This window comes from Erythrobacter ramosus (assembly GCF_009828055.1).
In the GTDB taxonomy this organism is placed as follows: domain Bacteria; phylum Pseudomonadota; class Alphaproteobacteria; order Sphingomonadales; family Sphingomonadaceae; genus Erythrobacter; species Erythrobacter ramosus.
The window spans coordinates 115,344-169,742 of the sequence record NZ_WTYB01000004.1 but is presented as its reverse complement, the minus strand read 5'-3'; the positions used below and the strand labels follow the sequence as shown (position 1 = coordinate 169,742).

Annotated in this window: 64 protein-coding genes, 2 tRNA genes and 1 pseudogene (2 of these 67 running past the window's edge); 34 read left to right on the top strand and 33 right to left on the bottom strand. The window is 63.3% G+C overall.

Annotated elements, in window-relative coordinates:
• Nucleotides 1-819, top strand: the 3' portion of a protein-coding gene (locus tag GRI59_RS14840) for an IS110 family RNA-guided transposase (RefSeq protein ID WP_160762015.1). The gene continues 210 nt to the left of window position 1, outside the view; 819 of the gene's 1,029 nt are visible here — the last part of the coding sequence; the start codon falls outside the window, past its left edge; the stop codon is at nt 817-819.
• 690 nt (nt 820-1,509) lie between these two features.
• Here GRI59_RS14840 and GRI59_RS14835 read toward each other — a convergent pair.
• Nucleotides 1,510-2,511: a 5'/3'-nucleotidase SurE gene (locus GRI59_RS14835; RefSeq protein WP_160762014.1), complete on the bottom strand. Its 1,002-nt coding sequence runs from the start codon at nt 2,509-2,511 to the stop codon at nt 1,510-1,512.
• Nucleotides 2,512-2,531: 20 nt separating this feature from the next.
• Entirely contained in the window at nt 2,532-5,132 is a 2,601-nt protein-coding gene (locus GRI59_RS14830) for a TonB-dependent receptor (RefSeq protein WP_183363664.1), read from the bottom strand.
• Between the two features lie 109 nt (nt 5,133-5,241).
• On the opposite strand from GRI59_RS14830, the gene GRI59_RS14825 reads away from it, so the two are divergent.
• Entirely contained in the window at nt 5,242-6,459 is a 1,218-nt protein-coding gene (locus tag GRI59_RS14825) for a TetR family transcriptional regulator (RefSeq protein ID WP_160762013.1), read from the top strand.
• Nucleotides 6,460-6,981: 522 nt separating this feature from the next.
• A complete protein-coding gene (locus GRI59_RS14820) occupies nt 6,982-9,120 on the top strand; it encodes a penicillin acylase family protein (protein WP_419866807.1) in 2,139 nt (712 codons plus the stop codon).
• A 181-nt stretch (nt 9,121-9,301) separates the two neighbouring features.
• Here GRI59_RS14820 and GRI59_RS14815 read toward each other — a convergent pair whose 3' ends face one another.
• On the bottom strand, nt 9,302-10,093 hold the full coding sequence (locus GRI59_RS14815) for a ceramidase domain-containing protein (RefSeq protein ID WP_160762012.1): 792 nt from the start codon (nt 10,091-10,093) through the stop codon (nt 9,302-9,304).
• 132 nt (nt 10,094-10,225) lie between these two features.
• Between GRI59_RS14815 and GRI59_RS14810 the strand changes: the two genes are divergently transcribed.
• Nucleotides 10,226-10,465 (top strand): hypothetical protein, encoded by a 240-nt coding sequence (locus GRI59_RS14810; RefSeq protein WP_160762011.1) that lies wholly within the window; start codon nt 10,226-10,228, stop codon nt 10,463-10,465.
• A 150-nt stretch (nt 10,466-10,615) separates the two neighbouring features.
• On the opposite strand, the gene GRI59_RS14805 is transcribed toward GRI59_RS14810, so the two are convergent.
• Nucleotides 10,616-10,705: transfer RNA gene (locus tag GRI59_RS14805), tRNA-Ser, on the bottom strand.
• Nucleotides 10,706-10,884: 179 nt separating this feature from the next.
• Here GRI59_RS14805 and hspQ point away from each other — a divergent pair.
• Together hspQ and GRI59_RS14795 are read left to right on the top strand one after the other, a co-directional pair.
• Nucleotides 10,885-11,265, top strand: a complete 381-nt coding sequence (gene hspQ, locus GRI59_RS14800) for a heat shock protein HspQ (protein WP_160762010.1) — start codon at nt 10,885-10,887, stop codon at nt 11,263-11,265.
• 65 nt (nt 11,266-11,330) lie between these two features.
• On the top strand, nt 11,331-11,933 hold the full coding sequence (locus GRI59_RS14795) for a hypothetical protein (protein ID WP_160762009.1): 603 nt from the start codon (nt 11,331-11,333) through the stop codon (nt 11,931-11,933).
• On the opposite strand, the gene GRI59_RS14790 is transcribed toward GRI59_RS14795, so the two are convergent.
• Nucleotides 11,923-12,771 (bottom strand): ABC transporter permease, encoded by an 849-nt coding sequence (locus tag GRI59_RS14790; protein WP_160762048.1) that lies wholly within the window; start codon nt 12,769-12,771, stop codon nt 11,923-11,925. The two genes, GRI59_RS14795 and GRI59_RS14790, sit on opposite strands and share 11 nt — an antisense overlap.
• 142 nt (nt 12,772-12,913) lie before the next feature.
• On the opposite strand from GRI59_RS14790, the gene GRI59_RS14785 reads away from it, so the two are divergent.
• Both GRI59_RS14785 and GRI59_RS14780 read left to right on the top strand, forming a co-directional pair.
• Nucleotides 12,914-13,636: a GcrA family cell cycle regulator gene (locus tag GRI59_RS14785; protein ID WP_160762008.1), complete on the top strand. Its 723-nt coding sequence runs from the start codon at nt 12,914-12,916 to the stop codon at nt 13,634-13,636.
• Between the two features lie 311 nt (nt 13,637-13,947).
• A complete protein-coding gene (locus tag GRI59_RS14780) occupies nt 13,948-14,913 on the top strand; it encodes a DUF481 domain-containing protein (RefSeq protein ID WP_237440868.1) in 966 nt (321 codons plus the stop codon).
• A gap of 133 nt (nt 14,914-15,046) precedes the next feature.
• Here GRI59_RS14780 and GRI59_RS14775 read toward each other — a convergent pair whose 3' ends face one another.
• The 5 genes from GRI59_RS14775 to GRI59_RS14755 all read right to left on the bottom strand — a co-directional run bounded on the left by GRI59_RS14775 (nt 15,047) and on the right by GRI59_RS14755 (nt 20,208).
• Nucleotides 15,047-15,727 carry a spermidine synthase gene (locus tag GRI59_RS14775; protein WP_160762007.1) on the bottom strand — a complete coding sequence of 227 codons (681 nt, stop codon included), beginning with the start codon at nt 15,725-15,727 and terminating at the stop codon, nt 15,047-15,049.
• Nucleotides 15,728-15,880: 153 nt separating this feature from the next.
• Complete coding sequence (pnp, locus tag GRI59_RS14770) at nt 15,881-18,181, bottom strand: polyribonucleotide nucleotidyltransferase (RefSeq protein ID WP_160762006.1); 2,301 nt, start codon at nt 18,179-18,181, stop codon at nt 15,881-15,883.
• A gap of 175 nt (nt 18,182-18,356) precedes the next feature.
• Nucleotides 18,357-18,626, bottom strand: a complete 270-nt coding sequence (rpsO, locus tag GRI59_RS14765; RefSeq protein ID WP_086608857.1) for a 30S ribosomal protein S15 — start codon at nt 18,624-18,626, stop codon at nt 18,357-18,359.
• A gap of 14 nt (nt 18,627-18,640) precedes the next feature.
• Nucleotides 18,641-19,636, bottom strand: a complete 996-nt coding sequence (gene truB / locus GRI59_RS14760) for a tRNA pseudouridine(55) synthase TruB (protein WP_160762005.1) — start codon at nt 19,634-19,636, stop codon at nt 18,641-18,643.
• A complete protein-coding gene (locus GRI59_RS14755) occupies nt 19,633-20,208 on the bottom strand; it encodes a thymidine kinase (RefSeq protein ID WP_160762004.1) in 576 nt (191 codons plus the stop codon). The genes truB and GRI59_RS14755 overlap by 4 nt, the downstream gene beginning before the upstream one ends.
• 80 nt (nt 20,209-20,288) lie before the next feature.
• On the opposite strand from GRI59_RS14755, the gene GRI59_RS14750 reads away from it, so the two are divergent.
• Nucleotides 20,289-20,885, top strand: coding sequence for a YceI family protein (locus GRI59_RS14750; RefSeq protein ID WP_160762003.1), 597 nt, complete (start codon nt 20,289-20,291; stop codon nt 20,883-20,885).
• 3 nt (nt 20,886-20,888) lie between these two features.
• Here GRI59_RS14750 and rbfA read toward each other — a convergent pair whose 3' ends face one another.
• The 9 genes from rbfA to pspF form a co-directional block, all read right to left on the bottom strand.
• Nucleotides 20,889-21,290, bottom strand: coding sequence for a 30S ribosome-binding factor RbfA (gene rbfA, locus GRI59_RS14745; RefSeq protein ID WP_160762002.1), 402 nt, complete (start codon nt 21,288-21,290; stop codon nt 20,889-20,891).
• Nucleotides 21,290-21,832 carry a DUF1697 domain-containing protein gene (locus GRI59_RS14740; protein ID WP_160762001.1) on the bottom strand — a complete coding sequence of 181 codons (543 nt, stop codon included), beginning with the start codon at nt 21,830-21,832 and terminating at the stop codon, nt 21,290-21,292. The genes rbfA and GRI59_RS14740 overlap by 1 nt, the downstream gene beginning before the upstream one ends.
• Complete coding sequence (locus tag GRI59_RS14735; RefSeq protein ID WP_160762000.1) at nt 21,832-22,275, bottom strand: hotdog domain-containing protein; 444 nt, start codon at nt 22,273-22,275, stop codon at nt 21,832-21,834. Before GRI59_RS14735 ends, GRI59_RS14740 begins: the two co-directional genes overlap by 1 nt.
• Nucleotides 22,272-24,842, bottom strand: a complete 2,571-nt coding sequence (gene infB, locus GRI59_RS14730; RefSeq protein ID WP_160761999.1) for a translation initiation factor IF-2 — start codon at nt 24,840-24,842, stop codon at nt 22,272-22,274. Before infB ends, GRI59_RS14735 begins: the two co-directional genes overlap by 4 nt.
• A 9-nt stretch (nt 24,843-24,851) precedes the next feature.
• Nucleotides 24,852-25,631 (bottom strand): DUF448 domain-containing protein, encoded by a 780-nt coding sequence (locus GRI59_RS14725; protein ID WP_160761998.1) that lies wholly within the window; start codon nt 25,629-25,631, stop codon nt 24,852-24,854.
• Nucleotides 25,612-27,240 (bottom strand): transcription termination factor NusA, encoded by a 1,629-nt coding sequence (gene nusA / locus GRI59_RS14720; RefSeq protein ID WP_160762046.1) that lies wholly within the window; start codon nt 27,238-27,240, stop codon nt 25,612-25,614. The genes GRI59_RS14725 and nusA overlap by 20 nt, the downstream gene beginning before the upstream one ends.
• Nucleotides 27,237-27,800 (bottom strand): ribosome maturation protein RimP, encoded by a 564-nt coding sequence (gene rimP, locus GRI59_RS14715; protein ID WP_160761997.1) that lies wholly within the window; start codon nt 27,798-27,800, stop codon nt 27,237-27,239. Before rimP ends, nusA begins: the two co-directional genes overlap by 4 nt.
• A 187-nt stretch (nt 27,801-27,987) precedes the next feature.
• Nucleotides 27,988-28,398, bottom strand: a complete 411-nt coding sequence (locus tag GRI59_RS14710; RefSeq protein ID WP_160761996.1) for a hypothetical protein — start codon at nt 28,396-28,398, stop codon at nt 27,988-27,990.
• A gap of 319 nt (nt 28,399-28,717) precedes the next feature.
• Complete coding sequence (gene pspF, locus GRI59_RS14705; protein ID WP_160761995.1) at nt 28,718-29,773, bottom strand: phage shock protein operon transcriptional activator; 1,056 nt, start codon at nt 29,771-29,773, stop codon at nt 28,718-28,720.
• A 158-nt stretch (nt 29,774-29,931) separates the two neighbouring features.
• Here pspF and GRI59_RS14700 point away from each other — a divergent pair, with 158 nt between their 5' ends.
• The 14 genes from GRI59_RS14700 to GRI59_RS14640 all read left to right on the top strand — a co-directional run bounded on the left by GRI59_RS14700 (nt 29,932) and on the right by GRI59_RS14640 (nt 35,022).
• Nucleotides 29,932-30,129 (top strand): hypothetical protein, encoded by a 198-nt coding sequence (locus GRI59_RS14700; RefSeq protein WP_160761994.1) that lies wholly within the window; start codon nt 29,932-29,934, stop codon nt 30,127-30,129.
• Between the two features lie 148 nt (nt 30,130-30,277).
• Entirely contained in the window at nt 30,278-31,105 is an 828-nt protein-coding gene (gene pspA, locus GRI59_RS14695; protein ID WP_183363773.1) for a phage shock protein PspA, read from the top strand.
• A 3-nt stretch (nt 31,106-31,108) separates the two neighbouring features.
• Entirely contained in the window at nt 31,109-31,420 is a 312-nt protein-coding gene (gene pspB, locus GRI59_RS14690) for an envelope stress response membrane protein PspB (RefSeq protein WP_160761993.1), read from the top strand.
• A complete protein-coding gene (pspC, locus tag GRI59_RS14685) occupies nt 31,417-31,794 on the top strand; it encodes an envelope stress response membrane protein PspC (protein WP_160761992.1) in 378 nt (125 codons plus the stop codon). Before pspB ends, pspC begins: the two co-directional genes overlap by 4 nt.
• Before the next feature lie 31 nt (nt 31,795-31,825).
• A complete protein-coding gene (locus tag GRI59_RS14680; protein ID WP_160761991.1) occupies nt 31,826-32,134 on the top strand; it encodes a hypothetical protein in 309 nt (102 codons plus the stop codon).
• The gene (locus GRI59_RS14675) at nt 32,134-32,487 is read left to right on the top strand and encodes a hypothetical protein (protein ID WP_160761990.1); all 354 of its coding nucleotides are present in this window, start codon (nt 32,134-32,136) and stop codon (nt 32,485-32,487) included. The genes GRI59_RS14680 and GRI59_RS14675 overlap by 1 nt, the downstream gene beginning before the upstream one ends.
• Nucleotides 32,487-32,843: a hypothetical protein gene (locus tag GRI59_RS14670; protein ID WP_160761989.1), complete on the top strand. Its 357-nt coding sequence runs from the start codon at nt 32,487-32,489 to the stop codon at nt 32,841-32,843. Before GRI59_RS14675 ends, GRI59_RS14670 begins: the two co-directional genes overlap by 1 nt.
• Nucleotides 32,843-33,151 (top strand): hypothetical protein, encoded by a 309-nt coding sequence (locus tag GRI59_RS14665; RefSeq protein WP_160761988.1) that lies wholly within the window; start codon nt 32,843-32,845, stop codon nt 33,149-33,151. Before GRI59_RS14670 ends, GRI59_RS14665 begins: the two co-directional genes overlap by 1 nt.
• Entirely contained in the window at nt 33,148-33,459 is a 312-nt protein-coding gene (locus tag GRI59_RS14660) for a hypothetical protein (RefSeq protein ID WP_160761987.1), read from the top strand. The genes GRI59_RS14665 and GRI59_RS14660 overlap by 4 nt, the downstream gene beginning before the upstream one ends.
• Nucleotides 33,456-33,707: a hypothetical protein gene (locus GRI59_RS14655; RefSeq protein ID WP_160761986.1), complete on the top strand. Its 252-nt coding sequence runs from the start codon at nt 33,456-33,458 to the stop codon at nt 33,705-33,707. The genes GRI59_RS14660 and GRI59_RS14655 overlap by 4 nt, the downstream gene beginning before the upstream one ends.
• Nucleotides 33,704-33,880 (top strand): hypothetical protein, encoded by a 177-nt coding sequence (locus GRI59_RS15685; RefSeq protein WP_183363747.1) that lies wholly within the window; start codon nt 33,704-33,706, stop codon nt 33,878-33,880. The genes GRI59_RS14655 and GRI59_RS15685 overlap by 4 nt, the downstream gene beginning before the upstream one ends.
• Before the next feature lie 56 nt (nt 33,881-33,936).
• On the top strand, nt 33,937-34,347 hold the full coding sequence (locus GRI59_RS14650; protein WP_160761985.1) for a SufE family protein: 411 nt from the start codon (nt 33,937-33,939) through the stop codon (nt 34,345-34,347).
• Between the two features lie 85 nt (nt 34,348-34,432).
• The gene (locus GRI59_RS14645) at nt 34,433-34,813 is read left to right on the top strand and encodes a VOC family protein (RefSeq protein ID WP_160761984.1); all 381 of its coding nucleotides are present in this window, start codon (nt 34,433-34,435) and stop codon (nt 34,811-34,813) included.
• A gap of 35 nt (nt 34,814-34,848) precedes the next feature.
• Nucleotides 34,849-35,022, top strand: coding sequence for a hypothetical protein (locus GRI59_RS14640; protein ID WP_160761983.1), 174 nt, complete (start codon nt 34,849-34,851; stop codon nt 35,020-35,022).
• 6 nt (nt 35,023-35,028) lie between these two features.
• Here the strand turns inward: GRI59_RS14640 and GRI59_RS14635 are convergent, their stop codons facing one another.
• The 5 genes from GRI59_RS14635 to GRI59_RS14615 all read right to left on the bottom strand — a co-directional run bounded on the left by GRI59_RS14635 (nt 35,029) and on the right by GRI59_RS14615 (nt 37,718).
• A complete protein-coding gene (locus GRI59_RS14635; RefSeq protein ID WP_160761982.1) occupies nt 35,029-35,565 on the bottom strand; it encodes a sterol desaturase family protein in 537 nt (178 codons plus the stop codon).
• Complete coding sequence (locus GRI59_RS14630; protein WP_337190288.1) at nt 35,562-36,377, bottom strand: fatty acid desaturase; 816 nt, start codon at nt 36,375-36,377, stop codon at nt 35,562-35,564. Before GRI59_RS14630 ends, GRI59_RS14635 begins: the two co-directional genes overlap by 4 nt.
• Before the next feature lie 137 nt (nt 36,378-36,514).
• A complete protein-coding gene (locus tag GRI59_RS14625) occupies nt 36,515-36,769 on the bottom strand; it encodes a GlsB/YeaQ/YmgE family stress response membrane protein (RefSeq protein WP_160762043.1) in 255 nt (84 codons plus the stop codon).
• A gap of 66 nt (nt 36,770-36,835) precedes the next feature.
• The gene (locus GRI59_RS14620; protein WP_160761981.1) at nt 36,836-37,117 is read right to left on the bottom strand and encodes a hypothetical protein; all 282 of its coding nucleotides are present in this window, start codon (nt 37,115-37,117) and stop codon (nt 36,836-36,838) included.
• Nucleotides 37,118-37,301: 184 nt separating this feature from the next.
• The gene (locus GRI59_RS14615) at nt 37,302-37,718 is read right to left on the bottom strand and encodes an acyl-CoA thioesterase (protein ID WP_160761980.1); all 417 of its coding nucleotides are present in this window, start codon (nt 37,716-37,718) and stop codon (nt 37,302-37,304) included.
• Between the two features lie 128 nt (nt 37,719-37,846).
• On the opposite strand from GRI59_RS14615, the gene leuC reads away from it, so the two are divergent.
• From leuC to GRI59_RS16010, 10 genes and pseudogenes are all read left to right on the top strand, one after another.
• Nucleotides 37,847-39,277 carry a 3-isopropylmalate dehydratase large subunit gene (leuC, locus tag GRI59_RS14610; RefSeq protein ID WP_160761979.1) on the top strand — a complete coding sequence of 477 codons (1,431 nt, stop codon included), beginning with the start codon at nt 37,847-37,849 and terminating at the stop codon, nt 39,275-39,277.
• 45 nt (nt 39,278-39,322) lie between these two features.
• Nucleotides 39,323-39,499: an isopropylmalate isomerase gene (locus tag GRI59_RS14605; RefSeq protein ID WP_160761978.1), complete on the top strand. Its 177-nt coding sequence runs from the start codon at nt 39,323-39,325 to the stop codon at nt 39,497-39,499.
• Nucleotides 39,500-39,512: 13 nt separating this feature from the next.
• Entirely contained in the window at nt 39,513-40,112 is a 600-nt protein-coding gene (leuD, locus tag GRI59_RS14600) for a 3-isopropylmalate dehydratase small subunit (RefSeq protein WP_160761977.1), read from the top strand.
• A gap of 24 nt (nt 40,113-40,136) precedes the next feature.
• Complete coding sequence (locus tag GRI59_RS14595) at nt 40,137-41,135, top strand: NADPH:quinone oxidoreductase family protein (RefSeq protein ID WP_160761976.1); 999 nt, start codon at nt 40,137-40,139, stop codon at nt 41,133-41,135.
• Nucleotides 41,136-41,224: 89 nt separating this feature from the next.
• Nucleotides 41,225-41,548: a DUF1476 domain-containing protein gene (locus tag GRI59_RS14590; protein ID WP_160761975.1), complete on the top strand. Its 324-nt coding sequence runs from the start codon at nt 41,225-41,227 to the stop codon at nt 41,546-41,548.
• A 3-nt stretch (nt 41,549-41,551) separates the two neighbouring features.
• Nucleotides 41,552-41,785 carry a BolA/IbaG family iron-sulfur metabolism protein gene (locus tag GRI59_RS14585; RefSeq protein ID WP_160761974.1) on the top strand — a complete coding sequence of 78 codons (234 nt, stop codon included), beginning with the start codon at nt 41,552-41,554 and terminating at the stop codon, nt 41,783-41,785.
• Between the two features lie 41 nt (nt 41,786-41,826).
• Nucleotides 41,827-42,153: a Grx4 family monothiol glutaredoxin gene (grxD, locus tag GRI59_RS14580; RefSeq protein ID WP_160761973.1), complete on the top strand. Its 327-nt coding sequence runs from the start codon at nt 41,827-41,829 to the stop codon at nt 42,151-42,153.
• Nucleotides 42,154-42,696: 543 nt separating this feature from the next.
• Nucleotides 42,697-43,494 carry an NUDIX hydrolase gene (locus tag GRI59_RS14575; protein ID WP_160761972.1) on the top strand — a complete coding sequence of 266 codons (798 nt, stop codon included), beginning with the start codon at nt 42,697-42,699 and terminating at the stop codon, nt 43,492-43,494.
• A gap of 334 nt (nt 43,495-43,828) precedes the next feature.
• Nucleotides 43,829-43,999, top strand: a complete 171-nt coding sequence (locus GRI59_RS14570) for a hypothetical protein (RefSeq protein WP_160761971.1) — start codon at nt 43,829-43,831, stop codon at nt 43,997-43,999.
• A gap of 12 nt (nt 44,000-44,011) precedes the next feature.
• A pseudogene (locus tag GRI59_RS16010) lies at nt 44,012-44,155 on the top strand (Gfo/Idh/MocA family protein); the annotation flags it as partial.
• A gap of 22 nt (nt 44,156-44,177) precedes the next feature.
• Here the strand turns inward: GRI59_RS16010 and GRI59_RS14565 are convergent.
• Together GRI59_RS14565 and GRI59_RS14560 are read right to left on the bottom strand one after the other, a co-directional pair.
• Nucleotides 44,178-45,020, bottom strand: coding sequence for a 23S rRNA (adenine(2030)-N(6))-methyltransferase RlmJ (locus tag GRI59_RS14565; protein WP_160761970.1), 843 nt, complete (start codon nt 45,018-45,020; stop codon nt 44,178-44,180).
• 16 nt (nt 45,021-45,036) lie between these two features.
• Nucleotides 45,037-45,113, bottom strand: a tRNA-Arg gene (locus GRI59_RS14560).
• 75 nt (nt 45,114-45,188) lie between these two features.
• On the opposite strand from GRI59_RS14560, the gene GRI59_RS14555 reads away from it, so the two are divergent.
• The gene (locus tag GRI59_RS14555; RefSeq protein ID WP_160761969.1) at nt 45,189-46,073 is read left to right on the top strand and encodes a queuosine precursor transporter; all 885 of its coding nucleotides are present in this window, start codon (nt 45,189-45,191) and stop codon (nt 46,071-46,073) included.
• Here the strand turns inward: GRI59_RS14555 and GRI59_RS14550 are convergent.
• The 7 genes from GRI59_RS14550 to GRI59_RS14520 all read right to left on the bottom strand — a co-directional run.
• Entirely contained in the window at nt 46,070-47,599 is a 1,530-nt protein-coding gene (locus GRI59_RS14550; RefSeq protein ID WP_160761968.1) for a Ppx/GppA family phosphatase, read from the bottom strand. The genes GRI59_RS14555 and GRI59_RS14550 overlap by 4 nt on opposite strands.
• The gene (locus GRI59_RS14545) at nt 47,596-49,746 is read right to left on the bottom strand and encodes an RNA degradosome polyphosphate kinase (protein ID WP_237440867.1); all 2,151 of its coding nucleotides are present in this window, start codon (nt 49,744-49,746) and stop codon (nt 47,596-47,598) included. The genes GRI59_RS14550 and GRI59_RS14545 overlap by 4 nt, the downstream gene beginning before the upstream one ends.
• A 178-nt stretch (nt 49,747-49,924) precedes the next feature.
• The gene (gene virB11 / locus GRI59_RS14540; protein WP_160761966.1) at nt 49,925-50,950 is read right to left on the bottom strand and encodes a P-type DNA transfer ATPase VirB11; all 1,026 of its coding nucleotides are present in this window, start codon (nt 50,948-50,950) and stop codon (nt 49,925-49,927) included.
• Between the two features lie 4 nt (nt 50,951-50,954).
• A complete protein-coding gene (locus GRI59_RS14535) occupies nt 50,955-52,100 on the bottom strand; it encodes a TrbI/VirB10 family protein (protein WP_237440866.1) in 1,146 nt (381 codons plus the stop codon).
• Nucleotides 52,101-52,140: 40 nt separating this feature from the next.
• Entirely contained in the window at nt 52,141-52,959 is an 819-nt protein-coding gene (locus tag GRI59_RS14530) for a TrbG/VirB9 family P-type conjugative transfer protein (protein WP_160761965.1), read from the bottom strand.
• Nucleotides 52,956-54,155, bottom strand: coding sequence for a TrbL/VirB6 family protein (locus GRI59_RS14525; protein ID WP_160761964.1), 1,200 nt, complete (start codon nt 54,153-54,155; stop codon nt 52,956-52,958). Before GRI59_RS14525 ends, GRI59_RS14530 begins: the two co-directional genes overlap by 4 nt.
• Nucleotides 54,152-54,399, bottom strand: the end of a protein-coding gene (locus GRI59_RS14520; protein ID WP_160761963.1) for a VirB4 family type IV secretion/conjugal transfer ATPase. Its footprint extends 2,194 nt past the window's final position; the window shows 248 of its 2,442 coding nt (coding positions 2,195-2,442); its start codon lies beyond the right edge, outside the window — the gene reads right to left on this strand; its stop codon occupies nt 54,152-54,154. Before GRI59_RS14520 ends, GRI59_RS14525 begins: the two co-directional genes overlap by 4 nt.

Genomic DNA, 54,399 nt, shown 5'->3' with positions numbered 1-54,399 from the left:
GAGGTGAAGCTGATGCCGCCGCAATACGTGAAGCCCTATGTGAAGCGCGGCAAGAACGATGCTGCCGATGCCGAGGCGATCTGCGAAGCGGTCACGCGGCCAACGATGCGGTTCGTCGGCGCGAAGTCGCCGGACCAGCAGGCAACCATGATGCTGCACCGGGTGCGCAAGATCCTGACCCGCCAGCGCACGCAGATCAGCAATGCCCTGCGCGCGCACATGGCCGAGTTCGGCATCACCGCAGCCATCGGACGCAGAGGCCTGGATCGGCTGATTGCGGCCATCGCCGATCAGGATGATGCGCGACTGCCTGATGAGGCACGGGCCTGCCTTGCCGTGCTGTGCACCCAGCTTGGGATGGTCAAGGAGCAGATCCTCGATAATGACCGGCGCATCCTGGCCGATGCCCGCAAGACCGAGGCAGGCCGCAGGCTGATGAAGATACCCGGCATCGGTCCGCTCCTGGCCAGCGCGATCGTGGCCTGTGTTCCTGACCCTGCTATCTTTGCTGCCGGGCGTAGACTGTCGGCGTGGATCGGCCTGACCCCGCGCCAGAACTCCAGCGGCGGAAAGGAGCGGCTTGGCAGTATCACCAAGGCGGGCAACACCTACCTGCGCGAGCTGCTTGTGGTCGGTGCCATGGCAGTGGTGCGGCAAGCGAAGCAGGGCAGCGCAAAGTGGCCGTGGGTAACGCAGCTTCTGGAGCGCAAGAAGCCCAAGGTTGCTGCGGTTGCGCTGGCTAACAAGAACGCCCGGATCATCTGGGCGATGATGGCAACCGGCGAGGCTTACCGCGAAGCGGAGTTGGCCGCAGCCTGAGAGATCGCGCCCCAGGGCGGTACACCAGTTGGAAAGGGCAGACTGAACTGACGCAACAAGCCGGTTGAAACCGCCGGAGCAGGAAAACCCGTTCGACCCCGGCACTTCGAGTGCGTGTTTTTGGGAGGGACCTGACCCGCGCGAATGGCATCAGGGCCAGCGGCCATGCATAGCCGCGCTTACAGGCCGGACACATGGGCGCCACGACCAGCCAGCGCAGTAAAGAATAACCCTTGCCAACGGAGGGCCGTCCACACAGGGTCGCTTCCTGAACGGCAAGAATCTTCCAGAAGAAAGGCAAACCCGCCATTTGCGGCCCGATCTGATCGGTGACGGCTGTCGACCCAGAGCCGGTCATACACGACCGTCAGATCGAACGTCTGGTCTCGCCAGAAGCCGGCACGCCGCTTTCGGGATCGCGTATCGACCGTGCTTATGACCGATGATGGGTGGAAACCCGAACGGCGGATTTCGGACTGAAGCGGGAGGGCAAAGAGCAGTCTGCCCCTCCCCGCTTCAAGAAATACTGACTAGTGGCGACAGACTGCATCCACTCGCAGGTGGGTGGCCCGGTTTTTCGGCTGCGCCTGCCGAAGCCGGGATCAATCAGGGACGATCAGGATTAGGCGATCGTCTTCTTCATCACAGGCGTCACACCTAACTCGTGTTTTGCGCGGTGGTGCGCAGGGCCTATTGCCCTTGTGCGGGCAGCAGCGCGGCTAGTTCCTCTCGGGTCAGAACTGCGCCGCCGGCCGGATAGGAATAACCGGCCTGCATCGGACTCACCGCGATCGCTTTGCGATAGATTACGCTTTCATCGTCCATTTGCTCGGGCGCGGGCGCGCTGGTGTTGAAGTCGAAGCTGACGCCCGGAAGCGCGGGGATCTCCATGCCACGCGACTGCGCCATCATCTGCATCATCGGCGAAGCGCTGGCCGCCATGTCGGTGGTGAAGCCGACCTTGTAGGCGTTGTAAGTGCCAATCTCGCTCAACTGCCAGCGCGCTCCTGCCGGCTGGTCGGGAAAGTTGACGTTCAGCGCCAGCCCGATGGGCAACAGCGGCCCAGTGCCTGCCGCACGGGCGTCGAGATGAGCGAGAAGTTCGACCGTGCGACCGGCGACAGCGTCCGAAAGCGGATTGTCGAGATTGGCGCCTTCAGTTCCCGCCCCGGCACTCAATGCGATGGCGGGGATGCCGCTTACGGCGGCATATTGCGCCGCGCTGACCGTGCCCGAAGACAGGATGATCGCGCCGACGTTCTGCCCTTCATTGGGGCCGGACAACACCAGATCGGGCGCCTTGCCCCAGCGCGACTTCCCGACCACGTCCAGCCCGTGCAGCAGCGCGGCCACAGGGGTGCCGTCGACATAATAGAAGTCGCCTGCAGGCAGACCTGTGCGGGTCATCGGCCCCGCCCCCGGATCGCCAGCCTGTGCAGCATCGTTAAGGCAGGGCATCTTGAGCGGCGCGACCGGCCGGGCGATGCCTAGCGCAGCGCCCTGCCCGCTCTGGTTCACGCACGGGACCGATACCACCACATCATGCCCGGCTGCCTTCAGCGCCTCGTAAAGCGCCACGACATTGCTGGTCAGGCCATCGTCATTGGTCAGGACAATGTTGCGCGCCGACCCCGTCGCCGGGACAAGGCCGAGCGCACTCACGGCTAGAAGAGCGGTGAGGTATAGACGCATGATAAATCCCCTTGGGCTGGTCAGAAGTTGAAACGCACACCGAACAGATAGCGCTCGCCAATGCGCTCCACTTCGGACGGGGTTGTCGGCGTGCCTTCATAGGCGACATAGGTCTCGTTAGTGAGGTTGGCGAGATCCGCGAACAGGGTGATGTTGGGTGTCAGCGCATAGCGGGCGATGACATCGAGGTTTTCGAACCCTTGCCGGAACTCACCCGCGCCGAGGCCCCCGATGGTATCGAGGAAATCAGTGCGCTTCTGATAGGCAACCCGCAGGCTCAGCCCGGCATATTCATAGAACACCGAGGCGTTCATCACCGTGTCCGACAGGCCCTGGAAGGCGAAGGTTTCCAGCTGCCCGGCAGCATTGCGCGCCTCGAAATCGCCACCCAGCAGCGTCAGGTTGCCCTGAACCCCGAGGCCGGCCAGCGCACCGGGCAGGAAATCGAACTGGGTTTCAATGTTGAATTCGACCCCGTAGAGCGTGCCCTTGTCGCCGTTGAAGGTCGATCCCAGAAGGTAGTCCGACCGGTCGATCCCGCCGCTGTTGTAGAGATCCGATCCGACCCGTTGCTGGCTCTGGTAGAGCACATCCTCGACCCAGCGGTGGAAGCCGCTAATCGACGCTATGCCATTGCTGGCAAAGTAGTATTCGACGGCCGCATCCACGCCCCAGGTGTATTCGGGGGTGAGGAAGGGATTGCCGCCGCCGATGGTGGCGCCTGTGTCGCTGATTGAGGCGCCCACGCGGATCGCGGCATAGGCCGGGCGCGAAACCCCGCGTTGCCCGCCGAAGCGCAGGACGACATTGTCGCTGGCCTCGTAACGAATGTTGAGGCTAGGGAAGAGGTCGAAGATGTCCTGCGACACGGCCAGAGGCGTCTGCACCGCGCCGACCAGCACGGTGCCGGCATTGTCGATTTCGTATTGCTCGGCGCGCACGCCCGCGACCAGTTGCAAAGGCCCGGCATCCCACTGGGCCATCGCGTAACCGGCGATGATGCGTTCCTGCTGATCGTAGAACGATGTCGGCAGCACGAAATTTGCCGGATTAATCCCGGCGCGGCCGAGCGCGGCCTGCAATTCGCGGTTCATTGCACGGGTATCAACATAATTGATCCCCACGCCGAGCGGGAACTGGGTGTCCCACGGCCGGTCGGTGGCAAAGCCGTTGGGGTTGAACCCGGTCGCCGCCAGCGGCACCACGCCGCCGATGCCGATGTTGTTGCCGACAATGTCGCGGGTGGTGGTATAAAGCCCGGCGCTGATCTTGAGCTCGTCCAGCTGCTTCCACGCATCGAGCCGGCCCGACCACGCCTCGGAGGTCACCCCCTGCACAATCGGAATCAACACGGTGCGCGGCAGGTTCTGTTCGGTGATCGGGATTGAGGTGAGCTCAGCCCCGCGCGACAGCACGCCGGCGGTGTTGACGGTGCGGAACAGCCGGACAGTGGGGAAGCGCGCATCGGCGGTGCGGTCATAATCGACACTGATTGACCGGATCGAGGATTGGATCAGCGGCAGATCGGTGGTGTTTTCGGTGCGGGTGTAACCGACAATGCCCTTCACCCCGCCTTCTGCCGTATCATAGTCGAATCCGGCCGATCCGATGTAGTTCTGGTTGAGATACAGCCCGTCGTTGTAATTGGTGGTGATCGAGACATTGTTCAGGCTGCCGGTCAACAGCCCGCGGGTGCCGCGCGCGGCGGCTTCGCCGATTTCGATTTCATAAGCGTGGCGTTCCTCACGGTCGCGGAATTCGGTGAAGATGCCGTTGACGAACAGCTTCAGATCATCACTGGCGCGCACCTCGAAGGCCCCGAACAGCCCGTTGTTTTCGCGGGTCAGTTCGTAATTGCGGATGTCGATGTCAATCGGAATGCCGTTCGCATCGTAGCCGGCCTCGCGGTTGTCGGTCACCTGGTTGCGGCGGTAGTGGGAACCGCCGATAGCGAAGCCGATGCGGTCATTGGTCCATGACAGGCGCAGCGAGCCCTGACGCTGCGGCCCTTCGCCAAGGGCCATCAGGCCGTAGCCCGCATCGCCGGTCATGCTGAAGCCGGCCTTGCCATCATCGATCGGCGAGAAGGTCTGCAAATCGACCAGCGCGGTGATCGCCTCGGCGGTGATGTCGGGGGTGAGCGACTTGTTGACCACCAGCTGCTGCAGCAGCACGGCAGGCACCGCGTCGAAACGGAATGCCCGCTCGCCGCCGCCTTCGTCGGTGCCGGTTTGCGGCAGGCCATCGATGCTGACCGAGGTCCAGCGGTTGGGCGCACCGCGCACCTGAATATAGCGCGCCTGGCCTTGGTCGAGCTGCACCGCAACCCCCGGCAGGCGAGCGAGCGCGGCGGCGATGTTCTCATCCGGAAAGCGGCCGACAGAATCAGCGGTGGCGACATCGGTGACATTGAGCGCGGTACGCTTGGCTTCAGTCGCATTTTCAAGCGAGCCGCGGATCGAGCCGGTGACAACGATGACGTTGCCAGCCTCGTCTTCGCCAGCAGCGCCGGACTCGGTCGAAACCTTGCCTTGTGCGGCGACCGGCATCGCCAAGAACAACACCCCTAGCGCACCGCCGCTCAGCATGGCGGCACGGAAAGACTTGGTGACATGCGACATCGACGATACCCTTATTGCCATGATTCGCAGCCGAGTTAGAACGCTTGTAAGTAATCTGGGTGACAGTGACACTACCGGTTCGCAGAACCGAAGAACGCGAGGGCTTCCAGTGCTGAACAACATCGAAGATGTCATAAAAAGATCGCAGTTGGCACGGAAAAACGTCTTAAATGCGACACAAACTCGACTCGTAGACGCATTGCTGGACGTTTGGCGCACCGTGCCCGCCGATGCGATTTCGGTGCGGACTGTGGTCCAGAAGGCCGCCGCAGCGCAGTCGTCTATCCATTATCACTTTGGTGATATGGAACGTTTGTATCTGGTCGCGACGCGTGCTGCGCTGAGTGAGGGCCATGCATGGATGGAAGCGCAGCTGACGCAGCTTGGCGCCTTTGCCGGGGAACCGCTTCCGGCCGCGTTGCAGGCATCGCTGATTGCCTCGATTATTGCGGAATGGACAGCCGGGCAGCGGCGATTGGCAATGGCATGGCGCCATGCCCCAGATGCTGAATGGCAGGCTGCATGGGACGGGTTCTGGAGCCGCCTTGCAACAATCATCGGCCTCGGTGAACACGCAGATTGCCTGGCCTGCTTCGCTGCGGGAGAGGCCGCGCGACACCTACTGGTGTGGAATCCACCTCTCGACCGCGCATTGCTGGAAGAAACGGCGAGCACCTTGACGTTATGGTTGAGCGAGCAGCGCTTTGTAGCGGAAAGTGTTCGCCCCACTTATCGTGCACTCGCCAAGCGCGGCTATGACATGCCTGTGCTGCATCTCGATTTGCCGGGAACAGAAATCGCAAATGCGGCGGCCGAGCTGTTGGCAGAACAAGGCCATGCCGGCGTTACATTCCGCGCCGTTGCGACACGGGCCGGGGTCACGCTCGGTAAGGTCATTCATGTCTTCGGCACCAAGAGCGCTCTGCTCCACGCAGCCCTGCACAATCTCTATGAGCGCGAGGCACTGGGCGGAGACCCTGACCAGCTTCTGGCGCGCAAGCTCGTTCCCGAAGCGATGCTCGACCGGCTGCTTGAGGCGGTCATTGAGAGGCATCAGCCGGTCCTCACAGCCTATGACGAGATCGAGCGCGCGATCTACAATGGCGACGATCATGCTTCGTTGCGCGGCCTCGTGCGCGCAATGGATGATCCCAGCGGGACATGGGCGTTGCGACAGATGCTGGGCGGTATTCCCCCCTCGGCATCGCTCGTTGCCGCATTTTCCGCCATTATCCGGGGAATTGGCTATCGCGCGGTCCATGGCGGGCTTGACGAGGGTGACCTTCAATTCGGCGCGCGGACGGCACTACGGCCTTTTCTACTTTGACAAGAAGCGACCGCTCCTGCGTCGCTTGCAGAACTGCAGCTTTTGATGTTGAGACCGCGCTGAGCTGACGCTTTGCACTGCGAGGCATTCGCCCTCCCCGGATGACGATCGCAAAAGCTTCGGCGAAGTGTCCGTTATCGCAACGGAGACCGTCAGCTTTCAGGTGCTACCATCGCCTACCGCAATGGTAGGAAGTGGGTGGATTCCGCACAGGCAGCTTCTTGATGAAAATATGGAAAGCCGCCGTTCACTGCGCTTTTTTTGATAAAGTCAGGATGCGGCAAGAGCTCTGTCCATCCGTTTCGTTCGCCAACTCCGTCATGGCCACTTCCGGAGTCTCAGCGCCGCCTTCGTCGAAAAGGCGGAGACCGATACGAAGGGTGACCCCCAATACATACGAAAGGCCCCAACGCTATCAGCGGCACACCATCCTGATGGCTGCAGGTACATGATCGCCACTGGCGCAAGTGCATACCCGGCGTTAGCAACGGTCCGGGACGATTTTTTTGGGAGGGACTGCCTGTGCGCCGCTTTACAACCTTCTGCGCCGTCTCGTTGCTTCTAAGCACTGCAGCGCATGCCGCCCCCTATCGCGCCGAAATTGTTCGCGACGACTGGGGCATAGCGCACATCACCGGCCGTTCCGACGCCGACGCTGTGTTCGGCATGATCTACGCTCAGGCCGAGGATGACTTCAACCGGATCGAAATGAACTACCTCACCAGCCTTGGTCGCCTGGCTGAGGCCGAAGGTGAGAAGGCGCTGTGGCAGGACCTGCGACAGCGACTGTGGATTGATCCAAATGAACTGAAGGCCGACTATGCCAAGAGCCCGCCTTGGCTGCGCAATCTGATGCAGGCTTGGGCCGCAGGCCTCAATAAATACCTCGCCGACCATCCGGAGGTGAAGCCCAAGGTGCTTACCCGGTTCGAACCGTGGATGGCGCTTAGTTTTTCCGAGGGCTCGATTGGTGGCGACATCAGCCGCGTTTCGCTCGCCCAACTTCAAGCCTTTTATGAACGCCGCACAATCGCGATGACCCCCGAGGAACGCGGCCTAGTGCAGCGCGAGCCAACCGGATCAAATGGCTTCGTGATCGCGCCTTCACATAGCGCCAGCGGTCATCCGTTGCTGCTGATCAACCCGCATACGAGCTTCTTCTTCCGCGCCGAGCAGCAGGTGACCAGCAGACAAGGTCTCAACACCTATGGCGCGGCGACCTGGGGGCAATTTTTCATTTACCAAGGCTTCAACCAAAACGCGGGCTGGATGCACACCACCAGCACAGCCGACACGATCGACGAGTTTGTGGTGACAGTGGAGACAGCAACTGGTGGCGATGGATGGACGTATCGCTACGGCAAGGAGCAACGCCGGGTTACCGTAAAGACCGTTGCGCTCGCTTACCGCAAACCCGATGGCACGACCGGCAGCCGGACGTTCAACACCTATGCCACGCATCACGGCCCGGTGGTTCGCGAAGCGGACGGCAAGTGGATTTCGGCGGCATTGATGCATAGGCCGGTGGCAGCGCTAAAACAGAGTTTTTTGCGCACCAAGGTTAAGGACCTTGCAGGTTTCCTGCGGGTCGCAGAGCTGCAGGCAAACTCGAGCAACAACACGTTGTTCGCCAGCAAAACGGGTGAGACAGCGTTGCTTCTCCCGCAATTCATGCCGCGGCGCGATCCGCGTTTCGATTACACAAAGCCCGTCGATGGCAGCGACCCGGCAACCGACTGGCAGGGGCTGCACCCGTTAAGTGAGCTGCCGCAAGTGGTTAACCCGGCCAACGGCTGGACGATGAACGTCAATGACGGGCCGTGGTGGGCGGCAGGATCCGACAGCCCCAAGCAGGCGGCTTACGCGCGCTATTTCGACAAACTTGGCACCACGCCGCGCACGCCGCACGCGATAAAAGTGCTGAGCGCTACGCCGAAGTTCACACTCGATAGCCTGATCGCGGCTGCTTACGATCCCTGGATACCGCTATTCGCCGAGCAGCTCCCTGAACTGGTTGCGGCGCAGGCGCGCAATCCCAGTGCGTCGCGCGAGGAGGCTGTCGCGCTCCTTGCCGCATGGGACCACCGCTGGAGCCTGACCTCGACCGAGACCAGCCTCGCCGTTTTTTGGGCCGATGCGCTGTGGGAGCGGGCTGCCGCCGCTGCCGGAGTGCCGCTGGCCCCGGTGCAGCAAGCGCTGATGGCGCAAGCCAGCGATGCCGAAAAGCTTGCTTCGCTAGACGCGGCGATCACCCGGCTCAAAGAGGACTTTGGTTCGTGGCGGGTGCCGTGGGGCGAGATCAATCGCTTCCAGCGCCTCGACGGGGCGATCGTCCGAACATTCGACGATGCCAAACCGAGCATCCCAGTGCCGTTCGTTTCGGCTAACTGGGGCTCGCTCGCCTCTTTCGGCGCACAGCGCTATCCGGGGACCCAGCGTTACTACGGCGACTACGGCAACAGCTTCGTCGCGGTGGTTGAGTTCGGTCCCCGCATCCGTGCTCGCGCGGTGACCGCAGGAGGCCTGAGTGGCGACCCCGCCTCCCCGCACTTCAACGATCAAGCGCCGCGCTATGCGGAAGGGAATCTGCGGGAAGTTCAATTTTATCCAGAAGACCTCATCGGGAAATCAAGTTCACGCAAGGTCGTTCGAGGCGAATGAACCGGTGAACCAACGGCAGCTTCCGACGCTGTCGGAAGACCGTAGCAACTTCCAAAATGGGGTCGCTTGCTGAATTTATGCTTTTGTTGAAAATTCCGCCTTAGCTGCCTGCCCTCTATCGGCAATGCGCCCCATCACCAGGAACGGCGGCAGCTGGGTGGAAAGCTCCCAAATGCCCAGCTTAAAGGGGGGCGTGCCGACGCTCGCTGCGGTAATAGTTGAAGGAAAGCCAAAGCGAGGCCGCACCGAGCAGGTGCCACACGGCGTGGCCCTGCAGGAGGCTGTGAGGCGCGCAGACCACACCATCCTGGTCCAGAACCCAGATGCCGAACGCGGTGGCTGTCGCAGCAAGACCCCAGAGATAGAATGCAGTCTTTACGCCTGGTCGCCACCTGCGCGCAAAGACCAGTTCCATGGTGATCGCAAGGATCAGCAGAACGGCAAACAACCATCTGCGAACTTCAGGGGCAACGATGAGGATGGTGACCAGCGACAAGCACAGCAAAGCATAGATTACGACTGCAGCGCCATCGGGGATCCGGCGCCACCGCGCTATCGCCGAGACTAGGAGAAACGAACCCACAAGATACATGCCCAGCACATCGAAGAACTGGCCCCATAAGGTCAGGGTGGCGTGCAGCAAGCCAGATCCCACGCCTACCACGATCGCGGTAACGCCCAGTGTGCGCCCGGAGATGGCGGACAACGCCGATCCCGGATCGCGATCATAGGGCAGTGCAAGCATCAGGCTGCCGATTAGGACGTAGCCGAAAGATGACCAGGTGTTTGCCGGCTGCTGCAGCAGCATGCCGGTTCGCGGCGCCTCGCAAAAACAGCGAGTGGCAGTGCAGCTTGCCGGGACGTATGCAGCCCAGTCCGGGCCGAGAGCAGCAAGCAAAGCCAGAAACCCGAGACCACACAGTCCGGTCAGCATCAGCGCGATGAATACCGAGCGTCGTGAGATAGTCTGCAAGGCGCATTCCCCCCTACTGCATGGGCTAGCAGGGTCGCCACCTCCCACCAAGAGTTGCGCGACACGAACACGAGTAAGCGTGCATCACAAGGACTGTCTGTCGAATGGCAAGTCTATACGGTCTGGCCGCTCTTGGCGAAACCCGCCATTGGTTCCATCGCAGTGGAACGGCTGCAAAGTCCCAGTTGCGGACCCTCACAGGTGCGTGGCGACGATGCTGAACGAACGGCGGGTACCTCAATTGTTTGGGATAGCCTGTTCGACAGCGATGACGAGGCCTACGCCGCCTTCGAGCTGGTCGTCGACGAAGAGGGCGTGCAGGCCTTCCTAGACGAGGACAACGTCATTCCATTCCCGAGTGGACGGCGGTAGTCGAAACCGCTGTCCACAAACGTGCGCTGATCCCTGTGGCTGATTTCGACTCGAGGCCGGTCGGAAAGGTTGAAGCAGCCAGTTTATTAGGGAGCCATTGTGGGAACGAGACCCCAATAATCAAATTTTCTCTTTTAAATCAAAGATATTTGGCGGAGAGGGTGGGATTCGAACCCACGTTACCGTCGCCGGTAAACCGCATTTCGAGTGCGGCGCATTCGACCACTCTGCCACCTCTCCGCGAGGCCTGCCGCGATGCTTGAGGCCATCTGGTCGGGACGGCTGGCGACAGGGAGCGCGCCCGTTAGCCCAAGGCGCGGGGCTTGCCAATACCCGAGGGTGCACAAAATACGGGCATATCTCGCATCTGCACAAAACCGGCGCTTGTTTTGCGAGCGCAAAGGTCCATATTATCGGGCATGGAACGTGCAGAGTTCTTCTCGAGCCAGGCCGGGCGTACCATCATCGCACCGCGCCAGACCCGTGCCCGCTTCGGCATCGGCGATGTGGTCCGCCACCGCCTGTTCGCCTTTCGCGGTGTGGTGTTCGATATCGATCCGGTCTTCGCCAATTCGGAAGAATGGTACCAGTCGATCCCCGAGGATATCCGCCCCCGGCGCGACCAGCCGTTCTATCACCTGCTCGCCGAAAACGATGATTCGTCGTATGTCGCATATGTCAGCCAAGGCAATCTGATTGCGGACTCCGATGGCGGGCCGGTCGATCATCCGACGGTGCGCCAGCTGTTCGAGAGCTTCAAGGACGGCCGGTACCGGATGCGAGCCTCGCTAACTCATTGATAATCCCTTTGGGATAAGTTGAGGCCATGTCGGAAAAGACGGGCCTGAGCCAAGATAACCCCATCATGTCGCGCCTGCGGCTGTCGCTTGAGCGTGAGCTACGCTCTAACGAGACGGTGGTATGGCATGGCTGGCAGTTAGGCCGGCTGGAACCGCTCAGCTTCGGGATCTACATCTTCGCAATCCCATGGACGGCGTTTTCGGTGATGTGGACCGTGCTTGCCACCGGCGCGATTGCTTTTTCGGGCGATGGTGGGCCGGGCTGGATTGGCTGGGCCTTTCCGCTGTTCGGCGTGCCCTTCATCGCCATCGGCCTTGCTATGATGGCTCGTCCCTTTGTGCCGCTGTTCCAGAAAGGGCGCGTGCTCTACGTGGTGACGAATGAGCGCGCGCTGAAGCTCAGCATGGGTCGCGAGTTGGCGGTGGAGACCGTGCCGGCCGACCGCGTCGGCTTGATCCAGCGGTTCGAAAAGCGCGACGGAAGCGGCCGGCTGCAGCTGGCGGTGAAGATCGGCAAGGACAGCGACGGCGATCGCCAGACCGACTACTTCGAGATTGGTAATGTGGCCGATGTGATGGGCGCGCAGGAAGCGCTGAACCGCATTTCTGCCAGCGCCACCAACGCCTCAGCGCTGGCCAAGGGTCAGGCCAGCTCGCTCAGCTCTTGAGCTTCCATCCTGACCGCAGCAGCGCATAGACGCCTGCCGCCAGCACCGCGTTCAGCACCAGCAGCCCCGCCGCTGCCGCCATCAGGACAGTGCCAGGCCCCATGTCGCTCGCCCCGAGGAAGCCATAGCGGAAGCCGGAGATCACGTAGAAGAACGGGTTCAACCGGCTCACCCACTGGAACACGGGATCGAGGTTCTCGATCACGTAGAACGTGCCCGACAGCAGCGAGAGGGGCGCGATGATGAAGTTGGTGACGGCGGCGTTGTGATCGAACTTCTCGGCCCAGATCGAAGTCGCAAGGCCGAGCGTCGCCAGCAAGAGCGATCCCATCAGGCCGAACCACACGACCGCCCAAGGGTGCGTCATCGCCAGCGAAACGCCGGGCCACAGTGCAATCGCCAGAGCCACAGCCAGCCCCACCGCAATCGCGCGGGTGACGGCCGCCGCGAGAATGCCTGCCATCAATTCGCCGGGCGACAAGGGGGGCATCAGCAGGTCGATGATTGTCCCCTGCATCTTGCCCGACAGCAGCGAGAAGCTGGAATTGGCAAATGCGTTCTGCATCATTGCCATCACGATCAGACCGGGCGCAACGAAGCTGGCAAAGGGTACGCCCAGCACTTCGCGCCCCTGACGGCCCAATGCGACCGTGAAAATCACCAGAAACAGCAGGGTTGTGAAGGCCGGAGCCCAGATCGTCTGCGTCTGGACCTTGAGAAACCGGCGCACCTCCTTCATATAGAGGGCGAAGAGCCCCACGCGATTGACCCCGATGATAACGGGCACGCCGCGCGGGGAAAACCGGATGCTCCCGCCGGTCTTGTCATCAGGCGTCATTTCAGTCACGGGAGCAGCGTCGTGCAAAGGGTTTGCTGAAGGAGCGCGTTCGGCCATGGCGCAGGTGCCTAGGCTGCATGGGACGCTCTGACAAGCAGCAGCGATTTACGGCACGCGCCGGACACAGGAACAGGTAGTACATATGGGCTGGACGGACGAGCGCATCGCAACGCTCAAGAAGATGTGGGAAGGCGGCTCCACCGCGAGCGAGATCGCGGCCGAACTCGGCGGGGTCAGTCGCAATGCGGTGATCGGCAAGGCGCATCGCCTTGGCCTGAAAGCGCGCCCCTCTCCGGTGAAGGCCAATGACAAGAAGAAGCCGGCCGCTCCTGCCAAGAAGCCCGCTGTCGCGCCCGCGCCGCGCGTGGCTGAACCGCGGACCGAACCCGCTGAGCGCAGCGTGACCGGCGAAGCGGCTGAGCGGCCTGCGCCGCGCGCCGCTGCCCCCTCCCCCCGCGCCGAAGCGGTGGCGGATGATGGTCTGAACGCGGTGCCCTCGCAGCCCGTTCCCGGCCCGCCGGCCGATCTGCCCAAGATCGTCTCGGTCGGGCCTGGCGGCTTCCTGCGCCAAGGTCCAGGTGATCAGCAGGCCCCGATTCCCCCTGCCCCGCCGCGCCGTCTCGTGCCCGCCAAGCCGAGCCCAGAGATTGCGGGCAAGACCACGCTGCTCGATCTGTCGGAAAAGGTGTGTCGCTGGCCGATGGGCCATCCGGGCGAGGCCGATTTCCACTTCTGCGGCGTGGCGGTGAACCCGGGCTTTCCCTATTGCGTCGAGCATTGCGGCCGCGCCTATCAGGCACAGCTGCCGCGCGGTGTGCGTCGTCCCCCGCCGCCGCTGCCGTTCGGCGGACCGCGCGTTCGTTAAGGCATCTGCCGAGGCTGCCTGCTCGCCTCCTGATTCGGCCTCCGTTCCAGCACCACCGCGTTCAGGTTGGTGGGGCCGTGGCCGGTGTTGGAGACACATGAGACACAGTCCAGGATTCAGAAAACCCACGGGGTGCGCAGGGCCGTGCGCTCGCGCGGCGGGCTGGCTGGTCCATTCTGTCCGATAAGGGGCGTTCATGCGCGCGATCGTGACGGGCATCAACCGAGTAGGAAAGCCCCTTCGCGCAAGCAGGACTTGCCCCGCGCCTGCCCAGCCCTGTATCGCGGAAGCGGTCCAAAGGGAGCGCTAACATGAGTTGCAAGGCTGGTGTACGAGACGTGACCATGGCGACCATCATGGTCGGGCTGGCGGCATCCGTTCCGGCCCATGCCGAATTGCCCGAACCCGTGCGCGCCATGATCGATGCCGCTATCGCCACTGGCGATGAAACCAAGGTGCGCACCGTCACCGAAATCGCGCGCGCGACCAATCCGGGCGATCAGGAAGAAATCGACGCGATTGTCGCCAATTTCGAAGCCCGCGTTGCTGCACGCAAGGCGGCCGAGGCCGAGGCGAAGGTGGCACAGATCCGCTCTGCCGGAATGTTCGACAACTGGTCCGGCAAGGGCGAGTTTGGCGCTTTCCGGGCCACCGGGAACTCAGACAATACCGGCGTGACCGCAGGTCTGACCTTGGACCGCCAAGGCATCGACTGGCGCCACAAGTTGACAGGCCGCGTCGATTACCAGCGCGCCAATGGCCTCACGACCCGCGAACAATACCTCGCCCGCTATGAGCCCAACTTCAACGTCTCCGACAATTTCTATGTCTATGCGCTCGCCCAATACGAGCGCGACCGGTTTCAGGGCATCGCGGCACGCTATGCCGTGTCAGGCGGCATGGGCTATCAGGCGCTCAAGGAGGATGACATCCAATTGTCGGTCAAGGCTGGCCCCGCTTACCGCGTCACCGAATTTGCCGATGGCCGCAACGAAAGCCGGATCGCCGGGCTGATCGGCCTCGATTTCGACTGGAACATCACCGAAAAGCTCAAGCTGACGCAGGACACCAATGCCGTGGCTGAAACGGGCGGATCGGCGGTCGCCATCATCGATTCGCGCAACACCACGCTCGATCTGATCACCGGGCTTGATGCCCGGATCAACCGCAGCCTTACCGCGCGGTTTTCCTATGCGGTCGAGTATGACAGCAACCCACCGCCGGGTGCAGTGCAGACCGATACGCTGAGCCGCGTAACGCTGATCTACGACTTTTAGTCACGGTTCACTGCCGTGAACGCAGACCTCCCGCCCCGCCTCCCCACCCGGCCACCATATCCTGATGGTATCATTGGTGGCCGGGTGGGGAGGCGGGGCGGGAGGTCTGACCCAAGCTCTTTGAGCTTGGCTTTCAGCTCTTGCGCGCGAACCAGATGATGTGATGCGCGCCCTTTTTGTTGGGGCGCGAGCGGACGTTCCATTCCACGATTTCGAGCCCGGTATCGCGCAGGCGCTTGACAAAGGCGGGGTCGGGCCCCGCTGACCATACCGCCAGAATGCCGCCCGGCTTCAGGGCATCACGCGCCTTGGCGAGGCCCGTGCGCGAATAGATCCGGTTGTTGGCATCGCGCACGATCCCGTCAGGGCCATTGTCGACATCAAGCAGGATCGCATCGAACTTGGCGCAGGTGCCATCGTTCGCATCATCGATCAGAGCGGCGACGTCGCAGATTTTCAGATCGAGGCGCGGGTCCGACAGGCCCTCCCCCGTCAGTTCCGCCATCGGCCCTTTGGCCCAATCAATGATCGCGTCAGAAATTTCGGCGACCACAATCTGCGCCTTCTCGCCGAGCCGTGCCGCGGCGGCGCGGTAGGTGAAGCCCATGCCGTAGCCGCCGATCAACATGCGCGCATGCTCTTTGCCCAGCCGATCGATGGTGAGCTGCGCGAGCTGTTCTTCCGAGAAGCGCATCCGCGTGCTCATCAGCTCGTTGCGTCCCAGCACGATCATGAAATCGGTGCCGTGACGATAGAGTTCGAGGCAGACGCCGTCCTCGATCTGGGTGCTGTCGATCAGTTCGCGCTGGAGCATTCGTAGTTTCCCAATCAGAAGGCCGCCCGGAATGATCCGGGCGGCCCTTGTAATTTAGCTCGTCACCCCAGCGAAAGCTGGGGCCTAGAGCGGCAAAGTCTGTCCTTGAGGCCCTAGGTCCCAGCTTTCGCTGGGATGACGGGCGAGGCAAGGTCAGTCCTTGAGGAAGTCAGGCAGGCCCGCAGGTGCGCTGTCGCGCGGACCACGATCACCGCCGCGATCGCCGCCACGGCCACCACGGTCGCCGCCGCGACCACCGCCGCTGCCCTTGGGCCCGCGACGATCGCCACCGCGATCACCACCACGGCCGCCTTCGCGCGGCTCGCGCGCTTCGCGGGGCGGACGGGTGTCTTCCAGCTCGGCGCCGGTTTCCTGATCGACGACGCGCATCGACAGGCGAACCTTGCCGCGCTGGTCGATCTCGAGCACCTTGACCTTCACTTCCATGCCTTCGGAGACGACATCGGTGGGCTTCTCAACCCGCTCGTTGCGCATTTCCGAGACGTGGACGAGACCGTCCTTGCCGCCCATGAAGTTCACGAACGCGCCGAAATCGACGATGTTCACGACCTTGCCGTCGTAGATCTTGCCGACTTCAGCTTCTTGCGTGATGCCGAGGATCCACTTGCGGGCTGCTTCGATCTCGTCGACGTTGCTCGACGAGATCTTGATCACACCTTCATCGTCAATGTCGATCTTGGCGCCGGTTTCGGCGACGATCTCACGGATCACCTTGCCGCCGGTGCCGATGACGTCACGGATCTTCGACTTGTCGATCTGGATCGTCTCGATGCGCGGCGCGTGCTTGCTGACTTCAGTGCGGGCACCGGTCAGGGCCTTGGCCATTTCACCGAGGATGTGCATCCGGCCAGCCTTGGCCTGTTCCAGCGCCTTGGCCATGATTTCCTGCGTGATGCCGGCAATCTTGATGTCCATCTGCATCGTGGTGATGCCGTTCTCGGTGCCGGCAACCTTGAAGTCCATGTCGCCGAGGTGATCTTCATCACCCAGGATGTCCGACAAAACGGCAAAGTCATCGCCTTCGAGGATCAGGCCCATCGCGATGCCCGAGACGGGTGACTTCACCGGCACACCGGCGTCCATCATCGACAGACAGCCGCCGCACACGGTCGCCATCGAGGACGAGCCGTTGGACTCGGTGATGTCGGACAGAACGCGGATGGTATAGGGGAAGTCTTCCTTGCTCGGCAGCACGGGGTTCAGCGCGCGCCAGGCGAGCTTGCCGTGACCGACTTCGCGGCGACCCGGGGCGCCGAAGCGGCCCACTTCACCAACCGAATAGGGCGGGAAGTTATAGTGCAGCATGAAGCTGGTGTAGCTCAGGCCTTCCAGCCCATCGATCATCTGCTCGGAATCCTTGGTGCCGAGCGTGGTCGTGCAGATCGCCTGGGTTTCACCGCGGGTGAACAGCGACGAACCATGGGTGCGCGGCAGGAAGCCGACGATCGCTTCGATCGGGCGGACCTGATCAAGCTTGCGGCCATCGATGCGTTGGCCATCCTTGAGGATCGCCCCGCGCACGATTTCGGCTTCGAGCTTCTTCATCAGCTTGCCAGCGACCATCTGGGTCTGGCCGCCTTCGTCCGCAAACGCCGCCTTGGCCTTGGCCCGGGCTTCGTTGAGCATGTTCGAACGCGCCGACTTGTCGGTGACCTTGTAAGCGGCTGCGATGTCGCCGCCGATGAGGTCCTTGAGCTTAGCCTTCATGTCAGCGGTGTTGTCGCTGACGTCGACATTCCACGGATCCTTAGCGGCCTTCTCGGCCAGATCGATGATCGCGCCGATGACGTTGCGGATTTCGTCATGCGCGAACATGACGGCGCCGAGCATCACTTCTTCGGTCAGTTCCTTGGCTTCGGATTCGACCATCATCACCGCGCCTTGCGTGGCGGCAACGACGAGGTCGAGCTGGCCTTCGGCAAGCGCCTTGTCCTGCTTCGGGTTGAGGACATATTCGCCATCAATGTAGCCGACGCGTGCAGCGCCGATCGGGCCCATGAAGGGCACGCCCGAGATGGTCAGCGCAGCCGAGGCCGCGATCATCGCAACGATATCGGCCTCGGTTTCGCCGTCGAACGACAGAACCTGACAGATCACGTTGATTTCGTTGTAGAAGCCTTCGGGGAACAGCGGGCGGATCGGACGGTCGATCAGGCGGCTGGTCAGCGTTTCCTTTTCGGTCGCGCCACGTTCACGCTTGAAGAAGCCGCCCGGGATGCGTCCTGCGGCGGAGAACTTTTCCTGATAGTGGACGGTGAGCGGGAAGAAATCCTGCCCTTCCTTGACCGACTTGGCAGCGGTCACGGCGCACAGCACCACGGTTTCGCCATAGGTGGCCAGAACGGCGCCATCGGCCTGACGGGCAATACGCCCGGTTTCCAGAGTGAGGGTCTTGCCGCCCCACTCCAGCGATACGGTTTTCGTGTCGAACATTGATTTTCCTTCTGACCCGCGCAGCCATATTGCTGTCGCGGGGCCTCATGTGCCGGGGAAACAACCGTCCCGGTCCGGTTGAGGGCGCTTCGGCCCCAAGGCTCAGCAGACCGGATGTCTGCGTGGCCCATATGCAAAAAAGGCGGCCCCTTGGAGCCGCCCTTTCGCAAAACTCTTACTTACGCAGGCCCAGCTTCTGGATCAGAGCGTTGTACCGCTCCACATCCTTCTTCTTGAGATAGGCGAGCAGCGTGCGACGCTTGTTGACCATCATGAGAAGGCCGCGACGCGAATGGTTGTCCTTGTGGTGATCCTTGAAGTGCTCGGTCAGGTTGCGGATGCGCTGCGTGAGGATCGCAACCTGCACTTCGGGGCTGCCGGTGTCCTTGGGATCACGGGCATTGTCAGCAATGATTGTCTGCTTAACTTCGGCGGTCACCGACATAGTACGTCTCTTTCTTACTCAGCGACATCGGGAAGGTTGAACCCCCGGACGACCGTGGCCGTCCCATCCGTGATTTCCATCAGCGCGACCGGGACAGAGCCCAGTTTCGCGAGATAAAGCCCGGATGATTGGGGCATGTCAGACAGCACCCGGCCCTGTCGGACCGCCTGCGCGCTTGTCTGATCGAGGTGAAGGGCCGGGATGTCGTCCAGCCCCGCCTCTAGCGGCAGGAGGAGGTGTTCAAGGCCCCGGCCCTTAGCGGTTTCCTCCAGCAAGTCCAGCGAAATCGCCTGTTCCTGTAGGAACGGCCCGGCCTTGGTACGGCGGAGATAGGTGACATGGCCGCAGGTGCCAAGCGCATAGGCAATGTCGCGCGCAAGGGAGCGGATATAGGTGCCTTTGGAGACGTGGGCGGTGAGGGTGATTTCCTCGCAAAGCTCGTCACCCCGGCGAAGGCCGGGGCCCATGGGATCTGGGCAAGGCGCTTGCGGCTCTGGGTCCCGGCCTGCGCCGGGATGACGGATGGAGAGTTGGTGAATGGTGACCGCTCTCGCCTTAAGCTCCACCACCTCCCCCGCCCGCGCCAAGTCATAGGCGCGCTGACCGCCAATCTTGAGCGCGGAATATGCAGGCGGCACCTGTTCGATGGGGCCAGTGAAGCGCGGGAGCACGGCTTCCACCTCGGCCAGCGTGGGCCGCACATCGCTCGTCGCAACCACTTCCCCTTCGGTATCGAGGGTCGAAGTCTCCTCCCCGAACTTCACCGTGAACTCGTAAATCTTGCTGGCATCTAGCATCCGCCCCGCCAGTTTGGTCGCCTCGCCCAAGGCAATCGGCAGCACGCCTTCCGCCAACGGATCAAGCGTCCCGCCGTGACCGACCTTGGTCTTGGCATAGCCGTTCTGGCGCAGCACGCGCTTGACCGCGCTAACCCCCTGGGTGCTCCCCATGCCGCGCGGCTTGTCGAGGATCAGCCAGCCAGACAGTGGGAGGTTCACCGGCGCGTTCATCCGCTCAGGGCCTCGGAGAAATGCTTGCGGCATAGCGCCACATAGCGGTCATTCCCGCCGATCTCGGTCTGCTGGCCCTGCCGCACCGCCGCGCCGCTATCATCGACGCGCAGGTTCATCGTCGCCTTGCGGCCGCAGTGGCACACCGCCTTCAGCTCCACCAGAGCATCGGCGATCCCGAGCAGCACCGCCGAGCCAGGGAACAACTCCCCCTGAAAGTCAGTCCTCAGGCCATAGCAAAGCACCGGAATGCCGCCCTCGTCCGCCAAGCGTGCCAACTGCCACACCTGATCGGAGGTGAGGAACTGCGCCTCATCCACCATCACGCAATCGAGCGGTTGCACCTTATGCGCCGCACTGATCGCCGCCCATAGATCGGTATCGGGCGCGAACTTGTGTGCTTCGCTCTCCAGCCCGATGCGGCTCTTCACCTGCCCGTCCGAACGGCTGTCGAGCGCGGCGGTCCACAGCATCGTCGCCATGCCGCGCTCGCGATAATTGAAATCCGCCTGCAACAGGTGCGAGCTTTTGCCTGCGTTCATGCTGGCATAGTAGAAGTAGAGCTTGGCCATCGTGTCAGACTACCCATTCGCCGGACGCTGGGCGAGGTGGGGATGAACCTTTTGCCCGGTTGAAGCGTATAGATAAACTCATGATCAAGTCCGCCGCCCACCCACGGATGTTCCTGTTGCCGCTGCTTGCCGTGTTCGCGCCTGCCAGTGTCGGGGCCAATAGCGCGAGCGTGCCGCAGCGCTATACTCTTGATGCGTCGGCCAGCAATGTCTCGGCCAAGGTGCCGTTCTTCGGCCTCTCGAGCAAGACCGCGCGCTTCCCCCGGATGGAGGGTGCGGTGACGATCGTGCCGGGTGCACCGGATAAGGCGCTGATTGACGTCACCTTCGATGCCACCGCCATTGAAGCGCCCGACAGCGCCACGCTCGCCCGCTTGCGGGGCGACGAGTTCTTCTGGGTGGACAAATATCCCTCGATCCGATTCCTCGGCCGCTCGCTCAAACTGTCGAGCACGACGCGCGGGACTGTAAGCGGCGAGTTGACGGCACGCGGCGTCACCCGTCCGGCGACACTGGCGGTGACCTTCAATGCCGATCCGATTGCGCAGGCAGGCAAACCGGTCAGTTTTACCGGTACCACCACCATCGACCGGCGGCAGTTCGGGATGAAGTCCTATCAGCTGATCGTCGGCAACAAGGTAAACATCACGCTGAAAGCGCGAATGATCCCGCGCTAGGCGCTACTCTTCCTCATCATCCAGATCGCGGGCAACCTTGGGATCGCGCAGGAGGGCCTCGATCCGGTCCGCCTCGGCAAAGCTTTCGTCCTTACGGAACTTGAGCTTAGGCGCGAATTTCAGCCCAAGCCGCTGGGCGACCTCGCGCTGGAGGAAGGCCGTGTTCTGGCGCAAAGCAACGACCACCTCGTCCTCGCCCGCCCCCATCAGCGGCTTCACATAGGCGGTGGCATTGCGCAGATCGGGGGTCATGCGCACTTCGGTGACCGAGATATGCGCCGCGCGCACGACATCGTCATGCACCTCGCCGCGCGCGAGCAGTTCCGACAGGATATGTCGCACCCGCTCGCCTACCTTAAGGACGCGGACCGATTGCTGTTCGGTGGTAAAAGGAGCCTTGGCCATTACGCCATCGCCTCGGCAATCCGCCGGATCGAGCGGATGTTGCGCGCCGTGCCGCGGCACCCAAGGCGTCGCAGCAAAAAGGGGCCTGTCAGCTTGCTGTTGGCTGCGCTGTCCACAAAGTCGATATGCAAGGCCGCAGTGCCCGGCGCAAGTCGCTCCGACCCGCGTCCTTCGTGGTCGCTGGCAAGCTGTAAGAACGCTTCCGCGCCGGGTTTGCTTTCGAGGAAATGGACATGGACAAGGTTGTCGGCGCCGTCATCCGCGAAAGGGTTTTCGGCGACCGCGCCAAGGAGGCCTTCGCGCGTCGTCACGACTGCGAATGTCGCGATACCGAACGTTTCCTTGATGACCTCGGCAATGCGCGCGGCGTAATCGGGCTGGTGGACCGGATCGCCGTCGAACAGCACATTCCCGCTGGCGGTGACGGTGGCGACATTGGCAAAGCCTGCCGCTTCCAACGCAGCGCGTAGATCGGCCATCTTCAGCCGGTTGCCGCCGACATTGATGCTGCCCAGCAGTGCGGCGAGACGAACAGTGGCCATTATGCCATCCCCGTGCTGGTCGGCGTCGGGCGCGGGGTCGGCAGCGCGGTTGAGGTCGAACGGGCATATATCGTTCCGTCCTCGGCCAGTAATTCGCCTTCGAGGAATACGACGCGCCGCCCGCCCTTCACCACTCGGCCCTTGCCGATGATCGTTGCGCCTTCGGGGATCAGGCGGATCAGGCTCATCGAAATGTCGAGATTGAGCGGCGCCATCTCGCCACCCGTGGCCGCGACATAGGCATAGCCCATCACATCATCGAGATAGCCCGCAACCAAGCCCCCCTGCACGCCGCCGCGCCAGGTGGTCATCTCACGCTTCACAGTGAAACGCATGGTGACGGTCTGGGCGGCCTCATCCCAGCCGACAAATTCCGAGCCGAGCAGCGCCGTGTGCGGCGACTGCCCGGCATCGTCTGGGTAGTGCGTATCCGTCAGGCTCACAGTGTCCGCTCACGCTCCTCGACCGAGAACACTTCAAGCTGGTCGCCCGGCTTGATGTCGTTGGTGTCTTCGAGCACCACACCGCATTCCAGACCGGTGCGCACTTCGTCGACATCGTCCTTGAAGCGCCGCAGCGAAGCGATCTTGGTGGCCGAAACGATGACATCGGCGCGGGTGAGACGGGCGAACAGACCCTTGCGGATGACCCCTTCTTCGACCAGCAGACCGGCGGCCTTGTCGCGCTTGCCCGACTTGAACACCTCTTTGACCAGCGCCCGGCCGACCACGTGTTCGATCCGTTCTGGGCCAAGCTCGCCGATCATCTCCTTGGCGATGGCATCGGTGAGGTGGTAGATGACGTCGTAATACATCATCCGCACGTTATCGCGCTTCAGCAGCTCGCGGGCCTTGGCGTTGGGGCGCACGTTGAAGCCGATGATCGGCGCCTTCGATCCGCCTGCCAACATCACGTCGCTTTCGGTGATCGCACCGACGCCGCCATTCAGCACGCGCACCTTGATGTCGTCGTTCGACAGGTTGTGGAGCGCATTGACGATCGCCTCGACCGACCCTTGCACGTCGGCCTTCACCACCACCGGGAATTCGATGACGTTGGAGGACAGCGTGTTGAACATCGTGTCGAAATTGGTCGGGGCCAACGCAGTGCGCTTTTCCGTCGCCATTTCCTGACGATACTTGGCAACTTCGCGGGCGCGCTGTTCGTTTTCGACCACGGTGAGGTTGTCACCAGCAGACGGAACGCCGCCAAGGCCGAGCACTTCGACCGGCATCGACGGGCCAGCTTCTTTGAGCTGATTGCCCTTGTCATCGACAATCGCGCGCACCTTGCCGCTTTGCGTGCCGACCACGAAGGTATCGCCGCGCTTCAGCGTTCCGCGCGTCACCAGCACCGTCGCGACCGGGCCACGACCCTTGTCGAGCTGGGCTTCGATCACGGTTGCCTCGGCATCTCGGTCAGGCCGCGCCTTGAGTTCGAGCAGTTCGGCCTGAAGCCCGATCGCTTCGATCAGCTGATCGAGCCCTGCGCCAGTCTTGGCCGAAACCTCGACATCCTGCACATCGCCCGACATCGCCTCAACCACGATTTCGTGTTCGAGCAGACGTTCGCGGATCTTCTTCGGGTTGAACTCGGGCTTGTCCGACTTGGTGATCGCCACGATCATCGGCACGCCGGCCGCCTTGGTGTGGTTGATCGCCTCGATCGTCTGCGGCATCAAACCGTCGTCACCTGCGACCACCAGAATGACGATGTCGGTGACGTTCGCACCGCGCATCCGCATTTCAGTAAAGGCCGCGTGACCCGGGGTGTCGAGGAAGGTGATCTTCTTCTTGTCCTTGGTGGTGATCTGGTACGCGCCGATGTGCTGGGTGATGCCGCCAGCCTCGCCCTTGACCACATCGGTACCGCGCAGGGCGTCGAGCAGGCTGGTCTTGCCGTGATCGACGTGGCCCATAATCGTGACCACCGGCGGACGGGTGACCAGAGTCTCTTCCGGATCGGTATCCTCGCTGCTGTCGATATCGACATCGCTCGCCGAAACACGCTGGATGTTGTGGCCGAACTCCTCGACCAGCAATTCTGCGGTGTCCTGATCGATCGTCTGGTTGACGGTGACCATCATGCCCAGATTGAACAGCGCCTTCACCAGATCCGCGCCCTTTTCGGCCATGCGGTTGGCGAGTTCGCTCACGGTGATCGCTTCAGGCACCACGACATCGCGGACCTGCTTTTCGCGCGGCTTGGACGGGCCGCCCTGACCACGACGTTCCTTTTCACGCGCACGCTTCAATGCGGCGAGGCTGCGGGCACGGCGGCCTTCGTCCTCGTTCAGCGCACGGGTGACGGTCAGCTTGCCCGAACGGCGGTTGTCCTTGCCTTCGTCGATCGGGGCGGCGCGCTTGTCGTCCTTCTTCTTGCCCTTGACCTCGGCGGGCCGCTTGGGCTCGGGGCGCTCGACCGGAGTGAAGCGGCGTGCGGCGGGCACAGCTTCGGCCTTGGCGGCAGTCGCTTCGGTCGCAGGCTCTTCAGCCGCGTCGGGTGCTTCTGCTGCCGGAGCAGGTACAGCTTCGCTCGCAGCCACTTCCGGCGCCGAGGCGACCTCGGTGCGCTGACGCTCGGCCTCTTCTTCGGCGCGGCGGTTGTCTTCCGCGCGGCGACGCTCGTCCTCTTCGGCACGCTGACGTTCTTCGTCCTCGCGCTTGCGCGCTTCCTCGCCCATCCGCAGCCGTTCTTCCTCGGCTTCGAGCTGGAGGCGCTTCACGCGCTCTTGCGGGGTCTCGCCTGCGGGAGCGGGGCGCGCGGGGCGCGGGGCTGGGGTCGGCGCGGGTGTTGGCGCAGGCGCGGCCACAACCGGTTCGGGAGCGGGTGGCGGCGGCGGTGCTGCCGCTTCGCTGCCAGGCTTGCCGAGCACGCGGCGCCGCTTCACCTCGACCACCACCTTGTTGGTGCGGCCGTGGCTGAAGGTCTGCTTGACCTCGCCCGCATCCACAGAGCGCTTGAGGCCCAGAGGTTTGCGGATGCGTTGGTTGTCGTTGTCGTCGCTCATTATCGCTCGTTAGTCCTTCACGTATTCATCAATGTTCGCCGTCCCGCCCTGAGGCTGGTCAGCGTGGCCGGAAGTGTCCCGGCCCGTTTCGTTCGTCGCGTTCGCCCGATCATCACCGACGTATTGCACCAGCCGGGAAACCGCCTGGAGCACGCGGGTTGCGGCGCGCATGTCGCCAGGATGGCCGGCGACGCCCAGGTGGACTACGTTGTCGCGGCCCAATGCCACAGACAGCGCGGTGCGGTCCAGAGGCAAGGTCTGCCCGCGCAGGCCGGAGCCTTCGGCATCGGTGCCAACGCGCCACGCCTGATCGAGCTTTCGCCGCCCGTCCTCGCTGCTGTCGGCGGCGTGAAGCAGAACGGCGATCCGTCCGCTGCGCGCCTGTTCCTCGATCCGGGCCGAACCCATCACGATATTGCCGCTGCGAAGTTCCAGCCCCAGCCGATCGCACAACTGGCGCACCAGCGCGGCTTCGACCTTTGCGGGCAAATCGTCAGGAATGATGAGCGGCGCGCCCTTGAACGCGCGCATCAGTGCCTTTTTGAGATGGCCCTCGGCCGACGCGGTTTCAAGCGCGGCGCGAGTCACCCCGATCCACGCGCCACGCCCCGGCGCCTTGGCCCCGGCATCGGGGAGAACATGCCCGCCGGGCGAAATCGCCAGACGCAGCAGGTCATCCCGCGCCGAGGTGTCCCCGGTGAGGATACAGCGCCGCTCGCTCCCCGTCGTATCGGGAAGCGCCGGCTCAGCGATGTCGGACGTCAGGCGCTCATTGGGTGGAGTCCGCATGGGCGGCCTCCTCGGTCGGCTCGTCTTCGAACCAGTGCGCACGCGCGGCCATGATGATTTCGTTGCCCTGCTCTTCCGAGAGGCCATATTCGCCCAGCACACCGCCCTTGTCGGTTTCGCGCTGCGGACGCCTGGTCGGCGGGCCATCGGTGTTGTTCCGGCGGCGCGGCGCTTCCCGCTTCTTGGCGATCAACTCGTCAGTGGCGAGATCGGCGAGATCGTCGAGCGTCTTGATCCCGGCCTTGCCGAGCGTGACCAGCATCGCTTCCGACAGGTGCGGGATTTCAGCTAGCGCATCTTCCACGCCCAGCCCGCGGCGGACTTCGCGATGCCCGGCTTCCTGCCGCTCGAGCGCTTCCAGAGCACGGCTCTGAAGTTCCTCGGCGAGTTCATCGTCGAAGCCTTCGATGCTCGCCAGTTCGGCGATCTCGACATAGGCGACTTCTTCGAGCTCGGCGAAGCCTTCGGCGACCAGCAGCTGAGACAGGGTTTCGTCGACGTCGAGTTCTTCCTCGAACATCTTCGAACGCTCGGCGAATTCCTTCGACCGCTTTTCCGAGGCTTCTTCCTCGGTCATGATGTCGATCTGGTGGCCGGTCAGCTGGCTCGCCAAGCGAACGTTCTGACCACGGCGACCGATCGCCAGCGAAAGCTGATCGTCCGGCACCACCACTTCGATGCGGCCATCATCTTCATCCAACACCACGCGGCTGACGGTGGCGGGCTGAAGCGCGTTCACCACGAAGGTCGCGGTGTCTTCCGACCAAGGGATGATGTCGATCTTTTCGCCCTGCAATTCCTGCACGACAGCCTGCACGCGGCTGCCCTTCATGCCGACGCAGGCGCCGACCGGGTCGATGCTGGAATCGCGGCTGATCACGCCGATCTTGGCACGGCTGCCCGGGTCACGGGCGGCGGCCTTGATCTCGATGATGTTGTCGTAGATTTCGGGCACTTCCTGCGCGAACAGCTTCTTCATGAAGTCGGGGTGCGCGCGGCTGAGGAAGATCTGCGGGCCGCGATTGTTGCGTTCCACCTTGGTGATGAGCGCACGCACGCGCTCGCCTGTACGGGCGGCTTCGCGCGGGATCTGCTGATCGCGGCGGATCACACCTTCGGCGCGGCCGAGGTTGACGATCACATGGCCGAATTCGACCGACTTGATAACGCCGGTGATGACTTCGCCCTGGCGATCCTTGAACTCTTCGAACTGACGCTCACGCTCGGCATCGCGGACCTTCTGGAAGATTACCTGCTTGGCCGACTGCGCGTCGATGCGGCCCAGATCAACCGGGGGCAGCGGATCGACGATAAAGTCGCCGACCTTGGCACCGGGCTGAAGCTTGTCGCCCTGCTTCAGGTCGACCTGCTTGAAGTAATCTTCGACCTCTTCAACGACCTCGACCACGCGCCACAGCGTCAGATCGCCGGTCAGCGGATCGAGCTTGGCACGAATATCGTTCTCCGCACCATAGCGGTTGCGCGCGGATTTCTGGATCGCTTCTTCCATCGCCTCAATGACGATGGACTTGTCGATCATCTTTTCCGAAGCGACCGCGTTGGCAATCGCAAGCAGTTCAGCCTTGTTGGCGGAAATGGCACTCATCAGTCGTCTGCCTTCTCTGTATCTTCGATGAGTTCGTCAGCCCCACTGGTATCCAGCGGGCGAGTGGCGGCGATAAGCGCGTCGGTGAGGACGAGCTTGGCCGTGTGAACCTGATCAAGCGGCAGGCGCACATCGCCCGCCTTCACTTCCGCAACGAGGATCATACCATCCTCAAGCCCGCCGAGCACGCCTTTGTTGACACGCTGGCCGTCATAGCTCTTGTCCATGACGATCCGCACTTCGTGGCTAGCCCAATTCGCGTAGTCCTTTTCGCGGGTGAGCGGACGGTCGATCCCGGGCGAACTGACCTCGAGGTGATAGGCCCCTTCGATCAGCACTTCGCCCGCTTCTTCAGCCGCATCGATCACGTCCGAGACCCGGCGCGACAGCGCGGCGCACTGGTCGATCACAAGCTGCCCGGTGGCAGGGTCTTCGGCCATGATCTGCAACGCCATCCCGCCATCGCCAGCTTCGGATGGCAGCATCGCGACGCGCACCAGTTCGAAACCCAGGGCAGTCGCCTCGGGTTCGATCAACTGGGTCAGGCGCGCGATATCGGCCATTCATGCTCCCAAAGGAATTGCGTACGAGTCGGCATTACGGAAATGGAGTTTGGGGCCGGCCCCCGGAGGCGCCAACATCCAAACCTTGTCTCGACAATGCCGGGATTGGCGGTGCAACTAATCGCTGACACCGGATTTGGCAAGAGCGAACCGCGCAGGCGCGGCGCTTGCCCGGTTGGGTTAAAGTTCAGATCGTCCGATCGTCGTCGGTGTCCCCCGTGACCCACTTGCGCGCCATCTCGACCAGCGCACGCCGCTCGCGATCCTCGAAGTTTTCGTGATAGCGCCGAGTCTCCAGCACGATCTTGTCGGTCAGCGGTTCATCGAAGGCGATCGCGTTGATGCCGAATTCGCTGCGGCTGATGATCCCGAAATGGTCGATCACGCCGCAACGCAGGATGGCGCCCTCGCCCTCGCGCATGGCGTCAAGGATCGCGACTTGTGCGCCAGTGCGCGACAGGTTGAGAAGAATGCAGGCGTGAGATCGTTCAACCGCGATCAATTGCGCGGGCAGGCTTAGCCGCAGCCGTGGGGCCAAACGCCGACCCACCACCGGGATGGCCGGTTCGTCCCTAGGCTCAGGCGCCGGATCCACCATCCCCTCACCCCGCAAATGTGCGGCTACCAATGGCCCGATTGGCTTCCCGACCGGCGACTCGGCAGCAATGTTATGCGTCCCCGGCTGCGGTTTACGCGAGGTTGGTGTCGCAGGCAAAGGGTGACTGGGGATGGCGGAAAGATCGGGTCGCATGTCAGTGCAAACCCGCGCGGCGCGCGATAACCGTCTGACCTGCCAGAGGTTGCCGTTGAGCCCTATCGGCCAAGAAATGTTCGGAAAGCAATTGCATCGTGATCTGCCGCCTTGAACAAGATCACCGCAATAATCGAAAAGCCTTTCGAATCCGTTATGAACGTTCTCAGTCCTGCCCCTCCATCAGGGCGTGCTTGCGAATACAGTGACGCAGCTGATCATAGGTTAGCCCGAGCGCGCGGGCGGTCTGGCGCTGGTTCCAACGGTGTTTTCCCAAGGCATGGGCTAGGATCGCCCGCTCATGCGCGTCGACCGCGGCGCGCAGATCCTCGATGCTATCGAAACTCGGCGCGGCGCCTGCCACAGCCGCAGCGCCGGACGCAGCGCTGGCCGTCCCCGCCGCCGCCGCTTGCGCATGGCTGCGCCGGTGTTCGGGCGGACGCGGGCGCCAAGGGCTGTCGAAGGGATCGAACTGGACATGGGCGATTGCCATGTCCGGCGCGTCCCAGCGATAGACCGCCCGCTCGATCACATTACGCAGTTCGCGGACATTGCCGGGCCAAGGATGATCCTCGAGCGCGTCCATTACGTGCGGTGCGAACCCCGGCCAACGTTCCCAGTCGAGTTCCGCTGCCATGCGCCGCCCGAAATATTCGGCCAAGACGCCGATATCGCCCTCACGCACCCTGAGGGGCGGCAAGGTGATGACTTCGAAGCTCAGCCGGTCGAGCAGATCAGCGCGGAACTCCCCGCTCGCCGCCAGTGCGGGCAGATCGTCATTGGTAGCCGCCACGATCCGCACGTCGACCCGGATCGGGCGCGAGGCACCGATGCGCGTAATCTCGCCGTATTCGACCGCGCGCAGCAACCGCTCCTGCGCGCCCATCGACAGAGTGCCAAGTTCATCAAGGAACAGCGTCCCGCGATCCGCCTCCTCGAACCGCCCGACGCGGGTCTTGGTCGCACCGGTAAAGGCGCCTGCTTCATGGCCGAACAGCTCGGCCTCGATCAGCGTTTCGGGAAGCGCGGCGCAGTTCATCGTCACCAGTGGTTCGTCCCAGCGGCTCGACAGGCGGTGAAGGCGTTCGGCGATCAGTTCTTTACCCGTACCGCGCTCACCGATCACCAACACCGGACGGTTCATCGCAGCCGCGCGGCTGGCGCGTTCGACCGCGTCGAGAAAGGCCCCTGACTGACCGATGAACTGGCTTTCGAGCTTCACATCCAAACTATAGTGAAAAACACCAATGCTTGGCAATACAGACCAACGCTTCCAGATTGCGCCATATCAAAAACCTCGCAATTCCGCCGTTTTCGCGGTTTGGCACGGCGGTTGCAAAATACCGAGCAACACCACGCATACCACTTGGGAGGCTCACTATGATCGACCGCAACGCCGCAAACGCCCGTTCCTCGGACAGCTTCTGGAACACGAAGCTCGGGCAGGCAGCAATGGCCAGCATCGCCGCGATGGTAATGATGATCGCGCTGTCGTCGCAGATTCAGCCCAGCGCCGCCCATGCCGCCCCGATCGCTCACCCCGCTGCCGAATCCGGCGCGATGATCGAGATCGCATAAGGTGGGCGACCCCTTTGACCCCCTCGGGCCGGAACGCCCCATGCAGGATGTCCCCCCTGCCGATGCTGACCGCACCGCGACGCCCACTCGCGCTGCCTTCGACAGCGATGTTCCGGCCCAACCCTCCCGCCTGCTTTCGGCCACGCGTCTGTCGCGGCTCGATGAGGAAATCGAAGCCTTGCGCCGCAGCCCCACCCCGACGCAATCTCGCCGGGCAACTGCCGACCAGGAGCACGACCGAGTCGCCCCCCTGGACCGGGTCAATTCGTTTCTCGATGGAGTAGCCTTCATGGGCATTTTCAGCCGCACCCGCGACATTATTGCCGCCAATTTCAACGATATGCTTGACAAGGCGGATGATCCGTCGAAGATGATCCGGATGATCATCCTCGAAATGGAGGAAACCTTGGTCGAAGTCCGCGCCAGCGCGGCGCGCACCATTGCCGATCAGAAGGAAATGCATCGCCACTGCATGAAGCTCGACCGGCTCCAGGCTGACTGGGGCGAGAAAGCGCAGCTGGCGCTCAGCAAGGATCGTGAAGACCTCGCCCGTGCGGCGCTGGTCGAAAAGAAGAAGGCCGGCGACATGGCCGACCAGCTCAAGAGCGAAATCGCCGTGCTCGACGACGCCCTGCGCGCCTACGAGGAAGACATCGCCAAGTTGCAGCACCGCCTACGCGAAGCCCGCAGCCGCCAGACCGCGATCGCCGCGCGCCTCGAAAGCGCCGAGAACCGCGTCAAGCTGCGCACGCTGATGAGCACCGAACGCACCGATGAAGCGCTCGCCCGCTTCGACCAGCTCGAACGCCGGGTCGATTACGCCGAGGGCCGCGCCGACGCGCTGCGGATCGCCGAAGACGGCCCGCCGAGCCTCGCCGATGAAATCGCCGCCCTCGCCGGGTCGGACGCGATCGATGATGAACTCGCCGCAATGAAGAAAGCGCTCGGCAAAGCCGACGACAAGCAGGGGGAATAGACCATGGAAGACGGACTGATTGCGGTGATGATCGTCGCCACGCTCTTCATCGGGCTGCCCTGGGTCATTCTGCACTACATGACGAAGTGGAAGACCGCCGCGACGATCACCGTCGATGACGAAGTGCTGCTTGAGGAACTCTACAATCTCGCCAAGCGGCTTGATGAGCGGATGGACACAGTCGAACGGCTGGTTGCCAGCGACGACCCCAGCTTCACCCCCGCCCGCCGCCTGATCGCCGATCATGAACAAGACAACCAGCAGCTGCGCGAATTGGAAGCGCTGATGGCCGAGAAGAAGGGAACCCGCGCATGAACAGCCCCCGCACCACGCTCTACCGTGACAAGCACAATGCCAAACTGATGGGCGTGTGCTCCGGCATCGCCGACTACACCGGGGTGAACGTCTTCTGGGTCCGCATGGCCGCGTTCTTCTCGATGTTCATCACCGGCGGCTGGTCGATCCTGGCCTATTTCGTGGCCGGCTTCATCCTCAACAAGAAGCCGCCGCATCTCTACCGCGACGAAAGCGAGCAGAAGTACTGGCAGTCCGTCCGCCAGAGCCCGAAGCGCACCGCCCGCGAAATCCGCGCTGCGTTCCGCGACGTCGACCGGCGGTTGGCCGCGGTGGAAACCCACTATGTCAGCAGCAACCCGCGTCTGACCGCCGAGATCGAGCGGCTGCGCTAAGCCCGAACACACGCAAGGGGGACCGAAGAATATGGAAGGTTATCTTGCCTTGATGATCCCGATTATCGCGATGATGATCCCGATCGTCGCCATCTGGACCAAGCATCAACAGAAGCTGGCGGAGATGCAGATCGGCTCCACCGCCGAACAGACCGCCGAGAAGGCCGCGCAATATGCGACCCATATCCAGCGGCTGGAAGACCGGGTGCAGGTGCTCGAACGCATCGTCACCGATCGCGGCTATGACATCGCCACCCAGATCGAGGCGCTGCGCGACCAGCGCCGGGTGGATGAGGGCATGGGCGTGCCGCTCGGCCTCGAGAAGAAGGAGCGCGTGTGATGCCGCATGACCCGAGCTTCATCGTCGCCATCGTAATGATCTGCACCGGCGGCTGGCTGATCAACAACTGGATCCGCGCCAAGCACGGCTATGCCCTTGAAGACGAATGGGGCGGCAAGACCGAACGCAAAGACACCGCACAATCGCGGGCCGAGAGTGAACGGCTGAAGGCCGAAAACCGCGAACTGCACGGCAAGGTCGAAGCGATGCAGGACCGGCTGGTCGTGCTGGAAAAGATTGTCACCGACCGTGGCTACACGCTCGCCCAGGAAATCGAAGCGCTGCGCGATGAGCGGACTGCGGACCATGGCACGGGCGTTCCGCTCGGTATTGAGAAAAAGGAGCGCGTGTAATGGAACCTGCTGACTTTCTGCCCTACCTCGGCTGGATCATCGCCGGAGCCTTCACGCTCGGCGCGGCCGGTATCCTGACTTCGTTCCAGACGACCCGGATGAAGATTAAGAACGGCTACCCGCTTGAAGGCATGTGGGGCCAGTCGCTCAAGCCCGGCTCGGACAAGGAGACAGCACACCGCGTCACCCTGCTGACCCAGGAAAACGCCGAACTGCGCGCCGAACTTGGCGCGATCAAGGACCGGCTGATCAATGTCGAGCGGATCGTCACCGACGGCGGCTACCACCTCGGCGCGGAAATCGACGCGCTGCGGGATCGGGCTCTGGCCGGTCTCAAGGACAAGGGGGAAGCGTGATGGGCGAACAGATCATCATTGCGATGACCATCATTGCGATGGCGGTGATCATTGGCATGACGCTGAACGGCCTTGCCGAGAAGGTGATGGAGGCCAAGCGCCTGCGTTACACTGCGAAGGCCGATCCGCAGTCGCCCGACATCCGCGCGGTCGCCGACCGCCAGCAGCTGATCGAGGATCGCCTGCGCGTGCTGGAACACATCGCCACGGATCGCGGAAGCCTGCTCGCCGACGAGATCGAGGCCCTGCGCCGCGAAACTCTTTCGCTGGCCCAGGCAAAGCGCCAGACCGAGGATGCCGTATCATGAGCAGTTGGGCGATCGTCGCGCTGGTCGCGATCGTGATCTGGGGGATCGTCGAATCGATCCGGGCCCGGGCCGGGATCATCACCGACGAGGACGGCAACCAGAAGGTTGTGTCCCGCGAAGATGGGCGCAGCCAGGCCGAAATCGAAGCCGCACGGCGCGAGGTGAGCGAGCTCAAGGAACGGGTGAAGGTGCTCGAACGCATCGTCACCGACAGCAACACCGGCGATGCGCGCGTGACGGCGCAGATCGCTGCCGAAATCGAAGCGCTGCGGGCACTTCCGCAGGCGAAGGAGGAACAGCGCAAATGATCACTCCGCTTCTCGACCCTTCTGTGATCAGCGCCACGTCCGGCCTGATCGCGATCATCGTCATCGCCGCCGCGCTGCTGCGTGGCTGGCAGGGCTGGCTTGACCTCAAGCGGCAGGAGCTGGACCGCAGCGCCCACCACCCTGCGGCTGCCGACGGTTCCAGCATCGGCACCGCCCGGATCGAACTTGCCGACCTCAAGGAACGCATCCGCAAGCTGGAAGCCATCGCCAGCGGGGTCGAACTGTGAGCACAGCCCGCAACACCGCGACGCAAGCGGGTATCGGGCTCGGCACAGCGATTGCGGTGGCGATCAGCTGGAGCGTCAACAAGTCCATCATCTGGGCCATCGTCCACGGCTTCTTCAGCTGGTTCTATGTGATCTACTATGCCCTCACCCGGCCCGGCGGCCTGAGCGGCTGACATTAGGGGTAATTCACCCCTTCCGTTTCGCAGCCACCCTGCGTAACGCAGCGCCCATGCGCACCCTTTCCGACATTCTCGAAGAGTATGAATTCCTCGAAGGCGACGAGCGTTACGGCCTGCTGATCGAGCTTGGCCGCGCGCTCGAACCCATGCCTGATGCGCTCAAGACTGATGCGACTCTGGTGCGCGGGTGTTCGGCTGCAGTGTGGGTCTACCCCGCCTCGCAGGAGGAGCAGAAGCTGCATTTCCTCGCCGACAGCAATGCCGCGATCACCAAGGGGATTGTCGCACTGGTGATCGCCGCCGTGCAGGACAGGCCCGCCGCCGAGGTCGCGCAGATGGACGTGATGGGCGCGCTCGCCCCGTTCGATCTCAAGAGCCAGCTATCGAGCAACCGCACCCAGGGCGTGCCGAACATGATCGCGCTGGTGAAGGAACATGCTGCGAGGCTGGCGGCTGGCTGAACGGTTGGCGGCACCAGGCTGAGGGCGTAAGTTTCGCGGGGGTGCGGCTCCATCGCACGAGTCGCCCTTAACAGGGAGGACCAGCATGCTGACCGATGCGAAACCCGTTTGCTTTGTGCTTGCCGCCGATCTGCCCAAAGCGCGGGCCTTCTACACCGAAATTCTCGGCCTCACCGAAACGGGAGAGGATCCCTTTGCGATCAATTATGATTTGGCTGGCACCCTGCTCCGGCTCACCAAGGTCGAGGGCCACGAGCCCAACCCCCACACCGTGCTCGGCTGGCAGGTCGACGACATCGGCGCCGAAATCGCAGCGCTGACGGAAAAAGGCGTGGCGTTTGCCATCTACGAAGGCTTTGGACAGGACACGGACGGGGTCTGGACCCACCCCGGATCAGGCACCAAAATCGCGTGGTTTCACGATCCCGAAGGTAATAACCTTAGCCTGACGCAGCTTGGCGGCTGACGCATGCCCAAAATGATGGTGCAGGCGGAGCACGAGTGAGCCAAAAGGTCGCCCTTTGGTGCACGGTCTTCATGGGGGCGGCCATTTTCGCCGCCTATCCGCTGAGCCTGATTGGCTGGGAAGACGCTGCCGGAGTCGTCTTCATCATCGCCATGCTGGTGGCATGGTTCGCAGCGGCCGCCGGATTTCTAAGGAAGCTTTGGGACTAAGTCGCCCTAGAGGTTGCGGCCCACTGTCTCGAAGCCGTCACCGCCCGCGCCGACGCTGTCACGCACCACCGCAAGCCCTGCTTCCTTCTGCGCCTTGAGTTCAGCCTTCAGCTTGGCGGGATCACGCGCGAAGACGAAGCCAAAGCTCACCCCGCCCTCTTTCCCGATCGTCGCATGGTGGAGCTTGTGCGCCTGCACCAGCCGCTTGGCGTAACCCTTGCGCGGCACCCACTTCCAGTAGCGCTGATGGACCAGGCCATCGTGGACCAACGTGTAGATCACCCCATAAAGCGTGATGCCGACCGCGAACCACCACAGCCAGTCCCAGTAGAGCGAGCCGTAGATATACATCGCAGCGTTGATGGTGCCGAACACCACCGCGAACAGGTCATTCTTTTCCAGCACGTTGTCATGCGGCTCGTGATGGTCGCGGTGCCAGCCCCAGCCCCAGCCGTGCATGATGTACTTGTGCGCAAACCACGCAAACAGTTCCATCCCGATCAGCGAGGACATGACGGTCAGGAACACTTCGAGCCAGCTCATGCGGGCACCTTTTCAGTCGGTTCTACGCGGCCCACCCCCGCCCGTCGCGCGCCCGGCAGCGCCCACCACGGCACATCGGGGCGGCGGTGGTGTTCGAGATGATAGCCGAAATGGAAGCACGAAGCGAGGCTCGCCAGCGTGCCGAAATCCTCGCTGCGAGTGTTGTGGCGGTCTGCGAAGTCCGCCGCATCCTCGCCCTGCGCATGGCGGTGCGGGCGGAAGGTGCCGAAGTAGAACAGTTGCAGCGACGATCCGAGTGCCGGGAGGCCGTAAAGCATCACGATCTGCACCATCGGAATATCCAGCACCAGCCAGTAGATGCCGACCACGGTGTGCACAAACAGGATCGAGCGCCAACCGAAATAGCGCCGGAAGAACGTGCCGTACCAGCGCAGGAAATTGCCCGGATTGTGCTCATCGAAATCGGGATCGCCCGGGCGGCCGGCCAGCTTGTGATGATCGAAATGCGCATCGCGCAGCTGCTTCCATGCGAACCCCGCATAAAGCGCCAGCAGCACCGCGCCGATTGCTCCGTTGATGCGCGGCTGACCGGGCACCAGTGTCCCGTGCATCGCATCATGGCAGACAATGAACACGCCCACGGAAAGCCAGCACTGCACCGCTGCCAGCGCTAGCGCGAACGGCCAGTTCGACCACGTCAGTTCGAAAACGAACATGCCGTAAGCGTGGATGCCCAGCCAACTCCCGGCTATCGCCAGTCCCAGCGCGAGGCCGATGGCGCTCTGCAAGGTCCGCTTGGGCAGCGTGAAGCCTGAGGCAAATTGCGGGTTCATCGAACGAAGGATACGCACGGGAAAGCCATCCAGATGCGTATAGACCGCGCGGCCTCTAAGGCAATTGCGTTTGCGCGAACGTGCATCGCGCACAACAAAACGCCGGCGCCCGTTGGGACACCGGCGCCTTGGTCGCAAAGCTTTGCTGCTCAGTCCTACCGTCGGCGGAGCAGATTGAGGACCGCCAGCAGAATGATCGAGCCCAGCAGCGAAACGGCTATCGCGCTCAGGCTGAGATCGCCGCTCAGGATGTTACCGCCGCCGATCAGGGGATTGAGAAGAAATCCGGCGAGCAGCGCGCCAACAATTCCAACGACAACATTCATCAGAATGCCGCCGCCGCCGCCGACCAACATGCTGGCGACCCAGCCGATCAGGCCACCGACGATCAAAAGGATTATCAAGTTCATTTCAGTTTTTCCAATCTGTATCGTCACGGACGAAGGGCGGTGCCATTCAAAGGTCTCGCGCTGCGCTCAATTTGTGACCTTATCAACGGCCTCTTCGGCCGCTGCGCCGACTTGCTCGGCAGCATCGCCTACCTGTTGAGCAGCTTCGCCAACCGCAGCATCTTTGGAGGCTTCGGAATCGCTCATCTGCGAAAACACAAACAGCGCCGCAGCGGCAATCAGAACCAAGAGGATCAACCCGACCCACTTCGTGCCGCCGCCAGAGCTCGGACGGTCGGAGACGGTTGTGGTGGTTGTGTGAGTGTTGCCCTCAGGCGTGCGCGTTTCAGTGATGCGTTCTTCGGTCATATCGTTTTCCTAGCTGGTAACATGCAATTACCCACACGCATCGCGGCATGGATTGCAACATCACTTGTTAGGAAACGAATGTAATTGACGCGGCCAAAGGGCAGCCATCAAACGGCATTATGCTTCTGGCTGCGGAATGGCGGCTTCGCAGCCGATGCCCTAGAAAACTAGGCTAGCCGCGCCCTCACTCCCCCTTGGGGAAGAAGAACTCGCGCAGATGTTCGCCGATGCGCGCGGGGCGCAGGGTTTCAGCGTCGATGCAGCACCAGCTCGATTGCACTTCGGCCAACACGTCTTCGCCGCGCTTGATCAGCGTGGAGTAGAACGCACGGGCGCCGTTGAAGCGTTCGAGCACGGTCTGGGCGATCACGTCATCTTCGAGGAAGGCGGGCTTGCGATAGGTAATCTCATGCTTGAGCGCGACCCACGCCTTTGTTGCCACATCCTCAGCCGGAGCAATCCCGCGCCAATGCGCCAGCACCGCATCCTGCACCCAGTTGAGATATCGCGCGTTGTTCACGTGACCCATGAAGTCGATGTCGCCCGGCTGGACGATGATCGGGTGAAGAAAGGCCACGGCGGGGGATTCGTTTGCTGACATGGCTGTAAGCTAGCGCAAGATTATGACAATTTCCACCAAGGCGTGTCGATGAATTGCCGCAATCTTGCCACGGCTCGGCAATCGTGACTATTGGGCCGCACTCTCACCCCCGAATAATGGACCCGATCATGGCTAGCCGCCCTCGCACCCTCTACGAAAAGATCTGGGACGCGCATGTCGTGGAGACGCGCGATGATGGGACGGCGCTGATCTACATCGACCGGCATCTGGTGCACGAGGTGACGAGCCCGCAGGCGTTCGAGGCGCTGAAAGTGGCTGGGCGGCCGGTGCGGCGGCCTGAATTGACTCTCGCCGTACCCGATCACAACCTGCCGACAACCGCGCGACAAGACGCCAACGGCAGGCCAATGCCCATCGATGATCCTGAAAGCGCAGCGCAGCTCGCCGCGCTCGAGGTCAACGCGCCAGCGTTCGGCATCCGCTACATCCCCGCGACCGCCAAAGAACAAGGCATCGTCCATGTGGTCGGGCCGGAACAGGGCTTCTCGCTGCCCGGCACCACTATCGTCTGCGGCGATTCGCATACGGCTTGCCACGGCGGGCTCGGCGCATTGGCGTTCGGGATCGGGACGAGCGAAGTCGAACATGTGCTGGCGACGCAGACGCTGCTGCTCCAGCAATCAAAGCCGATGGAAGTCCGGGTCGAAGGCGATCTTGGCCCCGGCATCAGTGCGAAGGATCTGATCCTCCACATCATCGGTCGGATCGGGGCGGCGGGCGGTTCTGGCTACGTGATCGAATATCGCGGCGCCGTGTTCGAGCGGATGACGGTCGAGGAACGCCTCACGGTCTGCAACATGAGCATCGAGGCTGGCGCGCGCGCCGGGCTGATCGCGCCGGATGACACCACCTTCGCCTACCTCAAGGGCCGTCCGATGGCCCCGCAGGGCGCGGAATGGGACGCGGCGGTTGCGTACTGGCGCACGCTTCACAGCGATGACGGCGCGGCTTTTGCCAAGTCGGTCACGATCAACGCCGCCGATGTCGAGCCGAGCGTTACCTGGGGCACCAGCCCCGAAGACGTGGTGGCAATTGGCGGCCGCGTGCCCTCCCCCGAAGATTTCGCCGACGAGAGCAAGCGGGTTGCTGCTCAAAAGAGCCTCGATTACATGGGTCTTGTCCCCGGCACCCCGATGACCGAAGTGCCGATCGAGAACGTGTTCATCGGCTCGTGCACCAACAGCCGGATCGAAGACCTGCGCGCCGCCGCAGCAATCCTCAAGGGCCGCCACAAGGCCGACAATGTCCGCTGGGCTATCGTCGTGCCGGGGTCGGGTCTGGTCAAGGCGCAGGCCGAGGACGAGGGCCTCGACAAGGTGTTCATCGACGCAGGGTTCGAATGGCGCGAGCCGGGTTGTTCGGCGTGCCTCGGCATGAACCCTGACAAGGTGCCGCCGGGCGAACGCTGCGCTTCGACCAGCAACCGCAACTTCGTTGGTCGCCAAGGGCCGGGCGCGCGCACGCATCTTGTCTCGCCTGCGATGGCTGCCGCTGCCGCTGTGACCGGGCGGCTCACCGACGTGCGCGAACTGGTGTGACGCCAGCCCCTTGAAACACCGCCGCGTGAGGCGCAAGGTAACATCATGACCGACAAGCCCAAATCGAACACCACCCGCAACGCCGCCATCGCTGCGGCCGGTGCCATCGGATCGGCAGCCATTGCTGCCGCGCTGCTCTACACGAACAAGCGCAAGAAAAAGCCGAACGAGCCGACGCAGCCTGGCCCGATTCCGTCGGGCGAGCCGCCGCAGACTGATTGAGGACAACCGCCCGATGCAACCGCTGACCCGCGTCGAAGGCCGCGCCATTCCGCTCGGCCTTAAGAACGTCGATACCGACATCATCATCCCAGCCAAATGGCTCAAGACCATCAGCCGCGAAGGCCTAGGCGCAGGCGCATTTGAATCGCTTCGCGCGGAACCCGGCAATGTCTTCGACGATCCCGCCTACAAGGGCGCGCCAATCCTGATCGCGGGCGACAATTACGGCTGCGGTTCCAGCCGCGAGCACGCGGCGTGGGCGATGCTCGATCTTGGCATCCGCGTGGTCATCGCGCCGAGCTTTTCAGATATCCATTCGGGGAACGCTGTGAAGAACGGCATCCTCCCCGTGGTGCTGCCGCAGGACGCGGTGGACCGGCTGCTGGAAGTGGCGCGCGAGGGGCTCGAAATCGCCGTCGATCTTGAAGCGCAGACCGTCACCACGCCCTATCAGGACCGCTTCACCTTCCAGATCGATCCGTTCCGGCGCGATTGCCTGCTCGGCGGGCTTGACGAGGTGGGGCTGACCATGGCGCGGGGCGAGGCGATCGGCGGATTCGAAGCGGCACGCACCGCTGCTCAGCCGTGGCTGATGCGCGGCACTGCCGCTTAAAGATACCAGACAGGGAGAGACACCATGAAAGCCATTCGCACCCACGCCATCGGTGGGCCTGAAACGCTGACCCTCGACGAGGTCGAGACCCCCACCCCCGGCAAGGGCGAAGTGCTGGTCGCGGTTAAGGCCTGCGCGATCAACTATCCCGACGGGCTGATCATCCGCGACATGTACCAGTTCAAGCCGCAGCGCCCCTTTTCGCCAGGCGGCGAGATTTCGGGCGTGATCGAAGCGCTCGGCGAAGGCGTCGAAGGCTTCAAGGTCGGTGACCGGGTGCTGGCCGGGATCGGCAATGGCGGTCTCGCCGAAAAGATCGTGGTGCCAGCTGGACGGATGTTCGCGGTGCCGGACGGCGTGCCGTTCGAAAAGGCGGCAAGCCTGCTGATGACCTACGGCACCACCATCCACGGGCTGAAGGATCGCGGCCATATCAAGGCGGGCGACACCGTCTTGATCCTTGGTGCTGCGGGCGGCGTGGGCCTTGCCGCGGTGGAGCTTGCCAAGGCGTACGGCGCGCGCGTGGTTGCCGCGGTCTCGTCTGAAGCCAAGGGAGAAGTCGCCAAGCAGGCCGGTGCCGACGCAGTGGTGATCTACCCGCGCGAAGCGATGGACAAGGACGCGTCCAAGGAACTCGCCAATGCCTTCAAGGCCGCCTGCGGCCCGGACGGCGCGAACATCGTCTATGACATCGTCGGCGGGCAATATTCCGAGCCTGCCCTGCGCGCCATCGCCTGGGAAGGCCGCTTCCTCGTGGTCGGCTTCCCGGCGGGGATCGCCAAGATGCCCTTGAACCTGACGCTACTAAAGTCCTGCGATATCTGCGGCGTGTTCTGGGGTGCCTTCACCGCGCGTGAGCCTGAGGCCTTCCATGCGCAGGTGAACGAGCTGTTCGATCTGATGAAAGCCGGCAAGATTGATCCGCTGGTCAGCGAAACCTTCCCCCTCGCCCGCGCAGGTGATGCAATCGCCAAGCTTGAAGCGCGCGAGGCCGTGGGCAAGCTTGTCGTGACGATGGATTAGTGGCTTGCGGGCACGGCTTCCCGCTTGAAGCTGCGCCCGCCCGCCTCTATCGCTTGGCGCGGATCGTATCGGAAGGGACACGCAAGCACATGACCGACTTCAAGGATCGCGAACGCGCCGAGGAAGCCAAGTTCGCGCTCGACAATGACACTGCCTTCCGCATCGCCGCGCGCCGCAACCGCCTGCTGGGCGAATGGGCGGCCGGCTTGATGAAGCTCACCCCGGAAGAAACCGACGCCTATCGCAAGGCGGTGGTGCAGGCCGACTTCGAAGAATCAGGTGACGAGGACGTGGTGCGCAAGCTGCTCGGCGATCTCACGGCGGCGCAGTCCGATGTCAGCGAAGCCGACATTCGTGCCAAGCTGGAAGAAATGACTGTCGAAGCCCGGCGCCAACTGTTCGGCGAGGTCTAAGCCATGCCGATGTCCGCTGCGGCGATCGAAGATGCCATCCTTGCCGCGCTGCCCGGCGCGACGGTCGAACTGACCGACCTTGCCGGGGATGATGACCACTGGGCGGCTACTGTCACCGCCCCGCAATTCGCCGGTCTCAGCCGCGTGGCTCAGCACAAACTGGTCTATGCCGCTTTCGGCGGGCGCATGGGCGGAGAACTGCACGCCTTGCAAGTCACCACCGTGGTCCCCACGTAATTACGCAACACCCACCCAAAGCACCAGGGGCGCAACGCACCATGTCCGACGCCAATTCCCGTATCTCCGATCTCGTCACCAGCAATGACGTCGTATTGTTCATGAAAGGCACGCCGCTGTTCCCGCAATGCGGCTTTTCCAGCAAGGCAATTGCCATCCTCGACCATTGCGGCGTCGCCTATGAAAGCGTCGACGTGTTGCAGGACATGGAAATCCGTCAGGGCATCAAGGCCTTCTCCGACTGGCCGACCATCCCGCAACTCTACGTGAAGGGCGAATTCATCGGCGGTAGCGACATCATGATGGAGATGTTTGAGGCGGGCGAATTGCAGCAGCTGATGGATCAAAGCGGCGTCGCTAAGGTTTGATTTTCCGCACGCCCTCCGGCGTGCGAAATCCTCGCTCACGGGGCCTGAAGGCCCCGTCGCTGCGGGCGGGCAGTCGCCCTTGCGGTCGCAGAGCGACCGAAGCCAGCGCTTATTCTAAAACGTAAGTTCGGCCCAAAGGGCCGCAAGCGCGACTGCGCGCCGGCCGGTCAGGCCGACAGCCAAATAGCCCTCAAGCGCTGCGCCCAGCGCTTGAGGGCTAGAAAACGAAAAAGCGCCCCGCAGGACCAGTGCGGAGCGCTTTTCTTTTTGGGGAGGCGCAACCCGGAGACCAGGAAGGGTCGCACCTCGTTTCGAAGACCATTAGGACCGCCATGTATTATGCACAGTGCGTGCCAAACTTGATAAGATACCGAAATCCGCCATTTTTCGCGATTGCATAATGGGGCTGCAGTGCCGGATTGTAAAGCAGCCCGACACCCTTGGTTCCGGCCTCAGGCGGGCAAGCGATAAGGTGGAGGAAACCCGGCAGGACTGCGCCTTCGCTCTTGGCAAGCGCCTGCCGCAAGGCCATCCTTTGCCGCGATGACCACCACCGACACGATCCGCGATTCTGGCCCTCAGGGCATTCCTGCCGCCACCATTATCATCTTCCGCAATGCCCCTAACGGGGCGCCGCCGGAGGTGCTGATGACTGTGCGCTCGCGCAACATGACGTTTGCGGGCGGGATGGCGGTGTTCCCGGGTGGCAGGGTCGATCCGGCGGACTATGCGCTGGGCGAAGAGGTGGCGGAGGCGAGTGATCTCACTGCCGATGAAGCCGCGCACCAGATCGCCGCTGTGCGCGAGACGCTGGAGGAAACCGGCCTCGCACTCGGCCTTGCCGGCGACATCGACGCCGCCCGCGCGGCCGATGCGCGCGCGATGCTGGCGGAAACCGGCGCGCTGGCCCCGGTGCTGGAAGCGTTCGGCTGGACGCTCAACCTTGCCCAGATCACCCCGTTTGCGCGCTGGTTCCCGAAGAACGAGGCGATTGCCCGCGTCTATGACACGCGCTTCTATCTCGCCAATCTCGGCACCGGAGCGGTCGATGTGTCGATCGACCATGCGGAAAACACCCACCTGTTCTGGACGAGCGCACAAGGCGCACTCGACGCAGCGGAGCGCGGGGATATCCAGTTGATCTTCCCCACCCGCCGCAATCTCGAACGCCTCGCGCTGTTCGCCAGCTACGAGGAAGCCCGCGCGCAAGCCGAGGCGATTCCGGTGCGCACGATCATGCCACAGGTGGTGGAGCAAGACGGCAAGCCGTGGCTGACAATCCTGGCGGATGCCGGCTATCCGGTGACCGGCGAATTACTGGAGAACGTCGCGCGCGGCTGAGCGCCGGGGTGCAGCCGCTCCGAATCCCGCTTTTTGCTCTCGGGGCGCCCGCAATGATATCGCTATCATTATGGCCAAGCAGCTATGCATTCGTATTTGCACGAATTTTTCAATATGTAATTCAGGTATCTACACAACATCTCCTCCGACCCTTTGCCAATGCCTGACCGACGGGCGTCGAGGTGACCCACTCCATGGTTCACGGCGGCCCCTTCCCGGCCACCTCAGATGGACGCAGCACCTCCGTCGGCACGCTGGCGATCCGCGCTTTAGGAAAATCTACGCCCATGTTGCTGCCCAGTGGCAATTCCCCCCGGGCGCGGCGGCGCAGATTGTGACCTCCTACGATTCGGCCGGTCTCAACATGGTGGAGGTGCGCGGAACCGCAGGAGCGCTGGTGATGCGCCCGGCGACCAACTATGATGGCCTGACGCTCGCACTGGAGACGGGCCGCGACCGGCGCGACTTGATGCCGGGGGATTCGGAAGTCCAGTTCGCCAGCTAGCTCGACCATCTCGCCAGCGCGATAAGAGAGGGCACCGCGATCATCACGCCGGGCGAAATGGGTCTGCGCGACCTGCGCCTGATCGAAGCGATTTACGCCGCAGCGCAGAGAGGGCGCACAGTCATGCTCAACTCGGATGCGACGATCGCCGGATGATTTGGCGCGATCAGTGCTTGCTCTATTCGCTCAACCAAGCGGCTGTGATCTCGCCGCGATGCCCCTCGGGCGCTAGCGCCGCGCGCAGGGCTTCCAGCAGAGGTGGCAGTCCTTGGGTGAAGGCATAGGGCGGGTTGACGATGAACAGCCCCGCGCCGTTGTAGATGCCGGGCTGGTCGGCATCATACAGCCAATGCTCCACCGTCAGAAGCTTCGGGATACCGAGCTGGCGCAGCTTGTCCTTCCACAGAGCATGCGTGCTCCGTTCCTTCAGGGGATACCAGATCACAGTCACGCCGTGCGACCACTTGCGGTGCGCGGCGGCGAGGGTGGCGGTGATGCGGCTCCGTTCGTCGGTCTGCTCGTAGGGCGGGTCGACCACCACCACGCCGCGCGGTGTCCGGGTCGGCAGCATCGCCAGCCATAGCTCGTAGGCGTCGCGCTCGTGCACAGCCGCGGGTGTGCCGCGCATCGCGCCGCGCAAGGCATAGGCGTCCTCGGGATGCTTTTCGTTGAGGATCAGGACATCCTGCGGGCGCAGAAGCTCCGCCATAATGCGCGGGGAGCCGGGATAGAGGCGTGGCATATCGAGCGCATCAGCCTCGACATTCACGGCTTGTACGGCGGCGCGGTAGTCATCCAGCAGGGGGTTCCGATCGGCAAAGGCCCGCAAAACGCCCTGCGTGGCTTCGCCAGTACGCCCGGCCTCCTCGCCTTCAAGATCGTAGAGCCCGCAGCCGGCATGGGTGTCGATCAGGGTGAGAGCGCTGTCTTTTAGCTGCAAGGCCCGGATGAGGGCGATCAGCAGGCTGTGCTTCACGACATCGGCGCTGTTGCCGGCATGGAAGGAATGACGGTAATTCATCGTGAAGACCAAAAGTTGGCGCGCCCGGCAGGACTCGAACCTGCTGCCTCAAGATTAGAAGTCTCGCGCTCTATCCAGATGAGCTACGGGCGCGCACCCGAAACATGGGAGACGGCTGCCCAATAGCGCGCTTTGCCGCACAGGCAAATCACGCTAATCGGTGAAGCGATGGAAAACACCTCTCCCGCTGATCCAGCCGCCGCCTATGACCGCGATCCGACCGACGGCATTGTCGCCACCAGCCGTCCGCCGATCACGTTCCGGTACTATGATCTGGTGATGGCGGCCTTCGTCGCGATCCTGCTGCTGTCGAACATCATCGGCGCGGCTAAGCTCACCTTTGTCGATGTGCCGTTTTGGCCGCAGGGTTGGTGGCCTGCGCCCGATGGCATCTTCATCTATGGCGCGGGGATTCTGTTTTTCCCGCTGGGCTATGTGATCGGCGACGTGCTGACCGAGATCTACGGCTTTGCCAAAGCGCGCCGGGTGATCTGGGTGGGGACGGCGGCGATGCTGTTCCTCGCCTTCATGTCCTATGTCGTCGTCAGCCTGCCGGCGTTTGATGGCTGGTCATGCAGCGCCAGCGGCTTTGGCGGCCCGCGCCCCGTAACAACCTCCGCCGACGCAGGCATCCCCGACGGCGCGATCTGTCAGGAAACCTATGTCAGCGTGTTCGGCAGCACGTGGCGGATCGTCGTGGCCTCGATCATCGCCTTCTGGGCAGGCGAGTTCGTCAATTCCTTCGTCATGGCCAAGATGAAGGTGCTCACCAAGGGTCGCGCCCTGTGGACGCGCACCATCGGCTCGACCTTCGTCGGACAAGGCGTCGACAGCTTGATCTTCTACCCCATCGCCTTTTACGGCATCTGGACGACCGAAGCCGTGCTGACCGTGATGGTCACCAATTGGGCGCTGAAGGTGGTGTGGGAAGCGGTGCTGACGCCGGTCACCTATGTGGTAGTGAACCGCTTGAAGGCCGCCGAGGGCGTCGATCTGTTCGATATCGACACCGACTTCTCGCCCTTCGCCAAAACCGAGCAGCCCGCCACCTAAAGCGCGCTTTCCGGCACGATATCGACCCGCCAGCCGATCCCCAGCCGCCCGGCGAGCAACTTCATGTCCTTCTCGGTCGGCGAGCCGAACAGCGCCGCGTGGCTTTCCGCAAGGCGCAGCACCAGCGTGCCTTCATCAACCACCAACCGGCTCACCTCAAGCGAACGGGCCGATTGACCGCCGAGCCGGCGCGCCAGCCGCAGGGCGAGGCCCCAGCGCACGGCTTCCTCGATCGCTTCGGGACAGGCCAGTGCACGCACTTCGGCGGGCAGGCTGAGCTGGTTGCCATTGGCCGCAATCGCCGCAGCCAACATCGCGCGGCCCTTGCCGTCGACCCCGACCCAGCGCTTGTGCAGCGCCCAATTGATCGCTTGCGGCAGGCGGATATTGGGCTCGATCTGCATCGCCGCGAGCGCCAGCATGGTCGCCGCCAGCCGCAGCCGCTCACTGCCATGTTCGCGCGCGGGTGCAGCATCCAGCGTCCAGGCCGCCATGCGCGTCGCCAGTGTCGGAGCAGAGCCGCGCTGGCTGGAGAACACCGCCACGCCCGCCAGAAGTGGGTCCTGCGCCTTGGTGTGCGCAGGCAGGCGATCATAGAGCAGCCCTTCGCGCAGGCCCCATGAGGAGAACACCACCTGCTCCGGTGCCAACCGCGTCAGCAGCGCTTGGAGCAGCACGGCGGCATCGGGGAGCTTCTCGGCCCGCATCGCCGAAATTCGCTCGCGGCCTTTCAGGACATCGCTTTCGCTCAGTGCAAGGCCGGTGGCGAGCTCCAAGGCTGCGGCGCCTTCGATCGCAAAGCCGTGCGGATCGCTTAGCGGATAGCCGCGCGCGGCCATCGCATAGACCGCCATCGCCCGCCATGTGCCGCCCACCAGATAGAGCGTGCCATTCTCCGCCGCAAGCGCCGTCGACAAGTCCCACCCAGCCTTTCGGATCACCTTGTCGAGGCTCTTGCGCATCTCACCCCGCCCGCCCTTGCGGTGTTCGGGCAAGCGCAAAGTGCCAAGCGGGAGCGTGCTGGCGCTGTCGGTCTGGCCGCCCGCCACCCGCACCAATTCCAGGCTGCCCCCGCCAAGGTCGGCAACGATCCCGCGCGCATCGGGGAAGGCGCCGATCACGCCGTGAGCGCTCAGCAGCGCTTCTTCCTCACCCGATATCACCCGCGGGTTGAGGCCGATGGCGCGCAGGGTCTCGACAAACTCGGGGCCGTTGGCCGCCTCGCGGACCGCAGCGGTCGCCACGGTCTCGATATCCTTGATCCCGAGATCGGCGAGCAGAAGCGCAAACCGCTTCAGCCCTCGCAGCGCCAGCGCCATCGCCTCGTCCGCCAGCCTGCCGGTCGCCGCGATCTCGCGCCCGAGCTTCGCGGTCACCTTCTCATTGAGCAGCACCGTCGGCGCGCGCATCGTGCCGCCATAGACGACGAGGCGCACCGTGTTCGAACCGATGTCGATGATCGCGCGTTCGGCCGTGCTGCCGCCCAGCGCGCTGTCGCGGCTTTCGCGCCGCCAGCGCCAGATCATGCCGCTGCCCCGCGGCGCAGCGAAAGCTTGGGAACGGCCCCGGCCTCCAGCGCTCCGCCGCGCCCGGATAGCGACGGGTTGGTCATGAAATAACGGTGGCAGTTGAACGGCTTGCGCCCCTCTTCAACGGTAAAGCGCGAATAGCTGCCGTCAGGATGCAGCCACCAGCTTTGTTCGGTATCGAGCATATTGGCGAGCAGCACCTGCTGAAGCACCTGATCGTGCACCGTGCGGTTGAGGATGGGGATGAGCGCTTCGACCCGTCGGTCGAGATTGCGGCTCATCATGTCCGCCGATGCGATGAACACCGCCGCATGGGCGCTCGGCATCGAGTGGCCATTGGCGAAGGCATAGATACGGCTGTGTTCGAGGAAGCGGCCGATGACCGATTTCACGCGAATATTCTCGGACAGGCCGGCAATCCCCGGCCGCAGGCAGCAGATGCCGCGCACCACCAACTCGATCTGCACCCCGGCATTGCTGGCGGCATAGAGCCGGTCGATCACGCCCTCATCGGTCAGCTGGTTGCACTTGAACCAGACCGCGGCAGGCTTTCCGGCTTGCGCATTGGCGATTTCGGTATCGATGCGGCTGTAGATTTCCTCACGCAGATCAATCGGGGCGATGTGGATGCGTTCGAGCGCGTGCGGTTCGACATAGCCGGTGACGAAGTTGAACATCTTGGCCGCATCGCGCGCCAGCTTAGGATCGGCGGTGAAGAAGCTGAGGTCAGTGTAAACCTTGGCGGTGACCGGGTGATAATTCCCGGTGCCGAAGTGGCAGTACGACCGGAACCCGTCGCCTTCGCGCCGCACTACCATGGCGACCTTGGCGTGGGTCTTCCAGTCGGTGAAGCCATAGATAACTTGCACGCCCGCACGTTCGAGCTTGCTCGCCCATTTGAGGTTCTGCTCTTCGTCGAACCGGGCCTTCAGCTCCACCACGGCGGTGACGGATTTACCCGCTTCGGCCGCCTCGATCAGCGCGCCGACAACGGCCGACTGCGAGCCTGCACGGTACAGCGTCTGCTTGATCGCCACCACATCCGGATCGGCTGCGGCCTGCCGGATGAAATCGACCACCACTTCGAAGCTTTCGTAAGGGTGATGGATGATGATGTCCTTCTCGCGGATCGCCGAGAAGGCATCGCCGTCATGCTCGCGAATCCGCTCGGGAAAACGCGGGGAATAGGCATCGAACTTCAGGTCGGGCCGGTCTTCGCGAACGATTTCGGCCAAGCCATCAATCCCGATCATGCCATCAGTCTTGATCACCGCGGCTTCGTTGATGCCGAGCTGTTCGAGCAGCAGCTGTTCGGCGGCAGGATCGAAATCCTCCTCGATCTCCAGCTGAATCACCTGGCCGCGCCGCCGCCGCTGGATCGCGCTGCGGAAAGTGCGCACCAGGTCTTCGGCCTCCTCCTCAATCTCGATATCGCTGTCGCGCAGCACCCGGAACAACCCGTCGCCCTGAATGGTGAAGCCGGGAAACAGCGCTTCGGCATAGCGCTGGATCAGCCGGGCAATCGAGATGTAGAGCACGCTGCCGTCACCCGACACCGCGTCCGGCACCCGAACGAAGCGCGGGAGCGCGCTGGGGATTAGCACCATCTCGATCAGCTGTTCGCCGGTCGCATTGCGGGTCAACGTGAATAGCAGGCCCATGCCTTCATTCTGGACGAAGGGGAACGGGTGCGCCGGATCAAGCGCTTGGGGCGTGATGATCGGCAGGATTTCATTGAGGAAGTAGGTCTTCAGCCACTTGTGCGCGGCCGGGCTGACGCGCTGTTCGTCGGCGATGTGGATATCCGCGCCTGCCAGCCCTTCTTGCACCGAGCGCCAGATCGTCTGCTGCATGGCGCTGAGTTCGGCCAGCTTCTCACGGATTGCGGCCAATTGCTGCGAGGGGCTGCGCCCGTCGATTGAGGGGATCGCCATGCCGCGCTGCACCTGACCCACCAGCCCGGCGACGCGGATCATCATGAATTCATCGAGATTGCTGCCCGAAATTGACAGGAACCGCAGCCGTTCGAGCAGCGGGTAGGCTGGATTGCAAGCCTCGGCCAGCACGCGCTGGTTAAATTGAAGCCATGACAGCTCGCGGTTGAAATAGGGGGATTCGTCATGAGCCAGCTCAGCCATCTGCATGGGGGCCGCGCCTGCGGAAACATCCGCGTTGCCTATCGGTGACGTGCTCATCGCTATCCTGTTCTGCCCTGCGCCGGTTCATGGGACGCGGCGCTTGCCCAGCGCATGTGTTCGCTCGGCCCAGCGGTGTAAATCAGGAAGATGGGCTTGTCACACCAATGTCATTGGCATTGGCGCTTCACACCAGTTCGCGGCTCTCGGCGATTTGGGTGATGCCGCGCTTACCATTCGCGTCGCGGCCCAGCTGGACGATCACGTCGATCACGCTGGCGGCATAGGCAATGGTGTCGCTGCGGGTAAGGCCGATACCGGTCTGCATCACCATCAACGAAAGCTGTTCGAGCGCGCCGCGCAGGGAGTTGGCGTGGATGGTCGAGAAGCTGCCCGGATGGCCGGTGTTGATTGCGCGCAGGAAGCTGACGCTCTCCGCGCCGCGCAATTCGCCCAGCACGATACGGTCGGGCCTTAGGCGCAGGGCGGCTTGCAGCAACTCGTTGGCGGTAACCTTGGCCTCCCCCAGCTCGCCCTTGACTGCGACGAGGCCGACCGCGTTGTCGCCGGGGAACTTCAATTCGGGCGTATCCTCGACCAGCACCACACGCTCTTGCGCCGGGATTTCGCCGAGCATGGCGTTGAGGAAGGTGGTCTTGCCGGTGCTGGTGCCGCCTGAAATCAGGATCGTGCGCCGCGCACGGATGGCAGCGCGCAGGAAGGCGATAGGCTGGCTTTGCGGATCGGGCAGATCGAACTGCATTTCGCCTGCGAGCGGCCCGGTGTCATAGGCGTCGAGCGGCAGATCGAGTCGGCGGTGGCGGCGGATCGCCATGACCCAATGCTTGCGACTGGCGGGTGGCCCGCAGAACTGCACACGTGCACCATCAGGCAGGGTCGCGCCCAGCAAGGGATGTTCGCGGTTGATCCCTTGGTGCGAAACCCGCGCGACCTGTTCAGCGAGGCGCTGGACCAGCCGGTCGTCAATCTCCGGGGTGTCGATCCGCTGCATTCCCGGGCTGGCGGCATCCTCGATCCACACCTCGCCCGGGCGGTTGACCATGATTTCGGTCACGGTGTCACGGTCAAGCCAGCGGCGGAACGGCGCGAGATAGGCGTCAAGATAGACGCTGCGTTCGGCCGATAGCGGCACCGCCCCCTCGGCTTGGGCATCGCCCTCCCCCATGCCGAGCCGGTGGATATCCGCGCTCATGCTGTCAGTTACCGACCATGCTGAAATCAAGATCGCGCGCGGTGTAGACCTTGATCGGCTCCCCGGCGCGCACCCTGATCGTCGGGCTGATCTGCCCCTGCGACTGTACGGCCGAATTGGCCGCACTTTGCGCGCCGCCCGCGACGATCACGCCGCCCACGCCGCCAGTTGCCAGCGCGCCCAAACCGCCGACCACCGACAGGAGCAGACCCGAGCCGAAGCGCTTGAGGAAGTGGCTGTTGACGTCACCCTCAAGCCCGGTCGTCCCGTCAAACCCGATCGCGGGGGATGCGATATTGACCGAGACGCCGTCAGGCCGGATCAGCCGTGTCCAGATCACATAGGCGCGCCGCTGGCCCTGTTCGACGCCCGCCTGATACTGCCCGATCAGGCGCGACGAACGCGGGACAAGCACGCGCTTGCCATCGAAGCTGCGGATATCCTGACTCACCACCGCACGAACATAGCCCGGCACGTCGGTGTTGATCGCAGTTTCGAGCACGGCTGGGATCAGCGTGCCCTCGGTCACGGTTGTCGATGGATTGGTCATCGCCCGCGCCTGTGCGGGCCCGCCGCCAACGCCGCCGATCTGGCCTGCGAAAGCTGCGGCACCGCCGGTTCCGGCCACGTTGCCTGCCGTACCGGCTGCCGGAACGCCCAGCGGCGCTTCGGCAAGGCGCCCGCTTCCTGCGGCACGGCTCGCATCGAACACCAGCTGCGGGGTGGCATAGGGATTGACCGCCATGCCGGGCATGATCGAGGGATTATTGGCGAGCACCGGCATCGGCGCAGGATCGCCTTGCGGTGCCACTGGCACGGCACCGGGCTGCTGCGCGGGATTACCCATCGGCGGCACTGCGGCAGGCGCGGGAGCCTGCGGCGGAGCAACGGCGGGGTTGCCGATCCCCTGCGGGTCAGGCGTGCGCGCCGAATTCATTGCCCAGAAGGTGACAGCGCCCAGCAGGCCGACGACCGCGACTCCGGCAGCCATCTGGAAGCCGTCGCCCTTGGCCTTGCGGTCGGTGACAGCAGGAAAGGCGGCGCGGCTGGCGAGATCGATGATCTCCGCCGATTCCCGCTCGCGCGGATCACCGCTCTCGCCGGTTGAGCCATCGCCCTTCTTGGGCGGCAAACGCATGGCCAGACGCATCAGATGCTCTCCTTGGCGAATTCAATGGCAATGAACATGATCACGACCCCTTGTTGCGCGGCGCAGTCAGCCCCGCTTGGCGGGCCGAGAGCGACGTGGGGTCGGTATTGGTGAGCGTCGCGGTGTCGCGGCCGGAGCGCAAGGTGATCTGCGGCGGTACCCCATCCACTACCAGCGTATCGCCGCGCACGGTGTAATTGACCGGCCCTTCGTCACCCGCCGCATTGGTCACGAGGATCGCCGGAATCGCAACGCCCTGCGGCCAGGTCAGAAACACCGCATTGCCATTGTCATAGGCGCGTGACGGCAACAGTTCGCGCGCACCGGCACTGGCCCAGGCGAAGTTGAGATTGGCCGGATCGCTCACCGAATAGGGGTCTGCCGCAGCCGCCACCTCCGCCGGAGCCTCAAGCGCACGCATGGCCTGCGCCTCGGCTTCGGCGATGGCGGCAAGACGTGCTTCCTCGGCCGCCTTTTCCAGTTCAGGATAGCGGAATTGCAGCACGTAAAGCGCTGAATTTCGTGGGGACGCAATCAGATCGAACAGGTAGGTGCGCTTGTCCGTCACCACCGTCATATTGGTGCGCGCGTCGGTTTCGAGCGGCTTGACGAACAGGATCGACTGCGCCTTGTTCGGCTGCACCTGCCACGCGGCGGAATCGCCGATCGCGACATTCTCGATCACCTCGTCGGGCGCGAACTTGATGGTGGTCTGGACCTTCACCTTGCCATCGATCCGCACCACGACATTCTCGTCATAGACGCGTGTTTGCAAACGGTTGTCCTGCGCTGCAACAGGCTCAGAAGGGCTCAGGGCAAGGCAGAGAGCGAGGCTCGCGAGGAGCACGGCGCGGGTCATTGATAGGTCTCCGGAGGGGGGGCTTTCGGCGCGGGCACAGGCTTGGCGGACGAGGCCGAACGGAAACGGTTGCCGATGCCGCGGGTGCGCGAGGTGGCGGGGTTCAAGGGCACCACCTGCCCGCCTCCGCCGCCCGTCGCATAGACACGGGTCTCGCGGGCCACAGTGCCCGCAGGCCCGGAATCGTTGGCAGCTGCCACTGTCTGGAGAGGGCCAAGGTCTACTCTGCGCTGGGCTAAACCGGGGCTAGGCGGAGCGACGTTGGTGTTGCGCGGCACCGAGCCGACCGGCTGCGGTACCGGCACGGAGCGCGGGCCGTCATTGCTGCGGCTGTGCTCTTTATCCGGCACCAGGCCAAACACCTGCCAGCCTGCCACCATGCTCGAGGCGACCTTGAGCGATAGCAGCATCAGCGCCATGTGCACCGCGCCGACCACGAAGAACGCCATCGCCGCCTGCTGGTCGATCTGCCCCGGCACCGCCACCAATGCAGCGAGCACCGGCACGGCCAGCTCTAACATGATCGACCCGCCCAGCACCGCAAACAGCGGGGCGAGCGCCATCATCGTCAGCCCCTTGAGCCAGCCGGTGAACAATTCGCGCGTGCCTTCGAACAGGGCCAGCACCACGAAGATCGGCCCCACCGCGAGCAACAGCGCCAGCGCGATCCGCGCCGTCACCAGCAAGCCCACCGTCCCGAGCAGCAGCAGCATCGCGCCCATCCACATCATGCCCGGCGGCGAAAAAGCGGCAATATCCTTGGTATCCCCGCTCGCCTGCTGGATCGCCATGAACACCACGTCGAGCTTCTGCGCGAACACGGCGGTCGCGCTTTCGCCCTGCGTGCCGGTGAGGATGCCCGCGATCTGGTCCGGCCCGCCGATGAAGATGTTGTAGAAGATCGTCGAGAAGGCAACGAAACTGGTCGCGAATGTCAGCACCAGCCCCAACGTCATCATCCGTGGCAGCAGCGCACGCACCGACAGGTTCGACCGACCAAGCATCAACGAGATGCCGAAGAAGGCAACATACAGCCCCAGCAACAGCGTCAAGGCGAAGGCCAATTGCCCCTCGGTCCCGAATAGGCGGTTGAAGGCCTGTTCCGAGACTGTGGCAGCAATGCAATCGACCGCGCTGAGCGCGGCGGAGACGCCGGTGCCCATCGACTGGGCGGCAAGATCGCAGGTGGTTGTCATTCGGCTGCCTGCCACATGGGCTGGCCGTCCTGATCGACTTCACCATCAGGCCACGCCCGTCCGGTGAGCGCCGGGAACCACGCCGACGGCGCATCGCCCACAGCTTCGCGCAGCAGATCGAGCCGCCGCACTGCGCTTTCGCGGCCCGAAAGGATCGTCAGCACTTCCGGCGAGCCGGAGAGGTCGAGCCGCACCACCACGCTCGCATCGGGCTGGCGCACAAGGAAGCACCGGCTGTGCGCGG

Bases quoted from the DNA above. Each gene is read 5' to 3' on its own strand.
- pnp (WP_160762006.1), bottom strand. From the start codon at position 18,181: ATGTTCGACACGAAAACCGTATCGCTGGAGTGGGGCGGCAAGACCCTC.
- GRI59_RS14740 (WP_160762001.1), bottom strand. From the start codon at position 21,832: ATGGCCACTGTTCGTCTCGCCGCACTGCTGGGCAGCATCAATGTCGGC.
- hspQ (WP_160762010.1), top strand. From the start codon at position 10,885: ATGGAACGTGCAGAGTTCTTCTCGAGCCAGGCCGGGCGTACCATCATC.
- GRI59_RS14775 (WP_160762007.1), bottom strand. From the start codon at position 15,727: ATGCTCCAGCGCGAACTGATCGACAGCACCCAGATCGAGGACGGCGTC.
- GRI59_RS14795 (WP_160762009.1), top strand. From the start codon at position 11,331: ATGTCGCGCCTGCGGCTGTCGCTTGAGCGTGAGCTACGCTCTAACGAG.
- GRI59_RS14645 (WP_160761984.1), top strand. From the start codon at position 34,433: ATGCTGACCGATGCGAAACCCGTTTGCTTTGTGCTTGCCGCCGATCTG.
- GRI59_RS14625 (WP_160762043.1), bottom strand. From the start codon at position 36,769: ATGAACTTGATAATCCTTTTGATCGTCGGTGGCCTGATCGGCTGGGTC.
- rbfA (WP_160762002.1), bottom strand. From the start codon at position 21,290: ATGGCCAAGGCTCCTTTTACCACCGAACAGCAATCGGTCCGCGTCCTT.
- truB (WP_160762005.1), bottom strand. From the start codon at position 19,636: ATGAACGCGCCGGTGAACCTCCCACTGTCTGGCTGGCTGATCCTCGAC.
- GRI59_RS14525 (WP_160761964.1), bottom strand. From the start codon at position 54,155: ATGACAACCACCTGCGATCTTGCCGCCCAGTCGATGGGCACCGGCGTC.
- GRI59_RS14545 (WP_237440867.1), bottom strand. From the start codon at position 49,746: ATGCAGATGGCTGAGCTGGCTCATGACGAATCCCCCTATTTCAACCGC.
- GRI59_RS14605 (WP_160761978.1), top strand. From the start codon at position 39,323: ATGACCGACAAGCCCAAATCGAACACCACCCGCAACGCCGCCATCGCT.
- GRI59_RS14535 (WP_237440866.1), bottom strand. From the start codon at position 52,100: ATGCGTCTGGCCATGCGTTTGCCGCCCAAGAAGGGCGATGGCTCAACC.
- GRI59_RS14530 (WP_160761965.1), bottom strand. From the start codon at position 52,959: ATGACCCGCGCCGTGCTCCTCGCGAGCCTCGCTCTCTGCCTTGCCCTG.
- GRI59_RS14565 (WP_160761970.1), bottom strand. From the start codon at position 45,020: ATGAATTACCGTCATTCCTTCCATGCCGGCAACAGCGCCGATGTCGTG.
- GRI59_RS14780 (WP_237440868.1), top strand. From the start codon at position 13,948: ATGAGTTGCAAGGCTGGTGTACGAGACGTGACCATGGCGACCATCATG.
- GRI59_RS14710 (WP_160761996.1), bottom strand. From the start codon at position 28,398: ATGGTGGATCCGGCGCCTGAGCCTAGGGACGAACCGGCCATCCCGGTG.
- rpsO (WP_086608857.1), bottom strand. From the start codon at position 18,626: ATGTCGGTGACCGCCGAAGTTAAGCAGACAATCATTGCTGACAATGCC.
- pspB (WP_160761993.1), top strand. From the start codon at position 31,109: ATGGAAGACGGACTGATTGCGGTGATGATCGTCGCCACGCTCTTCATC.
- grxD (WP_160761973.1), top strand. From the start codon at position 41,827: ATGTCCGACGCCAATTCCCGTATCTCCGATCTCGTCACCAGCAATGAC.
- infB (WP_160761999.1), bottom strand. From the start codon at position 24,842: ATGAGCGACGACAACGACAACCAACGCATCCGCAAACCTCTGGGCCTC.
- GRI59_RS14550 (WP_160761968.1), bottom strand. From the start codon at position 47,599: ATGATCTGGCGCTGGCGGCGCGAAAGCCGCGACAGCGCGCTGGGCGGC.
- GRI59_RS14700 (WP_160761994.1), top strand. From the start codon at position 29,932: ATGATCGACCGCAACGCCGCAAACGCCCGTTCCTCGGACAGCTTCTGG.
- GRI59_RS14785 (WP_160762008.1), top strand. From the start codon at position 12,914: ATGGGCTGGACGGACGAGCGCATCGCAACGCTCAAGAAGATGTGGGAA.
- GRI59_RS14750 (WP_160762003.1), top strand. From the start codon at position 20,289: ATGATCAAGTCCGCCGCCCACCCACGGATGTTCCTGTTGCCGCTGCTT.
- GRI59_RS14655 (WP_160761986.1), top strand. From the start codon at position 33,456: ATGATCACTCCGCTTCTCGACCCTTCTGTGATCAGCGCCACGTCCGGC.
- GRI59_RS14660 (WP_160761987.1), top strand. From the start codon at position 33,148: ATGAGCAGTTGGGCGATCGTCGCGCTGGTCGCGATCGTGATCTGGGGG.
- GRI59_RS14830 (WP_183363664.1), bottom strand. From the start codon at position 5,132: ATGTCGCATGTCACCAAGTCTTTCCGTGCCGCCATGCTGAGCGGCGGT.
- GRI59_RS14555 (WP_160761969.1), top strand. From the start codon at position 45,189: ATGGAAAACACCTCTCCCGCTGATCCAGCCGCCGCCTATGACCGCGAT.
- GRI59_RS14670 (WP_160761989.1), top strand. From the start codon at position 32,487: ATGGAACCTGCTGACTTTCTGCCCTACCTCGGCTGGATCATCGCCGGA.
- rimP (WP_160761997.1), bottom strand. From the start codon at position 27,800: ATGGCCGATATCGCGCGCCTGACCCAGTTGATCGAACCCGAGGCGACT.
- GRI59_RS14725 (WP_160761998.1), bottom strand. From the start codon at position 25,631: ATGCGGACTCCACCCAATGAGCGCCTGACGTCCGACATCGCTGAGCCG.
- GRI59_RS14835 (WP_160762014.1), bottom strand. From the start codon at position 2,511: ATGCGTCTATACCTCACCGCTCTTCTAGCCGTGAGTGCGCTCGGCCTT.
- GRI59_RS14585 (WP_160761974.1), top strand. From the start codon at position 41,552: ATGCCGATGTCCGCTGCGGCGATCGAAGATGCCATCCTTGCCGCGCTG.
- pspC (WP_160761992.1), top strand. From the start codon at position 31,417: ATGAACAGCCCCCGCACCACGCTCTACCGTGACAAGCACAATGCCAAA.
- GRI59_RS14755 (WP_160762004.1), bottom strand. From the start codon at position 20,208: ATGGCCAAGCTCTACTTCTACTATGCCAGCATGAACGCAGGCAAAAGC.
- GRI59_RS14635 (WP_160761982.1), bottom strand. From the start codon at position 35,565: ATGAGCTGGCTCGAAGTGTTCCTGACCGTCATGTCCTCGCTGATCGGG.
- GRI59_RS14680 (WP_160761991.1), top strand. From the start codon at position 31,826: ATGGAAGGTTATCTTGCCTTGATGATCCCGATTATCGCGATGATGATC.
- GRI59_RS14595 (WP_160761976.1), top strand. From the start codon at position 40,137: ATGAAAGCCATTCGCACCCACGCCATCGGTGGGCCTGAAACGCTGACC.
- GRI59_RS14675 (WP_160761990.1), top strand. From the start codon at position 32,134: ATGCCGCATGACCCGAGCTTCATCGTCGCCATCGTAATGATCTGCACC.
- GRI59_RS14650 (WP_160761985.1), top strand. From the start codon at position 33,937: ATGCGCACCCTTTCCGACATTCTCGAAGAGTATGAATTCCTCGAAGGC.
- GRI59_RS14790 (WP_160762048.1), bottom strand. From the start codon at position 12,771: ATGACGCCTGATGACAAGACCGGCGGGAGCATCCGGTTTTCCCCGCGC.
- virB11 (WP_160761966.1), bottom strand. From the start codon at position 50,950: ATGAGCGCGGATATCCACCGGCTCGGCATGGGGGAGGGCGATGCCCAA.
- GRI59_RS14575 (WP_160761972.1), top strand. From the start codon at position 42,697: ATGACCACCACCGACACGATCCGCGATTCTGGCCCTCAGGGCATTCCT.
- leuC (WP_160761979.1), top strand. From the start codon at position 37,847: ATGGCTAGCCGCCCTCGCACCCTCTACGAAAAGATCTGGGACGCGCAT.
- leuD (WP_160761977.1), top strand. From the start codon at position 39,513: ATGCAACCGCTGACCCGCGTCGAAGGCCGCGCCATTCCGCTCGGCCTT.
- GRI59_RS14590 (WP_160761975.1), top strand. From the start codon at position 41,225: ATGACCGACTTCAAGGATCGCGAACGCGCCGAGGAAGCCAAGTTCGCG.
- GRI59_RS14665 (WP_160761988.1), top strand. From the start codon at position 32,843: ATGGGCGAACAGATCATCATTGCGATGACCATCATTGCGATGGCGGTG.
- GRI59_RS14615 (WP_160761980.1), bottom strand. From the start codon at position 37,718: ATGTCAGCAAACGAATCCCCCGCCGTGGCCTTTCTTCACCCGATCATC.
- GRI59_RS14620 (WP_160761981.1), bottom strand. From the start codon at position 37,117: ATGACCGAAGAACGCATCACTGAAACGCGCACGCCTGAGGGCAACACT.